The 57159-nt window shown below is 74.6% G+C and carries 52 protein-coding genes (1 of these 52 only partly in view); 15 read left to right on the top strand and 37 right to left on the bottom strand.

Annotated features, from left to right (window positions below; genetic code table 11):
• Together ACJTNH_RS14315 and ACJTNH_RS14310 are read left to right on the top strand one after the other, a co-directional pair.
• Positions 1–861: the 3' portion of an aldehyde dehydrogenase family protein gene (locus tag ACJTNH_RS14315; RefSeq protein WP_458176753.1), read on the top strand. The gene continues 6 nt to the left of window position 1, outside the view; the window shows 861 of its 867 coding nt (coding positions 7–867); the start codon falls outside the window, past its left edge; it ends in the stop codon at positions 859–861.
• 133 nt (positions 862–994) lie between these two features.
• The gene (locus tag ACJTNH_RS14310) at positions 995–2497 is read left to right on the top strand and encodes a hypothetical protein (protein ID WP_458176751.1); all 1503 of its coding nucleotides are present in this window, start codon (positions 995–997) and stop codon (positions 2495–2497) included.
• 77 nt (positions 2498–2574) lie between these two features.
• Here the strand turns inward: ACJTNH_RS14310 and ACJTNH_RS14305 are convergent, their stop codons facing one another.
• The 10 genes from ACJTNH_RS14305 to ACJTNH_RS14260 all read right to left on the bottom strand — a co-directional run bounded on the left by ACJTNH_RS14305 (position 2575) and on the right by ACJTNH_RS14260 (position 14697).
• A complete protein-coding gene (locus ACJTNH_RS14305) occupies positions 2575–4224 on the bottom strand; it encodes a DEAD/DEAH box helicase (protein WP_458176749.1) in 1650 nt (549 codons plus the stop codon).
• A gap of 334 nt (positions 4225–4558) precedes the next feature.
• A complete protein-coding gene (locus ACJTNH_RS14300) occupies positions 4559–5647 on the bottom strand; it encodes an adenosine deaminase (RefSeq protein WP_458176747.1) in 1089 nt (362 codons plus the stop codon).
• A gap of 101 nt (positions 5648–5748) precedes the next feature.
• On the bottom strand, positions 5749–6564 hold the full coding sequence (locus tag ACJTNH_RS14295) for an ABC transporter permease (protein ID WP_458176746.1): 816 nt from the start codon (positions 6562–6564) through the stop codon (positions 5749–5751).
• A gap of 82 nt (positions 6565–6646) precedes the next feature.
• Complete coding sequence (locus ACJTNH_RS14290) at positions 6647–7501, bottom strand: ABC transporter ATP-binding protein (protein ID WP_458176744.1); 855 nt, start codon at positions 7499–7501, stop codon at positions 6647–6649.
• Between the two features lie 140 nt (positions 7502–7641).
• Positions 7642–8919, bottom strand: a complete 1278-nt coding sequence (locus ACJTNH_RS14285; RefSeq protein ID WP_458176742.1) for a thymidine phosphorylase — start codon at positions 8917–8919, stop codon at positions 7642–7644.
• Entirely contained in the window at positions 8916–9332 is a 417-nt protein-coding gene (locus ACJTNH_RS14280) for a cytidine deaminase (protein ID WP_458176740.1), read from the bottom strand. The genes ACJTNH_RS14285 and ACJTNH_RS14280 overlap by 4 nt, the downstream gene beginning before the upstream one ends.
• On the bottom strand, positions 9332–10606 hold the full coding sequence (locus ACJTNH_RS14275; protein WP_458176738.1) for an ABC transporter permease: 1275 nt from the start codon (positions 10604–10606) through the stop codon (positions 9332–9334). Before ACJTNH_RS14275 ends, ACJTNH_RS14280 begins: the two co-directional genes overlap by 1 nt.
• Before the next feature lie 79 nt (positions 10607–10685).
• A complete protein-coding gene (locus tag ACJTNH_RS14270) occupies positions 10686–11927 on the bottom strand; it encodes an ABC transporter permease (protein WP_458176736.1) in 1242 nt (413 codons plus the stop codon).
• On the bottom strand, positions 11924–13459 hold the full coding sequence (locus ACJTNH_RS14265; RefSeq protein WP_458176734.1) for an ABC transporter ATP-binding protein: 1536 nt from the start codon (positions 13457–13459) through the stop codon (positions 11924–11926). Before ACJTNH_RS14265 ends, ACJTNH_RS14270 begins: the two co-directional genes overlap by 4 nt.
• 185 nt (positions 13460–13644) lie before the next feature.
• Positions 13645–14697 (bottom strand): BMP family lipoprotein, encoded by a 1053-nt coding sequence (locus ACJTNH_RS14260; protein WP_458176732.1) that lies wholly within the window; start codon positions 14695–14697, stop codon positions 13645–13647.
• Positions 14698–15058: 361 nt separating this feature from the next.
• On the opposite strand from ACJTNH_RS14260, the gene ACJTNH_RS14255 reads away from it, so the two are divergent.
• Positions 15059–16435 (top strand): D-alanyl-D-alanine carboxypeptidase family protein, encoded by a 1377-nt coding sequence (locus ACJTNH_RS14255; RefSeq protein ID WP_458176730.1) that lies wholly within the window; start codon positions 15059–15061, stop codon positions 16433–16435.
• On the opposite strand, the gene ACJTNH_RS14250 is transcribed toward ACJTNH_RS14255, so the two are convergent.
• The 4 genes from ACJTNH_RS14250 to hisC form a co-directional block, all read right to left on the bottom strand.
• Positions 16332–17495: a YihY/virulence factor BrkB family protein gene (locus tag ACJTNH_RS14250; protein WP_458176728.1), complete on the bottom strand. Its 1164-nt coding sequence runs from the start codon at positions 17493–17495 to the stop codon at positions 16332–16334. The genes ACJTNH_RS14255 and ACJTNH_RS14250 overlap by 104 nt on opposite strands.
• Positions 17496–17593: 98 nt before the next feature.
• Positions 17594–18190, bottom strand: a complete 597-nt coding sequence (locus ACJTNH_RS14245) for a 2'-5' RNA ligase family protein (RefSeq protein WP_458176726.1) — start codon at positions 18188–18190, stop codon at positions 17594–17596.
• Positions 18187–19212 carry a tryptophan--tRNA ligase gene (gene trpS, locus ACJTNH_RS14240; protein ID WP_458176724.1) on the bottom strand — a complete coding sequence of 342 codons (1026 nt, stop codon included), beginning with the start codon at positions 19210–19212 and terminating at the stop codon, positions 18187–18189. The genes ACJTNH_RS14245 and trpS overlap by 4 nt, the downstream gene beginning before the upstream one ends.
• 27 nt (positions 19213–19239) lie before the next feature.
• Entirely contained in the window at positions 19240–20364 is a 1125-nt protein-coding gene (hisC, locus tag ACJTNH_RS14235; protein WP_458176722.1) for a histidinol-phosphate transaminase, read from the bottom strand.
• A gap of 61 nt (positions 20365–20425) precedes the next feature.
• Here hisC and galE point away from each other — a divergent pair, with 61 nt between their 5' ends.
• Entirely contained in the window at positions 20426–21376 is a 951-nt protein-coding gene (galE, locus tag ACJTNH_RS14230) for a UDP-glucose 4-epimerase GalE (RefSeq protein ID WP_458176720.1), read from the top strand.
• Between the two features lie 26 nt (positions 21377–21402).
• Here the strand turns inward: galE and ACJTNH_RS14225 are convergent, their stop codons facing one another.
• Positions 21403–22737, bottom strand: coding sequence for a hemolysin family protein (locus ACJTNH_RS14225; RefSeq protein WP_458176718.1), 1335 nt, complete (start codon positions 22735–22737; stop codon positions 21403–21405).
• A gap of 200 nt (positions 22738–22937) precedes the next feature.
• Between ACJTNH_RS14225 and ACJTNH_RS14220 the strand changes: the two genes are divergently transcribed.
• Positions 22938–23762, top strand: a complete 825-nt coding sequence (locus ACJTNH_RS14220) for a CAP domain-containing protein (protein WP_458176716.1) — start codon at positions 22938–22940, stop codon at positions 23760–23762.
• Between the two features lie 104 nt (positions 23763–23866).
• On the opposite strand, the gene ACJTNH_RS14215 is transcribed toward ACJTNH_RS14220, so the two are convergent.
• From ACJTNH_RS14215 to ACJTNH_RS14195, 5 genes are all read right to left on the bottom strand, one after another.
• Positions 23867–24748: a DUF559 domain-containing protein gene (locus tag ACJTNH_RS14215; RefSeq protein WP_458176714.1), complete on the bottom strand. Its 882-nt coding sequence runs from the start codon at positions 24746–24748 to the stop codon at positions 23867–23869.
• Between the two features lie 233 nt (positions 24749–24981).
• A complete protein-coding gene (locus tag ACJTNH_RS14210) occupies positions 24982–26196 on the bottom strand; it encodes an NADP-dependent isocitrate dehydrogenase (protein WP_458176712.1) in 1215 nt (404 codons plus the stop codon).
• Between the two features lie 83 nt (positions 26197–26279).
• Positions 26280–27233, bottom strand: a complete 954-nt coding sequence (mdh, locus tag ACJTNH_RS14205; RefSeq protein WP_458176710.1) for a malate dehydrogenase — start codon at positions 27231–27233, stop codon at positions 26280–26282.
• Between the two features lie 60 nt (positions 27234–27293).
• Positions 27294–27620: a DUF3017 domain-containing protein gene (locus ACJTNH_RS14200; protein WP_458176708.1), complete on the bottom strand. Its 327-nt coding sequence runs from the start codon at positions 27618–27620 to the stop codon at positions 27294–27296.
• Positions 27617–28486, bottom strand: coding sequence for a bifunctional methylenetetrahydrofolate dehydrogenase/methenyltetrahydrofolate cyclohydrolase (locus tag ACJTNH_RS14195; protein ID WP_458176706.1), 870 nt, complete (start codon positions 28484–28486; stop codon positions 27617–27619). The genes ACJTNH_RS14200 and ACJTNH_RS14195 overlap by 4 nt, the downstream gene beginning before the upstream one ends.
• Positions 28487–28582: 96 nt before the next feature.
• On the opposite strand from ACJTNH_RS14195, the gene ACJTNH_RS14190 reads away from it, so the two are divergent.
• Positions 28583–29320, top strand: a complete 738-nt coding sequence (locus ACJTNH_RS14190) for a hypothetical protein (protein WP_458176704.1) — start codon at positions 28583–28585, stop codon at positions 29318–29320.
• An 83-nt stretch (positions 29321–29403) separates the two neighbouring features.
• On the opposite strand, the gene purH is transcribed toward ACJTNH_RS14190, so the two are convergent.
• The 9 genes from purH to ACJTNH_RS14145 all read right to left on the bottom strand — a co-directional run bounded on the left by purH (position 29404) and on the right by ACJTNH_RS14145 (position 38724).
• Positions 29404–30954: a bifunctional phosphoribosylaminoimidazolecarboxamide formyltransferase/IMP cyclohydrolase gene (gene purH, locus ACJTNH_RS14185; RefSeq protein ID WP_458176702.1), complete on the bottom strand. Its 1551-nt coding sequence runs from the start codon at positions 30952–30954 to the stop codon at positions 29404–29406.
• Positions 30951–31610, bottom strand: a complete 660-nt coding sequence (gene purN, locus ACJTNH_RS14180) for a phosphoribosylglycinamide formyltransferase (protein ID WP_458176700.1) — start codon at positions 31608–31610, stop codon at positions 30951–30953. The genes purH and purN overlap by 4 nt, the downstream gene beginning before the upstream one ends.
• Positions 31611–31717: 107 nt before the next feature.
• Positions 31718–32911, bottom strand: coding sequence for a cell division protein PerM (locus tag ACJTNH_RS14175; RefSeq protein WP_458176698.1), 1194 nt, complete (start codon positions 32909–32911; stop codon positions 31718–31720).
• A 61-nt stretch (positions 32912–32972) separates the two neighbouring features.
• A complete protein-coding gene (locus ACJTNH_RS14170) occupies positions 32973–33614 on the bottom strand; it encodes a hypothetical protein (RefSeq protein WP_458176696.1) in 642 nt (213 codons plus the stop codon).
• A gap of 94 nt (positions 33615–33708) precedes the next feature.
• Positions 33709–34419, bottom strand: a complete 711-nt coding sequence (locus ACJTNH_RS14165; RefSeq protein ID WP_458176694.1) for a hypothetical protein — start codon at positions 34417–34419, stop codon at positions 33709–33711.
• Between the two features lie 599 nt (positions 34420–35018).
• Entirely contained in the window at positions 35019–35897 is an 879-nt protein-coding gene (gene sucD / locus ACJTNH_RS14160; RefSeq protein WP_458176692.1) for a succinate--CoA ligase subunit alpha, read from the bottom strand.
• Positions 35898–35972: 75 nt separating this feature from the next.
• Complete coding sequence (sucC, locus tag ACJTNH_RS14155; RefSeq protein ID WP_458176690.1) at positions 35973–37133, bottom strand: ADP-forming succinate--CoA ligase subunit beta; 1161 nt, start codon at positions 37131–37133, stop codon at positions 35973–35975.
• A gap of 105 nt (positions 37134–37238) precedes the next feature.
• Positions 37239–37649, bottom strand: a complete 411-nt coding sequence (locus ACJTNH_RS14150) for a cobalamin B12-binding domain-containing protein (protein ID WP_299952360.1) — start codon at positions 37647–37649, stop codon at positions 37239–37241.
• A gap of 34 nt (positions 37650–37683) precedes the next feature.
• A complete protein-coding gene (locus tag ACJTNH_RS14145) occupies positions 37684–38724 on the bottom strand; it encodes a hypothetical protein (RefSeq protein WP_458176688.1) in 1041 nt (346 codons plus the stop codon).
• Between the two features lie 155 nt (positions 38725–38879).
• Here ACJTNH_RS14145 and ACJTNH_RS14140 point away from each other — a divergent pair, with 155 nt between their 5' ends.
• Together ACJTNH_RS14140 and ACJTNH_RS14135 are read left to right on the top strand one after the other, a co-directional pair.
• Positions 38880–39794, top strand: coding sequence for an esterase/lipase family protein (locus ACJTNH_RS14140; protein ID WP_458176686.1), 915 nt, complete (start codon positions 38880–38882; stop codon positions 39792–39794).
• Positions 39795–40070: 276 nt separating this feature from the next.
• Entirely contained in the window at positions 40071–41036 is a 966-nt protein-coding gene (locus ACJTNH_RS14135; protein ID WP_458176685.1) for a M23 family metallopeptidase, read from the top strand.
• Positions 41037–41249: 213 nt separating this feature from the next.
• On the opposite strand, the gene pcrA is transcribed toward ACJTNH_RS14135, so the two are convergent.
• A complete protein-coding gene (gene pcrA / locus ACJTNH_RS14130) occupies positions 41250–43541 on the bottom strand; it encodes a DNA helicase PcrA (RefSeq protein ID WP_458176684.1) in 2292 nt (763 codons plus the stop codon).
• A gap of 262 nt (positions 43542–43803) precedes the next feature.
• Between pcrA and ACJTNH_RS14125 the strand changes: the two genes are divergently transcribed.
• The 3 genes from ACJTNH_RS14125 to ACJTNH_RS14115 all read left to right on the top strand — a co-directional run bounded on the left by ACJTNH_RS14125 (position 43804) and on the right by ACJTNH_RS14115 (position 45995).
• Positions 43804–44085: a chorismate mutase gene (locus tag ACJTNH_RS14125; RefSeq protein ID WP_458176682.1), complete on the top strand. Its 282-nt coding sequence runs from the start codon at positions 43804–43806 to the stop codon at positions 44083–44085.
• A gap of 73 nt (positions 44086–44158) precedes the next feature.
• Positions 44159–45247, top strand: coding sequence for a diguanylate cyclase (locus tag ACJTNH_RS14120; protein WP_458176680.1), 1089 nt, complete (start codon positions 44159–44161; stop codon positions 45245–45247).
• A 13-nt stretch (positions 45248–45260) separates the two neighbouring features.
• Positions 45261–45995 carry a PIG-L deacetylase family protein gene (locus ACJTNH_RS14115; RefSeq protein WP_458176789.1) on the top strand — a complete coding sequence of 245 codons (735 nt, stop codon included), beginning with the start codon at positions 45261–45263 and terminating at the stop codon, positions 45993–45995.
• Positions 45996–46019: 24 nt separating this feature from the next.
• Here ACJTNH_RS14115 and ACJTNH_RS14110 read toward each other — a convergent pair whose 3' ends face one another.
• Positions 46020–46685: a response regulator gene (locus ACJTNH_RS14110; RefSeq protein ID WP_458176678.1), complete on the bottom strand. Its 666-nt coding sequence runs from the start codon at positions 46683–46685 to the stop codon at positions 46020–46022.
• A complete protein-coding gene (locus ACJTNH_RS14105) occupies positions 46682–47896 on the bottom strand; it encodes an ATP-binding protein (protein ID WP_458176676.1) in 1215 nt (404 codons plus the stop codon). The genes ACJTNH_RS14110 and ACJTNH_RS14105 overlap by 4 nt, the downstream gene beginning before the upstream one ends.
• Positions 47897–48028: 132 nt before the next feature.
• Between ACJTNH_RS14105 and ACJTNH_RS14100 the strand changes: the two genes are divergently transcribed.
• Together ACJTNH_RS14100 and ACJTNH_RS14095 are read left to right on the top strand one after the other, a co-directional pair.
• Positions 48029–48970 carry a PspC domain-containing protein gene (locus tag ACJTNH_RS14100; protein WP_458176674.1) on the top strand — a complete coding sequence of 314 codons (942 nt, stop codon included), beginning with the start codon at positions 48029–48031 and terminating at the stop codon, positions 48968–48970.
• Positions 48963–49229 carry a hypothetical protein gene (locus ACJTNH_RS14095; protein ID WP_458176672.1) on the top strand — a complete coding sequence of 89 codons (267 nt, stop codon included), beginning with the start codon at positions 48963–48965 and terminating at the stop codon, positions 49227–49229. The genes ACJTNH_RS14100 and ACJTNH_RS14095 overlap by 8 nt, the downstream gene beginning before the upstream one ends.
• A 96-nt stretch (positions 49230–49325) precedes the next feature.
• Here ACJTNH_RS14095 and ACJTNH_RS14090 read toward each other — a convergent pair whose 3' ends face one another.
• The 4 genes from ACJTNH_RS14090 to guaB form a co-directional block, all read right to left on the bottom strand.
• Positions 49326–50351, bottom strand: a complete 1026-nt coding sequence (locus ACJTNH_RS14090) for a sodium:calcium antiporter (RefSeq protein WP_458176670.1) — start codon at positions 50349–50351, stop codon at positions 49326–49328.
• Between the two features lie 133 nt (positions 50352–50484).
• Positions 50485–52053, bottom strand: a complete 1569-nt coding sequence (gene guaA / locus ACJTNH_RS14085; protein ID WP_458176668.1) for a glutamine-hydrolyzing GMP synthase — start codon at positions 52051–52053, stop codon at positions 50485–50487.
• A gap of 8 nt (positions 52054–52061) precedes the next feature.
• On the bottom strand, positions 52062–53231 hold the full coding sequence (locus tag ACJTNH_RS14080) for a GuaB3 family IMP dehydrogenase-related protein (protein ID WP_458176666.1): 1170 nt from the start codon (positions 53229–53231) through the stop codon (positions 52062–52064).
• A gap of 3 nt (positions 53232–53234) precedes the next feature.
• Positions 53235–54755: an IMP dehydrogenase gene (gene guaB / locus ACJTNH_RS14075; RefSeq protein WP_458176664.1), complete on the bottom strand. Its 1521-nt coding sequence runs from the start codon at positions 54753–54755 to the stop codon at positions 53235–53237.
• Between the two features lie 199 nt (positions 54756–54954).
• Here guaB and ACJTNH_RS14070 point away from each other — a divergent pair, with 199 nt between their 5' ends.
• Positions 54955–55383, top strand: coding sequence for a DUF5319 family protein (locus tag ACJTNH_RS14070; RefSeq protein ID WP_458176662.1), 429 nt, complete (start codon positions 54955–54957; stop codon positions 55381–55383).
• A 237-nt stretch (positions 55384–55620) separates the two neighbouring features.
• On the opposite strand, the gene ACJTNH_RS14065 is transcribed toward ACJTNH_RS14070, so the two are convergent.
• Complete coding sequence (locus tag ACJTNH_RS14065) at positions 55621–56376, bottom strand: response regulator transcription factor (protein WP_458176660.1); 756 nt, start codon at positions 56374–56376, stop codon at positions 55621–55623.
• A 387-nt stretch (positions 56377–56763) separates the two neighbouring features.
• On the opposite strand from ACJTNH_RS14065, the gene ACJTNH_RS14060 reads away from it, so the two are divergent.
• On the top strand, positions 56764–57063 hold the full coding sequence (locus ACJTNH_RS14060; protein ID WP_246626158.1) for a WhiB family transcriptional regulator: 300 nt from the start codon (positions 56764–56766) through the stop codon (positions 57061–57063).
• The last annotated feature ends 96 nt before the right edge of the window (positions 57064–57159 follow it).

Here is a 57159-nt window from a genome sequence, read left to right as displayed (position 1 = left end):
GACCGGCTCGCGGTGCGCAAGACCTACAAGCTCTACCTGGGCGGGGCGTTCCCCCGCTCGGAGTCCGGCCGCACCTACGAGGTGCACGACGCCAAGGGGCACTTCGTGGCCAACGCCGCCTGGGCCTCCCGCAAGGACGGCCGGGACGCCGTGGTCGCCGCCCGCGGCGCGTTCGCGAAGTGGTCCGGCGCGACCGCCTACAACCGTGGCCAGGTGCTCTACCGGGTCGCCGAGGTGATGGAGGGCCGGGCCGCCCAGTTCGCCGAGGAGGTCGCCGCCGGTGAGGGGCTGTCCACCGGCCGCGCCCGTGCCGCGGTCGACGCCGCGATCGACCGCTGGGTCTGGTACGCCGGGTGGACCGACAAGCTCGCCGCGGTGCTGGGCAGCACCAACCCGGTCGCCGGGCCGTACTTCGGCTTCTCCGTGCCCGAGCCCACCGGCGTCGTCGCCGTCCTCGCCCCGCAGCGGTCGAGCCTGCTCGGCCTGGTCAGCGTGCTGGCCCCGGTGCTCGCCGCCGGCAACACCGCCGTGGTGGTCAGCTCGAAGGAGCGCCCGCTGCCGGCGATCACCCTCGGCGAGGTGCTCGCCACCTCCGACGTCCCGGGCGGCGTGGTCAACCTGCTCACCGGTGACGCCGCGGAGATCGGCCCCTGGCTGGCCGAGCACGCCGACGTCGACGCCATCGACCTGGCCGGCGCCCCCGCGCCGCTGGCGATGGAGCTGGAGCGCTCCGCCGCCGGGACGGTCAAGCGCGTGCTGCGCGCGCCGGCCGAGGAGCCGGACTGGACGGCCGACCCCGGCCTGTCCCGGCTGCGCCCGTTCCTGGAGACCAAGAGCGTCTGGCACCCGATCGGCGTCTGAGGAAGGACCCCGTCCTCACCCCTCGCGAGCTCGGGGCGAGCCTCTGGACGGGGCCGGGGGCGTGTGGGCCCGGCCCCGGTCGGACCTGGGTACCGCAGTGCGCGGGGGTGGGCTGACCGGGCAGGATGGGCGGGTGCCCAGGCCCAGCATCGTCCCCATCGCCCTGACCCTCGACGACCGCACGGGCTACACGCTCTGGGCGCCGCCGTGGGAGGAGGACGGCGAGGAGTGGCAGGCGTTCCTCGGCAGCACCGTCGACCTGCCGGCCGACATCAACGACGACGACCCGGAGGCCCCCGGCCCCACCGCCGTCGTCCACCTCTTCCCCTCCCCCGCCGCGCTGGCCGCCTTCTGCCGCACCGCCACCGACCACGACCTGGTCGACCACCCGGTCTGGCCGGTGGTGTCGACGCTGGGCGCCGCCGACCTCACCCCGGACGAGGACCACCGGTTCGACCTCGACGGCGTCTACGACGTGGTCGCCGAGAACCCCGACCGCTGGGCCGTCGACGAGCTGGCCGCGGTGGTCGACATGGTCGGCCGGCTGGCCGAGTGCTGCGACACCGCCGGTGACGAGGACGACGACGAGGACGACGAGGAGACCGGCTTCGAGGCGGTCGCCGAGCTGGTCGCCAAGCCGGAGGTCGCCGCCCTCGGCCTGGGCATCGACGCCTTCCTGGGCCGCACCGGCGAGGAGAGCTGGGCCCGGCTGGGCACCGCGATCGACGAGCTGTGGGAGGACGTCCTCGAGGAGCTCGACGAGCACCTGGACTGGAGCGGGGCCGGCACCGTGTCCGGGGACGCCTACCCCTCGGCCGCCGAGGAGGCCGAGTCCCGCGCCGCCGAGCCCGACGACCTCGACGACCTGGCCGACGAGGACGACGAGGACGCCCCGGTGGCACGACCGGCCGCCGGCTCCACCGCCGCCGCCCCGGCCGAGGCGGCCACCGCCGGGGTGCGCGCCGTGCACGGTGGCAGCCCGCTGACCGCCACCCCTGCCGCGGTCGCCGCCGCCCAGGAGTTCTGGGAGGCCGTCGGCATCCTGCCGGTCGAGGTGGTCGTTCCGGAGGGCTCCGGGCTCACCCTGCGCTGCTACGTGGAGGACCGCGCCCGCTTCCTGGGCCGGGAGGGGCAGGTCTTCGTCTTCCCCACGCCGGTCGACCTGGCTCGTTTCTGCGCCGGCGACGAGCCGCACGACCTCACCGAGATCGCCTCCTGGCCCGAGGTCGCCGACACCGACACCCTGCCGCTGCCCGCCGACCAGGACCGGTACGACCTGACCGCGCTGACCGAGGTGCTCGCCGAGGTCGCCCGCGGCGCCGGCGGACTGGCCACCCACCAGGCGCTGGTGCAGCCCGCCGAGGGCGTGCTCGACCTCGCCGAGTACGCCGGGCTGCCCCGGGTGCAGCAGCTGCTCGGCCCCCGCGCCGCACTCGGCCGGGCCGTCGCGCGCGGCGAGTCCGAGCCGACCGCCCCGCTGGCCGCCGAGGAGGCGCCCGCGCTGGCGGCCGCCTGGGGCGACGTCGTCGAGGACGTCTCCACCTGCCTGGTCTTCCGGAGCGACCGGGAGGACCCCGCCGCCCCCCGCCACGAACGAGCTCGCGGCGGGCCCCTGCAGCGGGGCCGAGAGAGCTGAGACGGCAACGGCCGGCCCCCGCAGTGCGGGGGCCGGCCGTTGCCGTTGGTCACCCGTCCGTCAGGACGGGCGCTGCCTCAGTACGAGCGCGCGGGACGCGGCGGGCGGCCGCCGGAGCGGTGCCCCTCGCTCGAACCGCGGTAGCCACCGGTGCGCCGGTCGCCACCACCGGAGCGATCCCGATCGCCGTAGGAGCGCTCGCCCGAGGGGCGGTCTCCGTACGAGCGGTCGCGGTCGCCGGAGGGGCGGCCACCGGCATGGCGATCCCGATCGCCGTAGGAGCGCTCGCCCGAGGGGCGGTCTCCGTACGCGCGCTCGCGGTCGCCGGACGGACGGCGCGGGCCGCCGCGGTAGCCGCCGGGACGCTCACCCGAGGGACGACGTCCGCCCGAGCCCCCGGCCGGACGACGCGACTCGCGCACCGGCCGGACGATCGGCTCGACGAACGTGCCACCGGCGACGAGGTCGGCGATCGCGGCGTCGCCCGGACGGATCCGGCTGACCTGCGGGTCGACCTTGGCCTGGCGGAACCGGCGCTTGGACTGCCCCACCTGGTCGGGCAGCAGCAGGGAGACCACGACACCCGCGGCGCCGGCGCGCGCGGTGCGGCCGGAACGGTGCAGGTAGGTCTTGTGGTCGGCCGGCGGGTCGTAGTGCAGCACCAGCGACACGTCGTCGACGTGGATGCCGCGGGCGGCGACGTCGGTGGCGACCAGCACCGGGCTGCGGGCGTCGGTGAACGCCTCCAGCGCCCGGCGGCGGGCCGACTGCGGCAGCCCACCGTGGATCGCCTCGGCCTTGATGCCGACGTGCTGCAGGTTGTCGGCCAGCCGGTCGGCACCGTGCTGGGTGCGCACGAAAATGATGATCCGGCCCGGGCGGGCGGCCATCGCCTCGGTGACCTTCAGCTTGTCCGGGAAGGACACGCTGTAGGCCAGGTGCTCGGCCTGCGGACCGGAGTCGGCGGCCTTGACCACCTCGTGCCGGGCCGGGTCCTTGAGGTAGCGGCGGACCAGGGTGTCGACCTCGCCGTCCAGGGTGGCCGAGAACAGCAGCCGCTGGGCGTCGGGGCGGGTCTGGTCCAGCAGCTCCTTGACCACGGGCAGGAAGCCGAGGTCGGACATGAAGTCGGCCTCGTCGATGATCGAGACGACCACCTCCGACAGCGTCGTCTCGCCCTGGTTGATCAGGTCCTGCAGCCGCCCGGGGGTGGCGATGAGCACGTCGACGCCGCGACGCAGCTGCTGGATCTGGCGGTACATCGAGGCACCGCCGTAGACGGCGGCCAGCTGGACGCCGATCGACTGGCCGAGCGGGGCCAGGTTGTCGTGCACCTGCTGGGCCAGCTCACGGGTCGGCACCAGGATCAGGCCACGCGGGGCGCGGCGACCGTGCTGCACCTCCGCGCCGATGCGGGCCAGCAGCGGCAGGCCGAAGGCGAGCGTCTTGCCCGAGCCGGTGGCCGCCTTGCCGAGCACGTCGCGCCCGGCGAGGGCGTCCGGCAGCGCGGAGGTCTGGATGGCGAACGGGTGGCGGATGCCCCTGCGCTCGAGCGCGGTGACCAGCGGCTGGGGCAGGCCCAGCTGGGCGAAGGTCGGGCCGGTCGGCTCGGGGGCGACCTCGGCCTCGATGGCCTCGGGGGCGGTCACCTGGGTCTCGACGGCCTCGGCGGCGGTCGTGCCGTTCAGGGGGGTGTTCTGGGTGTCGACAGAGTCGAACGAGGACAAGCGGGAACTCCGATGCAGATCGGTGCGCGTCCCGTGGTGATGCTGACCGCCGGGGAGCCCGGCGTCCACACTGGTGATCGCGGCCGTCTTCTGTGACGCGTGATCTGCACGGATGCGCTGTGCCCGGACAGGACCGTCCGGGAGGATGACCGGCACACGCCGGTCACGTCAGGTTAGCAGCGCAGCGCCCGGATTGATTCCCGTGTGATCAGGCTCCCTCGCCGGGGCCCGCCGCGAGTGGGAGCAAGCCGTCCTCATCACCCCTCGCGAGCTCGGGGCGAGCCTCTGGACGGGCCGCGGGCGAGGGGATCCGTCGACTGCTCGCCCGGGTGCGTCAGCGACCCGCGCGGAGGGCGTCGTAGGCCGGGCGGACGACCTCGGTGGCGATCCGAGCCCGCACCGCGTCGTCGGCGAACCCGGCGCGCAGCGCACGCTCGGTCACCGTCTGCACGTCGTCCCACGTCCACCCGAAGGTGCGCACCACGTCGGTGACCTCGCTGGTCACCGAGACCCCGCTCATCAGCCGGTTGTCGGTGTTCAGCGTGACCGCGAAGCCGGCCCGGTGCAGCCGGTCGACCGGGTGGTCGGCAAGCGACGGGTACGCGCCGGTCTGCACGTTGGACGACGGCGCCACCTCCAGCACGACCTGCTCGTCCCGCACCCGCTCGGCGAGCTCCCCCAGCGGCCCGTCGACCGGCACCTCGTCGGCGATCCGCACGCCGTGGCCCAGCCGCTCGGCCCCGGCGCCGTCCAGCGCGGCCCGGATCGAGGCGATGCCTGCTGCCTCCCCGGCGTGGATCGTCCGGTGCGCCTCCGCGCGGTCGAGGAGCTCGATCGCCGCCGGGACGCGGTCCGGCGGGAAGCCGTCCTCCGGCCCGGCCAGGTCGAAGCCGACCACGCCGGCGTCCCGGTGGCGCACCACCTGCTCGGCGACCTCGACCCAGCGGTCGGCCTGCCGCATCGCGCACAGCAGCGTGCCGACGACGATCGGGTGCCCGGCGGCCGCCGCCTCCTTCGAGCCCTGGGCGTAGCCGTCGAGCATCGACTCGACCACGTCGTCCAGCGACATCCCACCGGCGGTCAGCAGCTCCGGCGCCATCCGCACCTCGGCGTAGACGACGCCGTCGGCGGCCAGGTCCAGCGCGCACTCCCGGGCCACCCGCTGCACCGCCTCCGGCCGCTGCATCACCGCCACCGTGTGCGCGAACGTCTCCAGGTAGCGGACCAGCGACCCGGAGTCGGCGGACTCCCGGAACCAGCGGCCCAGCGCCGCCGGCTCGTCGGCCGGCAGCTCGCGGTAGCCGGCCTCCTCGGCCAGCTCCAGGACCGTCTCCGGCCGCAGCCCGCCGTCCAGGTGGTCGTGCAGCAGCACCTTCGGTGCACGGGCGATGGAGGCGGCGTCCAGGGGTGCAGCGGCGGGCATCCCCGCACGCTAACCGGTACCCCCGCCACCCAGCCCACCGGGCTTTCGGTACCGAAAGCCCCGGGCTTTCGGTACCGAAAGCCCCCCGGGGGGGCTACGGGTCAGCGGTCGACGCGGTCCTGCCAGCGGAAGGTGCGGACGCACAGCAGCAGGCCGATCACGCACCAGGCGGCCAGCACCAGCGCGACCCGGCCCAGCTCCCAGGTGCCGGCGGGCTCCTGGGCGGCCAACGCGTCGGGCAGGAAGACCGAGCGCAGCCCCTGCGCCATCCACTTCAGCGGGAACACCGCGGCGACCGTCTGCAGCCAGGTCGGGACCTCGCTGAACTGGAAGAACACACCCGAGATGAACTGCAGGACGAGCGCCACCGGGGTCACCGTCGCCGACGCCGAGCGACCGTTGCGGGCCAGGCTGGAGATGGCGATGCCCAGCAGCGTGCAGGCCGCCGAGCCGAGCGCCGCGACCCAGGCGAAGGTCACCCAGCCGGTGCCCGAGGGCAGGTCGATGTCGTAGAACACCGCGCCGATCGCCAGCAGGATCGCCACGATCGCCACGGTGACGACGAAGACCTGCACGACCTTGCCGACGAAGTAGGCGCTCTTGGGCATGGGCGTGCCGGCCAGGCCCTTGAGCGTGCCGTCGCTGCGCTCGGTGGCGATGCCGATCGCCATGTTCTGCAGGCTCGCACCGAGGATGCCGGCCGCGATCACGCCGGCCATGAAGTACTGGGTGAAGCTGACCCCGCTGCCCAGGTCGTAGTCCAGGACGGCGCCGAAGACCAGCAGCAGGATCACCGGGAAGAACAGCGTGAAGACGACGGACTCCCGCTGCCGGAAGAACTCCTTGAGCTCCACCCCGGCCCGGGTGCGGCAGACCGCGGCGACCGAGGGCAGCGGCCGCTCCGTGGTGAGCGTCATGCGACGGTCCATGACAGGCCTCCTCGCTCCGCTCGGCCGTTCGCTCCGCTCCTCGCTCGCTGGCGCTCGCTGCGATGCTCACTCACGGACGGTCTCCGATCATCTGCAGGTAGACGTCCTCCAGCGTGGGCCGGGCGACCGCGAGGTCGGGCACCTCGCCGGGGAACCGGGCGGCGAGCTCGGCGACGAACGCGGTCGGGGTGTCGGTCTCGGCGGTTCGCCGGACGCCGTCCTCGCGCCAGGAGACGACCGCCGGCGCCTGCCCACGACCGCCCAGCGCGGACGGGACGGCCACCTCGACCAGCCGACCGCGGGTGATCACCCCGACCCGGTCGGCCAGCTCCTCGGCCTCGTCCAGGTAGTGCGTGGTCAGCAGCATCGTGGTGCCCAGGTCGCGCAGCGAGCGGATCAGCGACCAGAACTGCCGGCGGGCCTCCGGGTCGAAGCCGGTGGTCGGCTCGTCGAGGAAGAGCAGCCGGGGTCGGCCGACGATGCCCAGGGCGACGTCCAGCCGGCGGCGCTGACCACCGGAGAGGGTGCGGCCCCGCGAGCCGGCCTTCTCGGTCAGGCCGACCAGCTCCAGCACCTCGGCCGGGTCGCGCGGGTCGGGGTAGTAGGCGGCCTGGGCGCGCAGCAGCTCCAGGCAGGTCAGCTGGCTGTCCCCGGCGCCGGACTGCAGCACGATGCCGAGCTCGGCCTTCCAGCTCCGTCCGGCCTCCGCCGGGTCGACGCCGAGCACCCGGACCTCACCGGCGTCCCGCTGCCGGTAGCCCTCCAGCACCTCGACGGTGGTCGTCTTGCCGGCACCGTTGGGGCCGAGCAGGGCGAAGATCTCCCCGCGCCGGATGTCGAGGTCCAGGCCATCGACGGCGTTGCGGTCGCCGTAGCGCTTGACCAGCCCGCGCACGCTGATCGCCGCGTCAGGGTCGAGTTCCATCGGCCGCCTCTCGGGTCCCGCCGCGAGCCCGCGAGTGCTGGGGAGGAGGTGGTCCTTCTGCACGAGCGGTCAGTGTCCTCCACCCACCTGTGCGCCCACGCCACCCCTCCCCCGGCCCCCTCGCGAGTGCGGGGGTCCTCTCAGATGCGGTCGAGCAGGAGGGGCAGGGGCTGGTCGTCGGTGTCGACGCCGATCGCGCCCTCCAGGGCCTCCAGGGCGCGCGGGATGCGGGCGGCGTCGTCGGTCTGCAGCTCGAGCAGCGGCTGACCGGCGGTCACCTGCTCCCCCACGCCCGCGGTCCACACGATCCCGGCCGCCGCGGACACCGGGTCCTCCTTGCGGGCCCGGCCGGCACCGAGCCGCCAGGCGGCGACGCCCAGGGCGTAGGCGTCCAGCCGGGTCAGCGTGCCGGTGGCCGGGGCGGTCACCACGTGGCGCTCGGCCGGCTGCGGCAGCGGCGCGTCCGGGTCGCCGCCCTGGGCGCTGATCATCCGCCGCCAGACGTCCATCGCGCGGCCGTCGGCGAGGGCGTCGGCGGGGTCGACGTCGTCCCGCCCCACGCCGGCCAGCATCTCCCGGGCCAGGGCGAGGGTCAGCTCCACCACGTCGGCCGGGCCACCGCCGGCCAGCACCTCCACCGACTCGGCCACCTCGACGGCGTTGCCGGCGCTGCGGCCCAGCGGGCGGTCCATCGCGGTCACCAGGGCGACGGTGCGCACCCCGGCCGCCTCGCCCAGCCCGACCATGGTGCGGGCCAGCGTGCGGGCGTCGTCCGGGTCGCGCATGAAGGCGCCGGAGCCGGTCTTGACGTCCAGCACCAGCGCGTCGGCGCCCTCGGCGATCTTCTTGCTCATGATCGAGCTGGCGATCAGCGGGATCGACTCGACCGTGCCGGTGACGTCGCGCAGCGCGTACAGCACCTTGTCCGCCGGGGCGAGGTCGGCGCCGGCGGCGCAGATGACCGCACCCACCTCGCGCAGCTGCTCGAGGTAGGCCTCCTCGTGCACGTCGGCGCGCCAGCCGGGGACCGACTCCAGCTTGTCCAGCGTGCCGCCGGTGTGCCCCAGCCCGCGGCCGGACAGCTGCGGCACCGCGACCCCGCATGCGGCCACGAGCGGGGCCAGCGGCAGGGTGATCTTGTCGCCGACGCCGCCGGTGGAGTGCTTGTCCGCGGTCGGCCGGCCCAGCGCGGAGAGGTCCTTGCGGACGCCGGAGTCGATCATCGCCTGGGTCCAGGCGGCGAGCTCGTCACCGGACATGCCGCGGAAGAACACCGCCATGAGCAGCGCGCTCATCTGCTCGTCGGGCACCACCCGGTCGGTGTAGGCGCCGATCACCCAGCGGATCTGGTCGGCGGTGAGCGTCCGGCCGTCGCGCTTGGCGCGGATGACGTCGATCGCGTCGAACGGCTGCGTCATGCTCCCTGCCCCCGCTCCGCTGCAGCCACCAGGTCGTCCGGGCCGAAGGCGTCGGGCAGCACCTCGCTCATCGGCACGATGCCCAGCGACACGGTCTCGATCAGCATGTCCGCACCACCGTGCTCCCACAGCAGCTGCCGGCAGCGCCCGCAGGGCATCAGCGGCTGCCCGTTCCCACCCACGCAGGCCACGGCGACCAGCCGGCCGCCGCCGGTGCGGGCCAGGTCGCTGACCATGCCGCACTCGGCGCACAGGCCCAGGCCGTAGGAGGCGTTCTCGACGTTGCAGCCGGTGACCACCCGGCCGTCGTCCACCAGCCCGGCCACCCCCACCGGGAAGCGCGAGTAGGGGGCGTAGGCGTGGCTCATCGCCTCGCGCGCGCGGGTGCGCAGCACGTCCCAGTCGACGTCCATCAGTGCTCTCCTCGTCGGTAGACCAGCCCGTCGGCCTTCGGCATCCGCAGCCGTTGCGAGGCCAGCGAGAGCACCAGCAGCGTGGTCAGGTGCGGGGTGAAGGAGACGATGCCCTCGGGCAGCTCGTCGACGGTGAGGAACCCGGCCAGGGCCGCGGCGGCGAACGCCGCGGCGATCACCGACTGCACGTACCGGCGCCGGATGCCCTGCCAGATCGCCACGCCGGCGAGCAGCACGGCGATGAGCAGCAGCAGGGCGACCACGGCGGTGGGGCTGCGCAGCTGCAGGGCGTCGGAGAACCCGAACAGGCCCGCGCCCGCCGCCAGCCCACCGGGCCGCCAGTTGCCGAAGATCAGCGCGGCCAGGCCGATGAAGCCGCGGCCGCCGGTCTGGCCCTCGCGGTAGATGTTGGCGACGAAGACCAGGAAGACACCACCGAGCCCGGCGAGCGCACCGGAGATGATCACGGCGACGTACTTGAGCCGGTAGACCGGCACGCCGAGGGAGTCCGCGGCCGCCGGGTTCTCGCCGCAGGAGCGCAGCCGCAGCCCGAACGCCGTGCGCCACAGCAGCAGGTAGCTGGCGGGCACGAGCAGCACAGCGAGCACCGTGAGCACCCCGACGCCGCTGGTGAACCCGCGCAGGATGCCGGCGACGTCGGAGACCAGGAACCAGTGCTGCCGCTCGAGGTCGCCCAGCAGGTCCGGGCCCGAGGAGAGCACCGGCAGCGAGAAGCTCGGCGGCCGGTTCGACAGCGCCGGCGACTGGGTCACCCCGCCACCGGCCGGGTTGTCGCTGTAGAGCAGCTCGGACAGGAACCGGACGACGCCGCCGGCCAGGATGTTGATCGCCACACCCGAGACCACGTGGTCGACCCCGAAGGTGACCGTGGCGATCGCGTGCAGCAGGCCACCGACCGCGCCGAAGACCGCGCCGCCGATCAGCGCGCCGGCCCAGCCCCACTGGTAGCCGGCCCAGCCGGCCCCCCAGGTGCCGAGGATCATCATCCCCTCGAGGCCGATGTTGACCACGCCGGCCCGCTCGGAGAAGAGCCCGCCGAGGGCGACCAGCCCCAGCGGGACGGCCAGCAGCAGCGCGGCGGAGAACGTCGAGGACGACGTCAGCGCCTGCTCACCGGAGACGACCCGGACGGCCGAGACGAGCACGAGCAGCCCGACCAGCAGCCAGGTGATCCGGCGCGCCCGGCCGCCGCCGAGCAGCAGCTCGGTGACCGGCCCCCGGCTCGGGGCAGAGGTCGTCGTCGCGGTGCTCACTGCTCGGCTCCGTGCTCGTTCCGCTCCTCGGTCGCTGGCGCTCCCTGCGATGCTCGCTCGCACGTCGCCCTCGCGTTGCTCACTGCTGGCCTCCTCGGGTGCCGTCGGCGGCGCCGCTGCGCACGCCGGGGCCGGTGCCGGTGCCGACTGCGGCGCCCGGGTCCGGCGGCGGGCCGCCGGGGCCCTGCCCGCCGTCCGTGCTGCCGTCACCGGTGGTCGGTGAGGCCGGCTGGCTGCCGCCGCGCTCGGCCTGTCGCCGGGTGATCCGGCGGGCGATCTCGTTGGCGACGACGACGGCCAGCACGATGGTGCCCTGGATGATCGTGACCACCGAGGCGGGGATGCCCTCGAACTGCAGCGGGATCGCCGCGCGGTCCAGGAAGCCGAACAGCAGCGCGCCCAGCGCGATGCCGATGGGTGAGTTGCGGCCCAGCAGCGCCACCGCGATGCCGAGGAAGCCCAGCCCGGTGGTGAACTCGGTGCCGTAGTGGTGCGAGCTGCCCAGCAGGTCGGGCAGGCCGATCAGCCCGGCGACCGCGCCGGAGATCAGCATCGTCTTGACCACCATGCCGCGGGCGTCGACGCCGCTGGCCGTCGCCGCCGACGGCGACATGCCGGTGGCCCGCAGGTCGAAGCCGAAGCGGGTCCGCTTGACCAGCACCGCGATCACGATCCCGGCGACGGCCGCGACCAGCAGGAAGCCGTACAGCTCCGAGCGGGGCTCGGCCAGCCCCAGGGCCCCGAAGACGCCGTTGAGCCCGGGGAACCAGCCGGACTCGGGGATGTCGGCGGTGGTGATGATCGACGCGCCCGGCTCGCTGCCCCGCAGCGGCCCGGTGAGCAGGTAGGACGCCAGCCCCAGGGCGATGAAGTTCAGCATGATCGAGCTGATCACCTCGCTCACGCCCCGGGTGACCTTCAGGACGGCGACGATCCCGGCCCAGAAGGCGCCGACCAGCATCGCGACGACGATGATCAGCAGCACGTGCAGCGGGGCGGGCAGCGCGACGGCCGCGCCGGCCGCGGCCGACAGGATCGTGGCGAGCCGGTACTGGCCCTCCACGCCGATGTTGAACAGCCCCATCCGGAAGGCCACCGAGACGGCCAGCCCGGCGAGGAACAGCGGCACGGCCCGGTTGAGGATCACGACCATCGCCTGGGTCTGCTGCGACGGGCTGTCCCCGAAGTCGAGCATCACCTCGACCGCCCGGAGCGGGTTCTCCCCGATCAGCACGATGACCAGCGCGGAGATCGCCAGCGCGACGACGATGGCCAGCACCGGCGCCAGCAGCGCGGTGCCCAGGCGGCGCAGGGTGCTCACGCGGCACCCGCCGTGGTGGCCGCGCCGGTCATGTGGGTGCCCAGCTCCTCCGGTGTCAGCCTCGCCGGGTCCAGCGTGGCGACCAGCCGCCCCCGGAGCATGACGTGCAGCGTGTCCGACAGGCCGATCAGCTCGTCGAGGTCCGCCGAGACCAGCACGATCCCCATCCCCTCCGCGCGGGCGTCCTTGAGCAGCTCCCAGATGACCGACTGAGCGCCGACGTCGACGCCGCGGGTCGGGTGGGCGGCGATGAGCAGCCGCGGCCGCGCGCTCATCTCCCGCCCGACGATCAGCTTCTGCTGGTTGCCACCGGACAGCGCCATGGCCGCGGTGTCCGGGCCCGGTGCCCGGACGTCGTACTCGCGCATGATCCGCTCGGTGTCGGCGCGGGCGCCCTTGCGGTCGATGAAGGCGCCCTTCACCGACGGCGGGCGGGTCTGGTGACCCAGGACCCGGTTCTCCCAGAGCGGCGCCTCCAGCAGCATCCCCTGCCGGTGCCGGTCCTCGGGGATGAAGCCCAGGCCCTGCTCGCGGCGGCGCCGGGTCGACCACGCGGTGATGTCGTCGGCGCCCAGCAGGACGACGCCGGAGCTGAGCGGCCGCAGCCCCATGATCGCGTCGACCAGCTCGGCCTGGCCGTTGCCCTCGACGCCGGCGATGCCCACCACCTCGCCCTCGCGGACGGTCAGCGAGACGTCGTCCACCGCGGGGCGGCCGCCGGGCGCGGCGACGCTCACCCCGCGCAGCTGCAGCACCGGGGTCTCCCGGACCGTCGAGTCGCGCGTCTGGGCGACCGGCAGCTCGGCGCCGACCATCAGCTCGGCCAGCTGCTTGGCGGTGGTGGTCTGCGGGTCGGCGGTGCCGACGGTGGTGCCGCGGCGGATCACGGTGATCGAGTCGGCGACCTTGCGCACCTCGTCGAGCTTGTGCGAGATGAAGATGACGGTGAGGCCCTCGCGCTTGAGCTCGGCGAGGTTGCCGAACAGCTCGTCGACCTCCTGCGGCACCAGCACGGCGGTCGGCTCGTCCAGGATCAGCGTGCGGGCGCCGCGGTAGAGCACCTTGGCGATCTCGACGCGCTGCCGGTCACCGACACCGAGGTCCTCGACCAGGGTGTCGGGGTCCAGGCCCAGGGCGTAGGCGTCGGAGATCTCCCGGATGCGGCGCCGCGCCTCCGCGCGGTCCAGCCGGCCGCCCTTGGTGGGCTCGCTGCCCAGGACGACGTTCTCCAGCACGGTGAAGTTGTCGGCCAGCATGAAGTGCTGGTGGACCATGCCGATCCCGGCGGCGATCGCGTCGGCCGGGCTGCGGAAGGTGACCGGGCGGCCGTCGACGAGGATCTCGCCCTCGTCGGGGCGGTGCATGCCGTAGAGGGTCTTCATCAGCGTCGACTTGCCGGCGCCGTTCTCCCCCACGATCGCGTGCACCTCACCGCGGCGGACGCGCAGCTGGATGTCGGAGTTGGCCACCACGCCGGGGAAGCGCTTGGTGATGCCGCGGAGCTCGACCGCGAGCGGTGCCGACTCGGTCAACGGGAACTCCTCGGGGGACCGGCGTGGGTTGCGCGGGGTGGGCCGCCGGCCGCAGGTCTTCCGGCCGGGGGTGGTTCTCAGGTGTCGTCGTCCGACGCGCAGACGGTACACACGGAAAACGGCGGGCTCGGGGGCGTGTGCCGCCCCCGAGCCCGCCGCTGCCCGTGCTGCTCAGGGCGAACGTGTCACGGGGTGGTGGGAACCGTGACCGACCCGTCGACGATCTGCTGGCGGTAGTCCTCGATGACGTCGGCGATGTCGTCGATGTAGCCACCGGAGGTGGACAGGCCGACGCCGTCGGACTCCAGGTCGTAGACCACGTCGGTGCCGCCCTCGGCCTCGTCGTTGGCGACGGAGAGGATGAACTCCATCACCGCGTTGTCGACGCGCTTGATCATCGAGGTCATGATCACGGCCTGCTGCTCCGGCGAGGCGGTCTGCCACTGGTCGGAGTCGACGCCGATGGCGCGCTTGTTCGCCTCGACGGCCGCCTGGAACACACCCTCACCGGAGCCACCAGCGGCGTGGAAGACGATGTCCGCGCCGCTCTGGTAGAAGCCCTGGGCCACGCTGTAGCCGCGGTCCGGGGCGCCGAAGCCGCTGAAGTCACCGGCCGGCGAGAGGTACTGGCTCTGGATGGTGATGTCCGGGTTGACCGCGCGGGCCCCGGCCTCGAACCCGGCCTGGAACTTCTCGATCAGCGGGCTCTGCACACCACCGACGAAGCCGATGTTGTCGGTCTCGGTCTTCGACGCCGCGGCCACGCCCGCCAGGAAGGAGCCCTGCTCCTCGGCGAACAGCAGGCCGGTGACGTTGTCGCCCTTGGCGCCGTCGGCGTTGGAGCCGTCGACCTGGGCGAAGGTGACGTCCGGGAAGTCCTGGGAGACGTCGGCGATGATCTCGTCGTAGTTGAAGCCGACGGCGATCACCGGGTCGTAGCCCTGCTCGGCCAGCTGGGTGAGCAGCTCGCCGCGGTTGGAGGCGTCGTCGTTGGGCGACAGCGTCTGGACGTTGTCCTCCATCGACAGGCCGAGCTCCTCGACGGCGGCCTCGACCCCGGCGTAGGCGGAGTCGTTGAACGACTTGTCGCCACGGCCGCCGGTGTCGAAGGCCAGGCCGATCATGAGCTCGTCGTTGCCGCCGCTGCCGCTGCCGCCGCCCGAGCCGCTGTCGGTCTCGTCGCTGGCGCAGGCCGCCAGGGCCATGCTGCCGGCCAGCAGCAGAGCTGCGGCCTTCATCCCACGCACTCGGCGCAAGACGGTCTCCTCTCTCAGAGGACCCTGCCGACCCGTGGTCGGTGCGGGTCCCGGTGCGGTGTGTTCCAGGCTCCCCCCGCCGTCCGGCTCCCCCGCGCGAGGCGGGGCGCCAGGCGACGGCGACCCCGGCACGCTAACCGCGGGGCCGACGCGGATGACCGGTCGCAGAACGGATAGAGACCCGATCGTTGCCAACGGGCGACGCGGGACCGCTCCCGGCACCTCCCGGTGAGACCGCGACCACACCGGGGCGCCCCCACCGCTCGCCTGGTGAGCGGCGTGCCGAGCGGTCCGGGGCGGGCGCGCGCGGGGTGCGGCCGCCGGCCGGGTTAGCGTGCCGGTCATGCGCCGACCCCCGCCGCTGCGCCGGCTGACCGCCGCGCTGGCGACCGCCACGCTCTCGGTGGGGCTCCTGCTGGCCGGCCCGGCCGCCCCCGCGGCGGCCGAGGGCGCGCGCCCCACGGTCGACCCGACGGCGCCGACGCCGACGCTGCCGTACCCGGCCGGCCCGCCGCACGGCAGCGCCCCCGACGGCAGCACGGTCGGGGGCGAGGGGCTGGACACCCGCGGCGTGGTCACCGCCCCGGGGGCACCGCCGCTGCCCGAGGGCATCGACGCGCACGGCTGGCTGGTCGCCGATGCCGGCACGGGCGAGGTGCTCGGCGCCCGCGACCCGCACGGCCGCTACTACCCGGCCAGCACCCTGAAGACGCTCACCCTGCTCACCCTCGCGCCGCTGCTCGACCGCACCCAGGTCGTCGCGGGCACGGTCGAGGACGAGGCCGTCGAGGGCAGCCGGGTGGGACTGGTGCAGGGCGGGCAGTACCCGGTCGACCTGCTCTTCCGCGCGCTGGTCATGCAGTCGGGCAACGACGTGGCCAACGCCCTGGCCCGGGCCGCCGGCGGGGTCGAGGCCACGCTGACGGCGATGAACGAGACGGCCGCCCGGATCGGGGCGTACGACACGGTCGCCGGCACGCCCTCCGGGCTGGACGTCGCCGGGCAGTCCTCCTCCCCCTACGACCTGGCGCTGGTGCTGCGCCAGCTGATCGCCGACCCCTACGCCCTCGACGTGCTGCAGACCCGGATCGCGGACATCCCGGCCGTCGGGACCTTCGCCGGCTACCAGATCCAGAACCAGAACACCCTGCTCAACACCTACCCGGGCACCCTCGGGGGCAAGACCGGCTTCACCGACGCGGCCCGGCACACCTTCGTGGTGGCCGCCGAGCGGGACGGGCGCCGGCTGCTGGTCAGCGTCATGCAGGCCGAGCGGCGACCGGTGCACGAGCTGGAGCAGGCGCGACGCCTGCTCGACTGGGGCTTCGCCACCCCGGCCGGCACCGCGGGCGTCGGCCGGCTGGTCACCCCCGCCGAGGTGGCCGCCGATGCGGCCGCGGCCGCAGCCGAGGCCGCCGCGACGACCGCCCCGACGCGTGCTCCGGCCGACCGTCCCGACGCCCGTCCCGCCGTCGCGGCCGCGGTGGGTCCGGCGACCGGCGGGTCCTCTCCCCTGCTGCCCGCCGGGCTGGCCGTGGGCGCGCTGGTCGTCGTCGCCGCGACCGTGCTGGGACGCCGCCGGGCGATGCGCCCCGTCGCCCACCCCGGCCGGCCGGTCAGCGGTGCGGCCGCTCGGGGTCCGATGGCCGGGGGGCCGACGGCTGGGGGTCCGACGACGGGCGAGCCGGCGCCCGGCCGCGACCGGCCGCCGCGGACCTGAGCCCCCGCCGGGTGAGCAGCCGGCCGCCCAGGAGCCCGGCCAGCGCTCCGGTGCCCAGCAGCCCCAGCGCCACCCGCAGCGGGGCGGGCCCCGCCGTCCGCTCGGCCACCAGGGCGACGTCCGGCAGCGGGGTGGGCCGGACCGGGCCGTGCGGCACCCGGGTGTGCGCGTGCTCGATCGCCGGGATGGTCGCCGTCCAGCAGGCGGTGTAGAAGGCGAACCGGGCGACCACGTTGATCCAGACGATCAGCCCGACCAGGCCGCCGAACGTGGAGGCGGTCACGTTGCCGCTGATGACCGCCAGGTAGAAGCCGCCGACCAGCTTGAGCACCTCGAAGCCGACGGCCCCGAAGACGGCGCCGGGCAGCAGCTGCCGGTAGCCGAAGGGGTTGCCCGGCACCCCCTTGAGCAGCCAGAGGAACAGCAGCGTGTCGCCGGCGACGGCCAGCACGATCGGCAGGGCCCGGGTGAGCAGGGAGAACCCCGGCACGTCGTCGATCTCGGTGAGGCCGAGCAGCCGCCCGACCGCGGTGGTGGCCCCGGTGGTCAGCGCGATGCTCAGCACGCCGGCGACCCCGAACCCCAGCACGGCGACCAGGTCCTTGCCCCGGTCGGCGAGGAAGTCGGGCGGGTCGGGGCGGCCGCGCCAGACGATGTCCATGCCCACCCGCAGCTTGTCCATCGCGCCCAGGCCGACGAACACCACGCCGACGAGCCCGAGCACCCCGAACGTGGTCGCGCTGTCGATCGCGGAGGTGACGCTGTCGGCCAGCCTCGCCCCGGTCTCCCCCGGGACGGCGTCGCGCAGGGCGGCCAGCAGCTGGTCCTGCAGCAGCGCGTTGCCGCGCAGCACCAGCCCGGCGACCGCGACGAGCAGCAGGGTGACCGGCGCGAGGGCCAGGAAGACGTAGTAGGTGACCCCGGAGGCCATCAGGTCGGCCTGCACCCGGTTGTAGCGCCCGCCCGCCCGGGCCAGGTGGTCCAGCCAGGGCCGACGGGCGCGCTGCCGGCGCAGCAGCTCCGTGGCCGCACCGGCCAGGCGGCCGACGGGGTTGGTCACCGGTGCCAGTCTGGTCGTCCACCACCGACCTCGCGCGGCGGGCCGGTCCGGGCTGCCCCGCCCGGGTCAGCGCGGTGGCCGGGCTCCCGCCGCCCGGGTCAGCGGGGCGGGCCGGTGAGGCGGTACTCGCGGGACATGGCCCACGCGCCGCCGGGCAGCTGCTCGAACTCGGTGAACGTGTCCACCCGGAACTCGGCGTGCACCTCGGCCAGCCCGGCGTAGGCCATGTCCAGCATGTCGCCCGGGACGTCGTGGGCGACGGTGACGTGCGGGTGGTACGGGAAGCTGAGGGCGCGGTCCAGCGGGCCGCTGCGCACGTCGTCGGCGATCAGCTCGCAGTCGGCGATGCCCTGGGCGACCGCCACGAACACCACCTCCGAGATGGGCCGGAAGGTGCCGGTGCCGGACAGGTGCATGACGAACGGCGGGTGCTGCCGCGCGACCGCGGACAGGTGGTCGCTGATCGCGCCGCGCTGGGACACCGGCACCTCGGTCGGCGGCAGCAGCGTCACGTGCGGCGGCACCAGGCGGGCCTGCGGGTCACCGCACTTGCCACGCCACTCGACCAGCAGCTGCGCCCACGGTTCGGGCACCGACACCACGACGCCCAGCACGCACGTCTCGACCGGGGCCGGCACCGTCGCGGCGGGGCGGTGGACGAACGTGTCGTCGGCGCGCAGCGGACGACCGGTCACGCCGGCGGGGCCCCGACCGGGGGCAGGAACCCCACCCGCTCGTAGACGGTGGCCAGCATCGGCGCCGCGACCTCACGGGCCCGGGCGGCCCCGGCGGCCAGCACCCGCTCGAGCTCGGCGGTGTCGGCCAGCAGCTCGGTGGTGCGCTGCTGGACCGGGGCCAGCGCCTCGGTGACGACCTCGGCGAGCTCCTTCTTCAGGTCGCCGTAGCCACGGCCGGCGAAGTGCTCCTCCAGCTGCGCCACGCTCTGCCCGGACAGCGCCGAGTGGATGGCCAGCAGGTTGGTCACCCCGGGCTTGCCCACCGGGTCGGCGACGACCTCGCGGCCGGTGTCGGTGACCGCCGACCGGATCTTCTTGGCCGTCACCTTCGGGTCGTCGAGCAGGTTCACGCAGCCCGCCGGCGGCAGGCTCTTGCTCATCTTCTTGTCCGGCGACTGCAGGTCGAGCACCTTCGCCGCCCCCGGCGGCACGTAGGCCTCCGGCAGCACGAAGGTGTCGCCGTACCGGGCGTTGAACCGGGTGGCCAGGTCGCGGGTGAGCTCCAGGTGCTGGCGCTGGTCCTCGCCCACCGGCACGCGGGCGGCCCGGTAGAGCAGGATGTCCGCGGCCTGCAGCACCGGGTAGGTGAACAGCCCGACCGACGTCGTCCCGGCGCCCTCGCGGGTGCTCTTGTCCTTGAACTGCGTCATCCGGCCGGCCTCGCCGAAGCCGGTGATGCACTGCAGCACCCAGCCCAGCTGGGCGTGCTCGGGCACGTGGCTCTGCACGAAGAGCGTGCTGCGGTCGGGATCGACCCCCAGGGCCAGCAGCTGGGCGGCAGACACCAGCGTGCGCCGACGCAGCACCGCCGGGTCCTGCTCGACGGTGATCGCGTGCAGGTCGACGACGCAGTAGAAGGCGTCGTGGTCGTCCTGCAGGGCCACCCACTGCCTCAGCGCACCCAGGAGGTTGCCGAGGTGGAAGGAGTCAGCCGTCGGCTGGATGCCGGACAGCACGCGGGGAGCAGGCACGCCCACCATCGAACCACGCGCCCCACGCGACCCTGCTCAGGCTCCGGTCACCTCGGCTGCCCCGCTGGTCAGGACGGCGTCCAGCGCGCCGAGGAAGACGTCGTCCTCCTCGGGGGTGCCGACGGTCACCCGCAGCCCCTCACCGGCGAACGGCCGGGTGATCACCGCGCGGGCCTCCAGGGCCGCCGCGACCGCGGCGGTGCGCTCGCCCAGCGGCAGCCAGACGAAGTTCGCCTGGCTGTCGGCGACCGGCAGCCCCCGCTCGCGGAGCTCGCGGGTGAGCCGGGCGCGCTCGGCGACCACCGACACGCAGCGCTCGCGCACCTCCTCCTCGCTGGCCAGTGCGGCGCAGGCGGCCGCCTGGGCGAGGCTCGAGACGCTGAACGGCACGTTCGTCCGGCGGACGGCGTCGGCGACCGCCGGGTCCTCGGCCAGCAGGTAGCCCACCCGCAGGCCGGCCAGCCCCCAGGCCTTGGAGAAGGTGCGCAGCACGGCGACGTTGGGCCGCCCGCGCATCAGCTCCACACCGTCGGGCACGTCGGGGTCGGTGACGAACTCGCGGTAGGCCTCGTCCAGCACGACCAGCGTGTGGGCCGGGACGGCGTCCAGGAAGCGCTCCAGCTCGGGGCGGCGCACCGCCGTCCCGGTCGGGTTGTTCGGGTTGCAGACGAAGACCAGCCGGGTCGTCTCGTCGATCGCCGCGGCCAGGCCGTCCAGGTCGTGGGTGTCCGGCGCCCCGCCGGGGGTGCCGGGGACCAGCGGCACCTGCTGCGTGCGCGCACCGGCGACCTGGGCCAGCAGCGGGTACATCTCGAAGGACCGCCAGGCGAAGGCGATGCTCGACCCCGGGTCGTTGAACGCCTGGGCCAGTTGCTGGCAGACGGTCACCGCACCGCAGCCGGTGGCCACCTGCGCGGGCTCCATCCCGTAGCGGTCGGCCAGGGCGCGGGTAAGCACGACGGCGCCGTTGTCGGGGTACCGGTTGGTCTCCCCCGCGGTCGCGCCGATCGCCTGCACCACGGCCGGCAGCGGGGGAAAGGCGACCTCGTTGCTGGCCAGCTTCACCGCGCGCGGGACGCCGATCTCGCGGGCCAGGTCGGCGGGGTTGCGGCCGGGGCGGTAGGCCGGCATCGCGGCGACGGCGGGGCGTGCGCTGACCACCTGGAGCTCCTCCTCCGCGCGGGCGGCCGGACCCCGGCGGGGTGCTGGCTAGGCTCGCACCATGCGCGTTCTCGTCACCGGCGGCGCCGGGTACATCGGCAGCGTAGTCACCGCGGCCCTGCTGGAAGCCGGTCACGAGGTGACCGTGCTCGACGACCTGTCCACCGGCCACGAGGACGCCGTCCCGGCCGGTGCCCGCTTCGTCCGGGCCTCGCTGCACGACTCGGCGCCGGTGCTCGCCGACGTCCGGCCCGAGGCGGTGCTGCACTTCGCGGCCAAGAGCCTGGTCGCGCAGAGCCAGGCCGAGCCCGAGCTGTACTGGCACAACAACGTCGGCGGGTCGCTGGCGCTGCTCGAGGCGATGCGGGCCGCCGACTGCCGGCGGATCGTCTTCTCCTCCACCGCCGCGACCTACGGCGAGCCCGACGAGGTGCCGATCCCGGAGACCGCGCCCACCCGGCCGACCAACACCTACGGCGCCAGCAAGCTCGCCGTCGACGCGATGCTGACCTCCTACGCGGTGGCCCACGACTTCGCCGCGGTGAGCCTGCGCTACTTCAACGTCGGCGGCGCGGCCTACGGCGTCGGCGAGCGGCACGCCACCGAGACCCACCTCATCCCGATCGCCCTGCAGGTGGCCGCCGGCACCCGCGAGTCGCTCACCGTCTACGGTTCGGACTACCCGACCCCCGACGGCACCTGCATCCGTGACTACGTGCACGTCAAGGACCTCGCGGCGGCGCACCTGCTGGCGCTGCCGGCCCCCGCACCGGGCGAGCACCGGGTCTACAACCTCGGCAGCGGCACCGGTTTCTCGGTGCAGGAGATGGTCGACGCCGTCCGCACGGTCACCGGCCACCCGCTGCCGGTCGTCGTGGGCGACCGCCGCCCGGGCGACCCGGCCCGGCTGGTGGCCAGCTCCGCCCGGATCCAGGCCGACCTCGGCTGGGCGCCGGAGCACACCGACCTGACCGAGATCGTCGCCGACGCCTGGGCGTTCGTGCAGCGCTGAGAGAGGTGTCGTCGCCGGCGGCGCGCCTAGCGGGCCTCGGCGTCGGCCGGGGCCTCGCTGTCGGCGTCCTCCGGCAGCGGGGCGGCGCTGACCGAGATCCGGGCGATCCGGCGTCCGTCGAGCTCGAGCACGGTCAGCGTCCGGCCCTCCACGGTCACCGTGTCACCGACCACCGGCAGCCGGCCCAGGTCGGCCAGCAGGTAGCCGGCGACCGTCTCGTAGGGGCCCTCGGGCAGCTTCAGCCCGGTGGCCTCGGCGAAGTCGTCCAGGTTGAGCAGGCCGTCGACCTCGTGCGGGCCCTCGGCGGGCTCGTCGGACTCGGCGGTGACGTCCTCGTCGTACTCGTCGTAGATGTCCCCGATGACCTCCTCGATGAGGTCCTCCAGGGTGACGATCCCGTCGGTGCCGCCGTACTCGTCGACGACCAGCGCGAAGTGCCGGTTCTCCTTGCGCATCTGCGACAGCGCGGTGAGCACCCCCGCGGTCCCGGGCAGCTGCTTGACCTCGCGGGCGAGGTCGCCGACGGTGGCCGCGCGACCGGCCGGGTGGTTGGGCAGGAAGAGGTCGCGCACGTGCACGAAGCCGACGACGTCGTCCTCGTTGCGACCCACGACCGGGTAGCGCGACCAGTTCGACTCCGCCACCTGCTTGGCCGCGCGGCTGGCGGTCATGCTCGCCTCGAGGAAGTGCACCTCGGTGCGCGGCGTCATCACCTCGCGCACCTCGCGGTCACCGGCGCGGAAGACCTCGTCGATCAGCCGGCGCTCGTCGCTGGACAGCGACTCGTGCGCCGCCACGAGGTCGCGCAGCTCCTCCTGGCTGATCGACTCACCGCTGACCTTCGGGTCACCGCCCAGCACGCGTACGAGCAGGTCGGTGGAGCGGGACAGCAGCCAGATGATCGGGCGGAACAGCTTGGCGATCGCGTTCAGCGGTGCGGCGACCACCAGCGCGAAGCCCTCGGCCCGCTGCAGCGCCAGCCGCTTGGGGGTCAGCTCACCGACGACCAGTGACAGGTAGCTGATCGCGATGGTGACGGCGACGAAGGACAGCGGGTCGGCCAGGCTGCGCGAGAGGCCCAGCCCCTCGACGCCCCAGTCGGCCAGCGGCGCGGAGAGCGTGCTGGCACCGAACGCCGCGGAGAAGAACCCGGCGAGGGTCACCCCGACCTGGACGGCGGCGAGGAACTGGTTGGGGTTGCTGACCAGCTTGTTGAGGGCCTGTCCCCGCCGTCCGGTCTCGGCGAGCGCCCGCACCTGGGACTCGCGGAGGGAGACCAGCGCGATCTCGGCGCCGGCGAAGGCCCCGCCGATCAGCACGAAGGCGAAGACCATGACGATGTTGAGCCATACGTCGCTCACGAGCGGCGTGCTCCTCCAGACGTGGTTCGCGACGGGGCTGCCGCGTGACCCACCACGGTAGTGGCTGCGCCGGTGCGCGGATCTCTGTGCACCGAACCGCACCCCTCGCGTGGGTGTTCCCCGCGAGGCCACCGCTCACCCTCGGTACGCGGCTACTCTCGCTGAGGCAACGACCCGTGACCTGCCCCGAGGACGACGCCGTGCCGCACCGCCCGACCCCGCCGCCCGCCGCCCGGGAACGGCGCGACCGACCGCTGTGGGCCCCCTTGCTGCTCGCCGTCGTCGTCGCCGCGGTCGCCCTGACCGCCGCGCTCAGCGGCGGCACGCTGCCCGGGCTCGCCGACGCGGCGAGCACCACCGAGGTCGCCCCGCGCACCGACGCGACCCCACCCGCCACCGAACCCGCCTCCTCCGGGACGCCGTCCGGTTCGGCACCGGTCGCGAGCAGCCCGGCCGCCGCGCCGGTGGAGACCACGACCGCCGTCCCCTCGCCGGTGAGCACGCCCGCTCCGCCCCCGGAGCCCGAGCCGGCCCCGGCTCCGCCGTCGGTGGTCGCACCGGCACCCCGCGCCCCCGCGTCGTCCGTCGTCCCGGCCCCGCCCCCGCTGCCCGCCCCGCCGCCGCCCGCTGCGGCGGCCGCACCGGCGGCGCCCGGCCCCGAGGGCCAGGTGCTCGCGCTGGTGAACACCGAGCGGGCCGCCGCCGGCTGCGCGCCGGTCAGCGCCGACGCCGGCCTGGCAGCGGTGGCCCGGGCGCACAGCGCCGACATGCGCGACCGCGACTTCTTCGACCACGTCAACCCCGACGGCGTCGACCCGTTCGCCCGCGCCGAGGCGGCCGGGGTCGGGTACGCGCGGGCGGAGAACATCGCCGCCGGCCAGCCGGACGCCGCCGCGGTGATGGCCGACTGGATGGCCAGCCCGGGCCACCGCAAGAACATCCTGAACTGCGAGCTGCGCACCCTGGGCGTCGGCGTCGCCACCGGCTCCGGCGGCCCCTGGTGGACCCAGCTCTTCGGCAGCTGACGCCGCCCGCCGGCCGAGATCACCTCCGCAGCGGCTACCGCCGTCGACCACCTCGGCTGCACCGGGGTCTCCCCCGCCCTGACACCCCGGCGGACCCGAGGTGATCAACGTCGAAGGGCGGCCGCGACACCAGCCAGCACCTGCTCGGGGCGACGCATCTCCTCCCTGGTCACGAAGTGCACCCGCCACCCCGCCGCGGCCAGCCGGTTCAGCCGGATCCGGTCCTTGGCGAACTGCTGTGGGTCGCCGTGCCAGGCCCCGTCGTACTCGACGGCCAGCCGCCGGTCCGGCCAGGCGAAGTCGACCCTGGCGACGAACCGGGAGCCGGCCCGGACCTCGAACTGGGCGACCGGCAGCGGCAGCCCGGACCGGTGCAGCAGCAGTCGCAGCCGCGTCTCCGGCGGGGACTCGGCCAGACCGTCGGCCAGACCAGCCGTGCGCCTGGCAGCCGCGCTCCCCCGGCACCGCGGGAGCCCGGCCACCGCCGTCCGCACCTCGTCCAACTGCACGACCCGGGCGGCGACCAACCGGTCCAGCAGCACCACCGACTCGTCTCCGTCGTCCCGGCGGATGAGGTCGACGGCCGTGCGCACCCGGTCGGTCCACCGCAGCCACGGCCCGGCCCGCACGACGTCGCCGGTCAGTGGCGCGCTCCGTACCCCCACACCCGGCCCTGGCGTCCAACGCGCGCCCGGTGGGACGACCACCTCGACGGGGTCGTCGGGGGACGCCAGGTCATCGAGCCCCCAGAGGACGGCTGCCGTCGTACCTCCCAGCGCAGCGGTGTCCGGCATCACCAGGCTGACCCCTCGTGCGAGGAGACGGTGGTCCACCGGCAGTTCCGCGTCGGCGTAGACGTCCCGGCGCAACCGCCTCCACGCCTGGCTGCGCAGCTGGTCCTCGGTGAGCACCCCAGCGGTCACCGCCCAGGTGCCCCGGAAGACCCGGCCGCGCAGCTGCGGCGGTCGGGTCGGCTGCACGGGCACCGGCGCAGCCTGCCCGAGAGACCGTCCCGGCCGCTGGCGTCGTCCACAGGCGTTGATCACCTCGGCCCCACCGGGGTCTGGCCCGATCTGATGCCCCGGCTGACCCGAGGTGATCACCACGAGGACGCAGAACGGCCCCCTCGCCCGACGGGCGAGGGGGCCGTTCCCACGACAGCTGTCGTCAGGCCGTTGCTACGACAGTTGTCGTCAGGCCATTGCTACGACAGCTGTCGTCAGGCCATGGCCTTCTGGAGGTTGCTGTCGATGGCGGCGAGGAAGTCCTGGGTGGTCAGCCAGGGGGCGTCCTTGCTGATCAGCAGGGCGAGGTCCTTGGTCATCTGACCGCCCTCGACGGTCTCGATGCAGACCCGCTCCAGGGTCTCGGCGAACCGGGTGACCTCGGGGGTGTTGTCCAGCTTGCCGCGGTGGGCCAGGCCCCGGGTCCAGGCGAAGATCGACGCGATCGGGTTGGTCGAGGTCTCCTTGCCCTGCTGGTGCTGGCGGTAGTGCCGGGTGACCGTGCCGTGCGCGGCCTCGGCCTCGACGGTCTTGCCGTCCGGGGTGGCCAGCACGGAGGTCATCAGGCCGAGCGAGCCGAAGCCCTGGGCCACGGTGTCGGACTGCACGTCACCGTCGTAGTTCTTGCACGCCCAGACGTAGCCGCCCTCCCACTTGAGGTTGGCCGCGACCATGTCGTCGATCAGACGGTGCTCGTAGGTGATGCCGGCGGCGTCGAACTGCTCCTTGAACTCCGCGTCGAACACCTCCTGGAAGATGTCCTTGAACCGGCCGTCGTAGGCCTTGAGGATCGTGTTCTTCGTCGAGAGGTAGACCGGGTAGTTGCGGGCCAGCCCGTAGTTCAGCGAGGCCCGGGCGAAGTCCCGGATCGAGTCGTCGAGGTTGTACATCGACAGCGAGACACCGGCGCCGGGGGCCTGGAAGACCTCGCGCTCGATCGGCTCGGAGCCGTCCTCGGGGGTGAAGACGACCTTCAGCGTGCCCGCCGAGGGGAACTTGAAGTCGGTGGCGCGGTACTGGTCGCCGTAGGCGTGACGGCCGACGATGATCGGCTTGGTCCAGCCCGGCACCAGCCGCGGGACGTTCTGCATGATGATCGGCTCGCGGAAGATGACGCCGCCGAGGATGTTGCGGATCGTCCCGTTCGGGGAGCGCCACATCTGCTTGAGGCCGAACTCCTCGACCCGCGCCTCGTCCGGGGTGATGGTGGCGCACTTGACGCCCACACCGTGCTCCTTGATGGCGTTCGCGGCGTCGATGGTGACCTGGTCGTCGGTCGCGTCGCGGTTCTCCATGCCGAGGTCGTAGTACTCGAGGTCGACGTCGAGGTACGGGAGGATCAGCTGGTCCTTGATGAACTGCCAGATGATCCGGGTCATCTCGTCGCCGTCGAGCTCGACGACCTTGCCCTCGACCTTGATCTTGCTCACGTGGTTCTCCTTTTCGCGTTCGTGGCCCCGCTGCAGGGCCCCGCCGCGAGCGTGCGCGCAGCGGGGGGCAGCGGGGTCCTTCCTCAGAGGTCGGCTACATCGGCCTGCTTGGCCCGGACCGCTTCCGCGGCCTCGCGCAGGCCGGCCAGCTCACTGTCGGAGAGGTCGCCCTCGACGACCCTCCGCACACCTTCCCGGCCGATCTCGGCCTCGACCCCCAGGTAGACCCCGGAGATCCCGTACTCGCCGTCCACCCAGGCGCACACCGGCATGACGGCGCCGCTGTCGGAGATGACCGCGCGGGCCATCCGGGCGGCGGCCGCGGACGGCGCGTAGTAGGCCGACCCGGTCTTCAGCAGCGCCACGACCTCGGCCCCGCCGTTGCGGGTGCGGTCGACCAGGTGCGCGATCCGGTCGGCGGGCAGCACGTCGGACAGCGGCCGGCCGTCGACGGTGCACCGCGAGGGGACGGGGACCATCGTGTCGCCGTGCGACCCCAGGGTCAGCGTGCGCACCGAGGAGACCGGGACGCCCAGCTCGGTGGCGACGTTGTCGGTGAAGCGCGCGGTGTCCAGCATCCCGGCCTGGCCCATCACCCGGGCCTTCGGGAAGCCGGTGGCCAGCTGCGCCAGCGCGGTCATCTCGTCCAGCGGGTTGGACACCACGATGACGACGGCGTCCGGTGAGGTCTGCGCGATGTTCTCGGCGACCTGGCGGACGATGCCGGCGTTGGTCTCGATCAGGTCCATCCGGCTCATGCCCGGCTTGCGCGGCAGGCCGGCGGTGATGACGACGACGTCGGAGCCCTCGGTGCCCGCGTAGGAGCCGCCCCCGACCCCGACCACCCGGGTCTCGAAGCCCTCGATGGCCCGGGACTGGTTGATGTCCAGCGCCAGCCCCTCGGGCCTGCCCTCGACGATGTCGGTGAGCACGACCGTCTCGAACAGGTCGTACTCCGCCAGGCGCAACGCGGTGGTCGAGCCGTAGAAGCCGGCACCGACCACGGTCACCTTGCCGTTCCGGGCCCGCTCTGCCATGCCCGCCAACCTAGCCCCGAGCGGCCCCGGACGGCCATGCGGGGCCGCCGCCTCCTCCGATCAGGTGGGGGGTGTGGCCAGCGCGATGGCGACGACGGCCACCCCGACCGCACCGGTGAGGGTGACGTCGACGGCCCGGCTGCGCACAGCGAGGAAGCCGACCCGGCGCACCGGCAGCAGCAGCCGCAGCAGCGCGGCCAGCAGCAGCGCGAGCCCCATCACCACCAGCCCGGTGCGCCACTGGGCCGCGGCGACGAGCAGCAGGCCGACCCCGACCACGACGATGACCAGGAACAGCGGCCACTGCCGCAGGAAACCAGCCAGCAGCGGCCGGCGCAGGTACAGCGGCGGGCGCCCCGGCGCCGGACCGCCCGCGGGCCGGGTCACGCGGTGAGCACCTCGGCGCCGACCGCCTGCTCCGCCGCGAGGACGACGTTGGCCAGCAGCATGGCCCGGGTCATCGGCCCGACGCCCCCGGGGTTCGGCGCGACGAAGCCGGCCACCTCGCGGACGTCGGCGGCGACGTCACCGGCGATCTTCCCGTCGACCCGGCTGACGCCCACGTCCAGGACCGCCGCGCCGGGCTTGACCATGTCGGCGGTGATCAGGTCGGGCACGCCGGCCGCGGCGACCACGATGTCGGCGTTGCGGGTGTGCGCGGCCAGGTCGCGGGTGCCGGTGTGACACAGGGTCACGGTGGCGTTCTCGGTGCGGCGGGTGAGCAGCAGGCCCAGCGGCCGGCCGACGGTGACCCCCCGGCCGACGACCACGACCTCCGCACCGGCCAGCGGGACGTCGAAGCGGCGCAGCAGCTCCACGATCCCCACGGGGGTGCAGGGCAGCGCCCCGGGGACGCCGAGCACCAGCCGGCCGAGGTTGACCGGGTGCAGCCCGTCGGCGTCCTTGGCCGGGTCGATCCGCTCGAGCACCGCGCTCTCGTCGATCCCCCGCGGCAGCGGGAGCTGCACGATGTAGCCGGTGCACGCCGGGTCGGCGTTGAGCTCGTCGACGACGGCGATGACGTCGGCCAGGTCGGCCGTGGCCGGCAGCTCGCGCTCGATGCTGGCGATGCCCACCTGCGCGCAGTCCTTGTGCTTGGCCGACACGTACCAGCGGCTGCCCGGGTCGTCACCGACCAGCAGCGTGCCCAGGCCCGGGCGCCGTCCGGCCGCGGCCAGCGCGGCCACCCGTTCGGTGAGCTCGTCCCGGATCGCCGCCGCCGTCGCCTTGCCGTCCAGAGTCGTCGCCGTCACGGGCTGCAGTCTGCCCGACGCGGTGACCGGGCCCTAGGCTCGACCGCACGGACAGCGGCGTGCGGGCGGTGCACCCGCGCACGGAGGGAGCCCCCGATGAGCCAGCCCGAGGACCGGTCCGCGACGAACCCGGGGAACGCCCCGCACGGCAGCACCGCGGCCACCGGGCGCCCGTTCGCCGACCAGCCGACCGAGGTCGTGCACCGGCCGGAGCCGGAGGCCGACTGGCAGTCCCGGCAGGAGACGGTGGTCGTGGGTCCGCCGGTCGGAGCCGGCCCGGCTCCCGCGGCGCCGGCTCCCTGGCTCCTGGACGACGGTCCGGCGACCGGGCGGCACGCCGACCTGGACGACGACCGCGCCGCGACCGCCCCGGAGCACTGCGACGCCCCGGTCCGGGTGCGCCGTGCCGACGACCTGGCCGGGCTGCTGCTCCTGCTGGCGGGCATGACGGCGGGCGTGAGCCTGCTGGTGGTGTGGGTGAACGGCGGGGCCACCGGGCTCGAGCTGGTCCGCGACGGCTTCGACGACCTGGTCGACGACCCGCAGGGGCTCGTCGACCGGGACACCTGGCAGCCGCTGGCCGTCGTGCTCGGGGGCGCCGCGCTGTTCGTGCTCGGTCTGCTGGCGTTCGTGCCGGCGAAGACCCACCGGTTCCTCGGGGCCGTGGCCCTGCTGGTCAGCCTGGTGGTCGCCGCCGCGGTGCTGGTGCCGCTGGCCGACGCGAACTGGGACCTGGAGCGGTGGGCGGTCGGCGCCTGGTCCACCGCCGCGGTCGCCGTCCTGGGCTTCCTGGGCGCGCTCAAGGCGCTGATGACCGGCCCCCGCCACCGCTGACCCCCGGCCGCCCCCCGGCCCCCGGCCCTCGCTCAGGGGCCCGCCCCGAGCTCGCGAGGGGTGGGGGGAGCGGGGGTCCTTCATCAGTGCGCGAAGTGCCGGGTGCCGGTCAGGTAGAGGGTGACCCCGGCGGCCTCGGCGGCGGCCACGACCTCGGCGTCGCGCACCGAGCCACCCGGCTGGACGACGGCGCGCACGCCGGCGTCGAGCAGCACCTGCAGCCCGTCGGCGAAGGGGAAGAACGCGTCGGAGGCAGCGACCGACCCGGTCGCCCGCTCCCCCGCCCGGGCCACCGCGAGCCGCGCCGAGTCGACCCGGTTGACCTGGCCCATGCCGACCCCGACGGTGGCCTTGTCGCTGGCCAGCAGGATCGCGTTGCTCTTCACCGCGCGCACGGCCCGCCAGGCGAAGACCAGGTCGTCGAGCCCGGCGGCGTCCAGCGGCGAGCCGGTGGCCAGCGTCCAGCTGGTCGGGTCGTCGCCGGGGGCGTCGATCCGGTCGGCGGTCTGCAGCAGCAGGCCGCCGCTGATCGCGCGCAGCTCCACCGACAGCCGCGGCGCCTCGGGCATCCGCAGCAGCCGGATGTTCTTCTTCGCGGTGAGCACGCCGAGGGCGTCCTCGGTGAACGAGGGGGCGACGACGACCTCGGTGAACACCTCGGAGATCTGCTCGGCCAGGGTGAGGTCGACCTCGCGGTTGGCCGCGATCACCCCGCCGAAGGCCGAGACCGGGTCGCAGGCGTGCGCCTTGCGATGGGCGGCCGCGATGTCGGCGCCGACGGCGATGCCGCAGGGGTTGGCGTGCTTGATGATCGCCACGCACGGGTCGGTGTGGTCGTGCGCGGCCCGCCAGGCGGCGTCGGTGTCGACGTAGTTGTTGTAGGACATCTGCTTGCCGTGCAGCTGCTCGGCGTCGGCCAGACCGGACTGCCCGCTGCGGTAGAGGGCCGCGCCCTGGTGCGGGTTCTCCCCGTAGCGCAGGACATCGGTGCGCTCCCAGCTGCCGCCGACCCACTCGGGGAAGCCGCTCTCGTCGTCCGGGGACAGCACGTTGCCCATCCAGGAGGCGACGGCGACGTCGTAGGCGGCGGTGTGCCGGAACGCCTCGGCGGCCAGCTGCTGGCGCTGGGCGAGGGTGAAACCGCCGGCGGTGACCGCAGCGACGACCTCCTCGTAGCGGTTCGGGTCGACGACCACGGCGACCGAGGGGTGGTTCTTCGCCGCCGCGCGCACCATGGCCGGGCCGCCGATGTCGATCTGCTCGATGCACTCGTCGGGCGAGGCACCGGAGGCCACCGTGTCGCTGAACGGGTAGAGGTTGACCACGACCAGGTCGAAGGCGGCGATGCCCAGCTCGTCCAGCTGCGCCACGTGCTCGGGCTTGCGACGGTCGGCCAGGATGCCGGCGTGCACCCCGGGGTGCAGCGTCTTGACCCGGCCGTCCAGGCACTCGGGGAAACCGGTGACCTCCTCGACCGGCGTCACCGGCACCCCGGCGGCGGCGATCCGGGCGGCCGTGGCCCCGGTGCTCACCAGCTCCACCCCGGCCGCGGCCAGCCCGCGGGCCAGCTCCTCGACGCCGTTCTTGTCGTAGACCCCGAGCAGGGCACGGCGGACGGGGGCGCGGTCGCTCATCGGGTGGTCTCCTCGGTTCGTCCGCCGGTCGTCGGCAGGTCGGTGGGGGGCCGGCACACCAGGCCGGTCAGGGTCTGCACCAGGAGCTCGCGCTCCACGGTCTTGATCCGCTCGTGCAGGCGGGTCTCGTCGTCCCCGGGCAGCACCGGGACCTCGCGCTGGGCCAGCACCGGCCCGGTGTCGAGGCCGGCGTCCACCAGGTGCACGGTCGCGCCGGTCGTCGCCACCCCGGCGGCGAGGGCGTCACGGACGGCGTGGGCGCCGGGGAAGGCCGGCAGCAGCGCCGGGTGGGTGTTGACCACCCGGTCGGGGAACGCGCCGAGCACCGCGGGGCCGAGCAGCTTCATGAAGCCGGCGCAGACCACCCAGTCGGGCCGGTGGGCGACGAGCTCGGCGGCCAGCGCCTGGTCCCAGGCGGCGCGGTCGGGGTGGTCGCCCAGCGCTGCGACGAAGGTGGGCACGCCGTGGTCGCGGGCGTGGACGAGCCCGGCGGCGCCGGGCCGGTCGGAGCCGACGGCGACGACGTCGAAGGGCGCGTCCGCCCCGGCCGCGGCGGCCAGCAGGGCCGCGCAGAGACTGCCCGCGCCGGACAGCAGGACGACGACCCGGGACGGCACGGGACCGGACCGCGGGACGGCGGGTGCGTCGGCGGACACGGGTGTGACCCTAGCCGGGTGCACCCCGGCCCCCTGGTGGGTGCCCGGCCGGGGCGGGCCCGGCGGACGGCCCCCCTGCTCGCGGCGGACCGCCCCGCCGCACCTCCTCAGCCCCTGGCCCGCCAGCGGCTGACCGCCGCCGACAGCGCCGCGGCGATGCCCGCCTGGGCCGCGATCGCCAGACCCGTGGCCAGCGCGGGCGCGCCCACCTCGGCGAGTGCACCGTCGCCCAGCCGGCCGGCGGCCACCAGCACCCACAGGCCCGCCGACACCCCCACACCGACGCCGGCCACCACACCCCAGAGGGCAGCGGTGACCGTGCCGCCGTCCGCGTTCCCCAGCCGCCGGCCCAGCACCACCCCGGCCACCAGCCCGGCCAGCGCCGGCAGCGCCTGGGAGACGAACGCCAGGAGGGGGACCGCCTGGGTGTCGGGCAGTGCCGCCATCAGCGGGAGGGCCGGCACACTGCCCAGCGTCACCCCACCCACGGACACCAGGGTGCCCGCGCCGACCAGGAATCCCGGCCCGGCGGCCAGCCCCATCACCGCGGCGGTGGCGTTCGGCAGCAGCAGCAGGCTCAGGCCCACCTGGCCGGCCGCCCCAGCGCTGGCCCCGCCGAGCCCGGTGATCAGCCGGCTCACCCCGGCCACGTCGTCGACGAGGGCGACGGCGATCACCGCGGTGCAGCAGGCGGCGAGGGTCAGCGTCCCGGCGACGACGGCCTGGGCGAGCGCGGCGCCGGGCCCGGGGAACCGGTCGGCCACCTCGGCGCTCAGCCCGGAGTCGCGCAGCGCCCCCCAGCCGGCGGCCACCGACGCCAGCAGCAGCGACGAGACGAGGGTGCGCAGCAACCCGACGTCGGCGGACGGGGTGTCGACCAGCAGCGCCAGGGCCAGGGTGCTCGCGACGTGCACGCCGACGACGACGCCCAGCACGGGCGCGACCTCTGCCGCGGTGCGCAGCTCCCGGAGGGCCACCACCGAGCCCGCGGCACGACTCAGCCCCCACGCGATCACCAGGGTCAGCAGCAGGGGCGCCAGCCGCAACGGCCCGGAGGCCAGCTGCAGCTCCGCGCCCTGGGCGAGCAGCCACAGCTGACCGGCCAGCCGGGCGGAGGAGCCGACCGACATGCCCCCGTCGGGGTCCAGCGTCTGGACGACGACGAGGGCGAGCCCGAGCCCGAGCAGCCCCAGGACCGAGACGGCCAGCGCGGCCCCACCGGCCAACCAGCCGGCCGGGCGGCGCCGGGCGCTCGCCCCGGAGCCCCCCAGCGAGGGCAGGCGGGTCAGCAGCGAGGTCACCTCCCCACTCTCGCAAGCCCGGCGACCGGGCGTGCGGTGCACGCGCCGACGTGGTGCAGGGTCACTCCCGCGCCTCCACGGCCCACGGCCGGCCCAGCCCGGGGACGCCGTCGCGCTGACCCGGCGGCGCGACACCGTCGACGTCGGCCCCGTCGCGGACGCCCGCCGCTGCTGGCCCCTCGGCGCCGGCGCCCGGACGGGTCGCCGCTCCGGGACCTCCCTGACCAGCTCCCTCGTCCGGCGTGGCCGCCTCATCAGGGTCCCCGTCCGGGGCGGTCGCCGCGGCCGACCGCGGCGGCGCCAGCGGCCAGGCACGCACGGCGACCACCGCGGCCGTCAGCGCCGAGACGGTCGCGACCGCGGCGCCCAGCACGGCCAGCAGTCCGGCCGCGCTGACGCCCCGGTCGAAGGTGGTGAGCCACTCGGGCACGGTGAACAGCAGAGAGAGCACGGTCAGCCCCGCCGTGACGAGCGCCGCCGGGAAGGGCAGGCGCGGCACGGCGCGGTCGGGCAGCAGTGCCCAGACCGCCGCCAGCACCAGCGCGCCCGCCGCGACGACCAGCATCCCGGCGTCGAACCCGTTGACCGTGGTGGCGGCCCGGTCACCGGCCCCGCCGGTCGGCGTCCGGAACCACGGCAGGCCGGCCCCGAGCAGGAACAGCAGGGCCCCGGCAGGCACCACCACCCGGGGTCGGGACAGCACCCGCCGTCCGAGCCGTCCCGCCCGGGAGACCCGTCCGACCTGCCGCGGGGCGTCCCGGGCCGGCTCGGGGAGCGGGTGGACCGGCCGGCCGGGGTCAGCCCCGGTCATGCGGCTGCGGCCCGCCCGGCGCGCCGCCGTCCCGGTCCGGTGGCAGCCACGCGGTCGCACCGCCGGACGCCGGTGGGGCCGCGCCGGCGTCCGGCGGCGGGGCGGCGGTCCAGCCCTGCGCGCCGGGGAACGACCACGGTGACTGCTGCGGCGGCTGCCACCCCGCAGTCTGCGGCGGCTGCCAACCGGCGGTCTGCGGCGGCGCCCCGGCCCCCGCGGACCCCGGCCCCGGTCGACCGGCCCACGCGGCGGCCTGGCCCAGCTGACCGGTCAGCGCCGGGCGGTCGCGCAGCTCGGGCAGCAGGCCCAGCACGGCGAACGTGGCGGCGGTGGTCACGGCGAGGAGGGTGAGGAGCGCAGGCACGCTGAACCCGTCGGCGAAGGTGCGGAGCCAGGCGATCAGCGTCATGAGCAGGGCCAGCCCGGTCAGGCTGACGGTGACCACCCCCCGCGGGACCTGTGGCCGGAGATCGGCTCCCGCGGCGACGACGGTCCAGGCGGTGGCCAGCAGGAGCAGCAGGAACCCGAAGGTCATCGGTGAGACGTCGAACCCGTTGTAGGCGTAGAAGAACCCGTCGCTGTCCCAGTTCGGGACCATGAACACGAGGGTCAGCAGCGTCGCCGCGGCCACGGCGTGGTCGGCGATCCGGAGACGCCGGACGTCGAACCCGCCCGACGGTCGCGCGGGGCCGGCCACCGGTCCGTGACCAGGGCCGTAGGACGGCGGGGGGCCGTAGGACGGCTGCCCGTACGCCCACTGCCCGTGGGGCGCCCCGTAAGACGGCTGCCCGTGGGGTGCCCCGTACGGCGGCGGGCCGTACGGCGACCCGTGGGACGGCGGACCGTAGGGCTGCTGCCAGTGGGCCTGCCCGTGAGGGGGCTGACCGTAGGGGGTCTGGCCGTACGGCGGTTGCGCGTGGGGCTGCCCGACGGGGGCTGGACCCGACGGGTCGCCGTGCCCGGCCGGCTGCCAGGACGGCGGCTGGGCGGCCGGCCAGGGCTGCGCCTGCTCCGGCCGGCCCGGCCCGCCGGGCGGCCATGCCCCGGGCGCCGGCTGCCCAGCGGCCCGCGGGTCCTGCTCGGGGTGCCCCGACTGATCCGGACCACTCGCGGTCATCGCGTCGCCCTCCTCCTGCTCGTCCGCTCACCTCGCCGCCCCGGGCCCGGCGCGGGCCCACCGGGCGACCCGGTGCGTCCCCTCCAGCATGCCCGCCCAGACGCCGCTGCCCGGCACCTGGACAGGTACCGGGCAGCGGGCGGTCGTGCGCGTCGCGGTGAGGGCCGCGGGTCGGGGCGTCAGCCGCCGACGATCTCCCGCATGAGGCGGGCGGCCTCCGACGGGGTCTTGCCGACCCGGACGCCAGCGGCCTCGAGGGCCTCCTGCTTGGCGGCGGCGGTGCCGGCCGAGCCGGAGACGATGGCGCCGGCGTGGCCCATCGTCTTGCCCTCGGGGGCGGTGAAGCCGGCCACGTACCCGACGACGGGCTTGGTCACGTTGGCCTTGATGAAGTCCGCCGCGCGCTCCTCGGCGTCGCCACCGATCTCACCGATCATCACGATCGCCTCGGTCTCCGGGTCGTCCTGGAAGGCCTGGAGGCAGTCGATGTGCGTGGTGCCGATGACCGGGTCGCCACCGATGCCGACGGCGGTGGAGAAGCCGATGTCCCGGAGCTCGTACATCATCTGGTAGGTCAGCGTGCCCGACTTGCTGACCAGGCCGATCTTGCCGGCCTGGGTGATGTTGGCCGGGATGATGCCGGCGTTGGACCGCCCGGGGCTGATCAGGCCGGGGCAGTTCGGGCCGATGATCCGGGTGGAGCCGCCCTGGGCGTGCGCCCAGAAGTAGGTCGAGTCGTGCACCGGGATGCCCTCGGTGATGACCACGGCCATCCCGATCTGGGCGTCCACGGCCTCCAGGACGGCGCCCTTGGCGAACTTGGGCGGCACGAAGACGACGGTGACGTCGGCCCCGGTCTCCTTCATGGCGTCGGCGACGGAGCCGAAGACGGGCACGGAGGCGCCGTCGAAGTCCACGCTCTGGCCGGCCTTGCTGGGGTTGACGCCACCGACGACGGCGGTGCCGGAGGCGAGCATCCGCTGGGTGTGCTTGCGCCCCTCGGAGCCGGTCATGCCCTGGACGATGACCTTGCTGTTCTCGGTGAGGAAGATCGACATCTCTGCTGTCCTGTCTGGAACGGCCCCCCTCAGGGGCCCGCGCCGAGCTTGCGAGGTGGAGGGGAAGGGGTCCTTCTAGGCGGCGAGCTCGGCGGCGCGGCGGGCGGCGCCGTCCATGGTGTCGACCACGGTCACCAGCGGGTGGGCGGCCTCGGCGAGGATCCGCCGGCCCTCCTCCACGTTGTTGCCGTCGAGCCGGACGACCAGCGGCTTGCTGGCCTCGTCACCGAGCTGGCCCAGCGCCGCGACGATGCCGTTGGCGACGGCGTCGCAGGCGGTGATCCCGCCGAAGACGTTGACGAAGACGCTCTTCACGGCCGGGTCGGACAGGATGATGCCCAGCCCGTTGGCCATGACCTCGGCCGAGGCGCCACCACCGATGTCGAGGAAGTTGGCCGGGCGCACGCCGCCGAACTCCTCACCGGCGTAGGCGACGACGTCCAGGGTGCTCATGACCAGGCCGGCACCGTTGCCGATGATCCCGACCTCGCCCTGCAGCTTGACGTAGTTGAGGTCCTTCTCCTTGGCCGCGGCCTCGAGCGGGTCGGCGGCGGCGACGTCCTCGAGGGCGTCGTGCTCGCCGTGCCGGAAGGAGGCGTTCTCGTCCAGGGTCACCTTGGCGTCGAGGGCGAGCACGGTGCCGTCGGGGGCCTTGGCCAGCGGGTTGACCTCGACCAGCGTGGCGTCCTCCTTGGCGAAGACGTCCCAGAGCTGGACGGCGATGGCGATCACCTGGTCGCGCACCTCGGCGGGGAAGCCGGCGGCGTCCACGATCTCGGCGGCCTTCTGCGCGTCCACGCCGACGGAGGCGTCGACGGGGATGCGGGCCAGCGCCTCCGGGCGCTCGACGGCGAGCTGCTCGATCTCCATGCCGCCCTCCTTCGAGGCCATGGCCAGGAAGGTGCGGTTGGACCGGTCGAGCAGGTAGGAGAAGTAGTACTCCTCGGCGATGTCGCTGGCCTGGGCGACCATCACCTTGCGGGTGACGTGGCCCTTGATGTCCAGGCCGAGGATGTCCTGGGCACGCGCCTTGGCGCTCTCGGGGTCGTCGGCGAGCTTGACGCCACCGGCCTTGCCGCGGCCGCCGGTCTTCACCTGCGCCTTGACGACGACGGGCGCAGCGATCTCCCGCGCGATCGCCTCCGCCTGCTCCGGTGTCTCGGCGACGCCGCCGGGGAGCACGGGCACGCCGTGCGAGGCCAACAGGTCACGGGCCTGGTACTCGAAGAGATCCACGAGCAAGGACCGTAGCCCGCCCCCGGTCGGCGCGCGTCACGTGCCCTCCGTCCGAGGGGGACGTCTCACCCGTCTCTTCCGCTGGACGGCACCGGGGCGGCGCGGTCAGGCCTCCGCGACGGCGCCGACGTGGTCGCGCACCCAGCCGACGATCTCCTCCGTGGTCGCCCCGGGGGTGAACACGCGCTCGACGCCGAGCCGGGCCAGTTCGGGCAGGTCGGCGTCGGGGATGATCCCGCCGCCGAACACCACGACGTCGTCGACCCCGCGCTCGCGCAGCAGCTCGGCGAGCCGGGCGAACAGGGTCATGTGCGCACCGGAGAGGACCGACAGGCCGACGGCGTCGGCGTCCTCCTGCACCACCGTCTCCACGATCTGCTCGGGCGTCTGGTGCAACCCGGTGTAGACGACCTCCATGCCGGCGTCGCGGAGCGCGCGGGCGACCACCTTGGCGCCGCGGTCGTGGCCGTCGAGACCGGGCTTGGCGATCACCACACGGATGCGTTCGGTTGCCACGCCCGGGACTCTAGGGGCCCGGACGTGGTCTGCGTCACCCCTCGGTCGAGGCAGTCCCGGCGCGCCACCGCCAGGCCAGCAGGGTCAGGGCGACCATGCCCACCGCGAGCACCAGCAGCCCGGCGCCGGGGACGGTCCACTCCAGGGCGTCGCTGTGCACGGCGTCCCGGAGCCCGGCCAGGGCGGCGGTCAGCAGGGACACCGCCAGGGCGAGGAGGCCGCCCACCGCACCCAGGCGGGGTCGCAGCGACGGCGCGATGACGGCGCACAGCACCAGGGCACCGGCCAGCAGGAGCCCACCGAGCAGGGCCAGCCCCGGTCGCTCCAGCAGCGCCTGCGGCCCCTCGGTGGCCACCACCGTCTCCAGGCCGGTGGTCGGGTCGGTGACCACCCGGTCCGGGACGTCGGCCGCCGGCAGGGCCAGGCAGAGCACGGCGGCCACCGACAGCAGCACGGCCGCGCCCGCCAGCGCCGGGCGGACGGGGTCCAGCGAGCCGCCGTCCTCCATCACCGTGCGCCCCCACGCGACGATGGCGACGAGGCCGGCGAGCACGGTCAGCCCCAGCGCGACCACCCCCAGCACCCAGCCGGCACCGGTCTCCACGGAGCTGGTGAGCACCCGTTCGCCGGCGAGCACCTCGATCGCCGGCCGGGTCGTCGACCCGTTGCCGCGGTAGAGCTCGATCAGCAGCCGGCCGACCGCGAGAGCGGCACCGATCGCGGCGAACGCCAGCCCCAGGCGCGGCACCCGGCCCAGCAGCAGTCCGGCCCCGACGACGAGCGTGGCCACCGGACCCACCAGCGCGACCAGCGCGTCCAGCGGCCCGGTGGCGAACCGGAGCGCCTGGCCGCCGACCACGAGGTAGGTCGGGAAGACGGCGACCGCACCGACGAGGCCGGCCAGCACCAGCAGCGCCCCCGTGACGCGGGCCAGCACCGGGACGGTGCCCACCACGAGCTGGTCGGTGGCCGGGGTGCCGGCGACTGCTCGGGCGCGCCCACCGCCACCCCGGCGCGCGGACGTCGCCCCTCCGCCCTGGGCGGGAGTGGCGGGAACACGGTCACGGGCGGGCACGGTCGTCTCCTCGGGAGGTCGTCTGGTCGCGGGGGCGTGTCGTGTGTCCGGTGTGTGACGTCCAGCACAACGGGGCATTACCGTCCCGACAGGGAGCACACCAGGTGCACGGCGCACCGCCCGGTGCGGTGCCGAGGCGGGACGGGGAGGACGGCGTGCACGGAACCGTTCTGTCCTCCGCACCAGCGTGGCACGCGTCGACGGCTCCGGCAGGGAGCGACGTCCCGGAGGCGCCGCTCACCGCCGTCCGGAAGGGCCTGCGCTCCCTCGTCTCCCCCACGGCGCTCACCGGCAGCCTGACCGAGCTGGCCTGGGTCGGCGCCCACGCACTGCTCTACCCGCTGGGCACGCGCGCCGAGCGGCTGCGGCCCGACGGCAGCTTCCGCCCCGGCACCCAGCCACCGACGGCCCGGGCGCTGTTCGCCGCCGACCCGCTGGCCGCCCGGATCCCGGTCGTGCTCGTGCACGGCCTGGTCGACAACCGGTCGGTCTTCGCGGTGATGCGCCGCAGCCTGCGCCGCCGGGGCTTCGCCCAGGTGTGCTCGTGGAACTACAGCCCACTGCTCCGGGACGTCGAGAGCGCCGCCGAGGCGCTGGGCCGGCACGTGGAGCGGGTCTGCCGGGAGACCGGTCACGACCGGGTGCACGTCGTCGGCCACAGCCTGGGCGGTCTGGTCGCCCGCTACCTCGTGCAGCGACTGGGCGGTGACCAGCGGATCGAGTCCCTGGTGACCCTCGGGACGCCGCACGGGGGGAGCTGGTGGGCGCACGCACTGCCGACCCGGCTGGTCCGGCAGCTGCGGCCGGGTTCGTCGCTGTTCCAGGAGCTGGCCGCGCCGGTGCCGGGCTGCCGCACCCGGGTGACCGCGGTGTACAGCGATCTGGACCAGATGGTCGTGCCGTCGGCGGCCGGCCGCTGCGAGCACCCCGACCTCCAGGCCCGCAACGTGCTGGTCCGCGGGGTCGGGCACATGTCACTGCCGATCCACCGGGGCGTGGTCGACGAGGTGGCCGCCATCCTGGCGGGCCTCCGCACTGGCGGCGACGAGCCACTCCCCGCCGCCGCCTGACCCCTTGCTGATGGCCGGTCCGTCACCCCACCGGCCGGCACGCCTCGCTCTCGGACGCGACCTCTGTGACGGGTGTCGTCACTCAGAGACGACATGGCGACACGTGCTGTCAGGTGATTGAACCCCACACCGGCCGTCCGTAGCGTCCGCGAATGACACCGATGGGATTCCTCCCGCCGGGGTCACCGAACCACTGCGCACGCACCAGCCGCTCCCCCGGCCGGTGCCCGTCAGACCCGCGACCATGTCGTGGCGTCGCCGCCGGAAGGTGTCCCGTTGACCAGTCTCCGTGAGCCCGTGGGCCGCACCCGGGCCGAGGACGACCGCGTCCTGGACGCCGCGCCCGCGACGGGCGGCTGGGCCGGCGACCTCGACGGCGACTGGGACTGGGACGACGCCTGGGCCGCGACCCAGCCCGCTGACGCCCCGGACGTCACCGACCCGGAGCGGGCCGCCGACCAGCCGCGTCGCGCCCGCCGGGTGCTGCTCTCCCGCCGCCCGCGCGCCGCCGCCGACCGCGCCGCCACCGGCCGCACCGCCGCCGACCGCGCCGCCGACGGCCCCGCCGCTGCCGACCGCACCCGCCGCCGTTCGCTGCCGCGCCCGCCCGGGCGCCGCGCCCCGCTGCTGCTCGCCGTCGCCGTGGCCGGAGCGCTGGCCGCCTCGCTGCTGGGCACCGGCGCCTCCGACGTCCCCCCGGTCGCCTCCGGGCAGGACTACGGGCTGGGCATGGCCGACGCCAGCTTCTCCGGCGGCGTCGACGTGGCCGGCGCCCGCGGTGAGATCAGCCAGGCCGAGGCGCAGGCCCGGCTCAACGAGATCGCCGCCTCCCGGGCCGCGCGTGAGCCGGACTTCGTGGTGCCCACCGACGGCCGGCTGACCACCTGCTTCTGCCAGCGCTGGGGCACCATGCACTGGGGGCTGGACCTGGCCGCCCCGCTGGGCACCCCGATCCTCGCCGCCGCCGACGGGGTCGTGCTCCGCGCCGGACCGGCCTCGGGCTACGGCAACGCCGTCTACATCCAGGACGCCGACGGCAACGTGCAGATCTACGGGCACATGAAGTACTACAGCGTCTCCGCCGGGGACGTGGTGTCCGCCGGCGAGCAGATCGCCAAGGTCGGCAACCAGGGTCAGTCGACCGGGCCGCACCTGCACTTCGAGATCCACAGCGGCGGCATGAACGGCAAGCCGATCGACCCCGAGGCCTGGCTCAACGACCGGGGCCTCTCCGTCGGCTGACGCCGGAGCCCCGCGCTCCGGTCGGGTGAGCGCGCTGAGGCCGACGTGCAGCCGCCCCGGGAGCGCGTGGGGCCCTGGCGTCCTGCGCACGGGTCTGCCGGCCCCACGGCGTCCCCTGGATCGTCGGCTCCGAGCCACGGGCAGCCGTGACCGGCGGCCCCGTCGCACGGTCACCCGCCGAGCTCGCGGGGACCCTGCGACGGGGGCCCGCCGTCAGAGCTTGACGAGCGGGGCGTACCGGAGCACCAGGCGCTTGGTGCCGCCGGAACCGAAGTCGACCGTCGCCTGGGCCTTGTCACCGGCGCCGTTGATCTCGACGACGGTGCCCAGCCCGAACGCGTCGTGGCTGACCCGGTCGCCGATCTCGACGTTGATCACCGGGCGGTTGCCGGCACCGCCGCGCAGCCCGCCGGTGGACAGCCCGGTCGAGGCGACCCGCGACTGCGCCGAGCCCATCGCCTTGGTCGGCGCCGGCTCCAGCCGCTCCCAGTGGACGGCGTCGGTGGGCAGCTCGTCGAGGAACCGGGACGGCGGGTTGTAGGCCGGCTGCCCCCAGCTGGTGCGCACCGTCGCCCGGGAGAGGAACAACCGCTGCCGGGCCCGGGTGATGCCGACGTAGGCCAGCCGGCGCTCCTCCTCCAGCTCCCGCGGGTCGCCCAGCGCGCGCATGTGCGGGAAGACGCCGTCCTCCAGGCCGGTGAGGAAGACGACCGGGAACTCCAGCCCCTTGGCGGTGTGCAGGGTCATCAGCGTGACCACACCGGCCTCGTCGCCGGTGACCGGGATCTGGTCGGCGTCGGCGACCAGCGACACCTGCTCCAGGAAGTCGGTGACCGTGCCCTCGGGGGAGGCGGCCTCGAACTCGGCGGCCACCGAGATCAGCTCGTTGAGGTTGTCGACCCGACCCTCGTCCTGCGGGTCGGTGCTCGCCTCGAGCTCGGCGAGGTACCCGGTGCGGTCGAGGATGCTCTCCAGCAGGGCAGCCGGGCCGGAGCCGGTCTCCACCAGCTGCTCGAACTCCTCCAGCAGCGCGACGAACTCCTGGATCGCCTTGAGCGAGCGGGTGGCGAGCTCGCCCACCTCCGAGGCGCGGCGCAGCGCGCTGGCGAACGGGATGCGCTCCCGGTCGGCGAACCGCTCGATCGCGGACTCGGCGCGCTCGCCGATGCCGCGCTTGGGCGTGTTCAGCACCCGGCGCAGGCTGACCACGTCGGCCGGGTTGGCGACCACCTTCAGGTAGGCCACCGCGTCGCGGACCTCGCGGCGCTCGTAGAAGCGCACCCCGCCGACGACCTTGTAGGGCATGCCGACCCGGATGAACACCTCCTCGAACACCCGGGAGGCGTTGTTGGTCCGGTAGAAGACCGCGATGTCCGCAGGCCTGGCCGCGCCCTCGTCGGTGAGCGCGTCGATCTGCTCGGCGACCCAGGCGGCCTCGTCGTGCTCGTTGTCGGCGACGTAGCCCTCGATCAGCTCGCCGTCGCCGGCGTCGGACCAGAGGTTCTTCGGCCGGCGGGCGGTGTTGCGGGCGATGACCTGGTTGGCCGCCTTGAGGATGCGCTGGGTGGAGCGGTAGTTCTGCTCCAGGACGATCGTGGTGGCCTCGGGGTAGTCGCGCTCGAACTCGTCGATGTTGCGGATCGTGGCGCCCCGGAAGGCGTAGATCGACTGGTCGGCGTCGCCGACGACGCACAGCTCGGCCGGGGGCACCGGCCCGCCGTGCGTGCCCACCAGCTCGCGCACCAGCACGTACTGGGCGTGGTTGGTGTCCTGGTACTCGTCGACCAGCACGTGCCGGAACCGGCGGCGGTAGTGCTCGGCCACGTCCGGGAAGGCCTGCAGCAGGTGCACCGTGGTCATGATCAGGTCGTCGAAGTCCATGGCGTGCGCCTCGCGCAGCCGCCGCTGGTACAGCGCGTACGCCTCGGCCAGCACCTTCTCCGGCGCCGTCTGCGGGGCGTAGGACTCCTCGTCGATCAGCTCGTTCTTCAGGTTCGACACCTGGTTGGCCAGGCTGCGCCCGGGATAGCGCTTGGCGTCCAGGTCGAGGTCGCGGGCGACCATCGTCATCAGCCGGACCGAGTCGCCCTGGTCGTAGATGGTGAACGAGCTCTTCATGCCGAGCTTGGCGGCCTCGGCGCGCAGGATGCGCACGCACATGGAGTGGAAGGTCGAGACCCACATCGCCCGGGCCCGCGGACCGACCAGGGCGGCGACCCGCTCCTTCATCTCCCCGGCGGCCTTGTTGGTGAAGGTGATCGCCATGATCTCGCCGGGCTGCACGCCGCGGGCGCCCAGCAGGTAGGCGATGCGGTGGGTGAGCACCCGGGTCTTGCCCGAGCCCGCGCCGGCGACGATGAGCAGCGGGCTGCCCTCGTGCACGACGGCGTCGCGCTGCGGGCCGTTGAGGCCGGCGAGCATCCGGTCGAGTTCGCGGCCGGTCTGGCCGGGGGTCTGCCGGGCGAGCGCGGCGGTGCCGGGGAGGGTGTGCTGGGGGCTGCTCATGACGCAGCCACTCTAAGCCGGGACACCGACACCGCCGGGGGCCAGCGTGTCGGCTGGGGAGGGCGTGACCTGGCCGCACGGTCCGGGGGTGTGGCAGACTCCCCGGCGTGCTGATGCATCGCGAGTTTCACTACGGCCACCGGGTTCCGGTGTCCGTACTCGCTGGCTGATCAGCCACCGCACACGACGCCCCGGGCCCAAGGCCCCGGGGCGTTTTCTCTGTCCCGGGTCCGACGGCCTCCCACCCGCCCCGGAGGACCCGATGAGCACCACCCTCTCCCCCACCGACAGCCCTGCCGAGCCGGCCGAGCGCATCGACGCGCTGCGCGCCGAGATCGACGCCTGCGACGCCCAGATCATCGAACTGGTCCAGCGCCGGCTGGCCGTCTCCCGGGAGATCGGCGCGCTGCGCACCGCCTCGGGCGGCATGCGGCTGTCGCTGTCCCGCGAGCAGCGGGTGCTCGACCGCTTCCGCACCGCGCTCGGTCCGGACGGCGCCGCGCTCGGGATGATGCTGCTGCGTCAGGGCCGCGGCCGGCTCTGAGCCGCTCCACCCGTCCGGGGGACGATGCCGGGTGGTGCGTCAAGCTCGGCTCAGCGCGGTCGATGTCCTCACCGTGACCGCACGCGCCGTCTCGACCGAGGGACGCCTGTCCCGGTGGTTGCGCGGCAACTTGGCCGACCAGGCCCGGTACGCGGACATGCACACGCGGTTCCGCAACGCCGAGCCCATCGGCGCCCTGGTCGGTGGGACGACGCTGCTGGCCTCCTGGTGGCACGGTCCGGCGCTGGTGGGGCTCGTCGTCCTCGGCGGGCTGACGATGATCGGCGGCGTCCAGCTGCACCGGAGGCTGCCGAACGCCGAGGCCATCGGTGCCGTCGCCTTCCTGCTCCTGGAGGTCAACGCCGCTGCGGCGGTGGTGGTCAGCGGCGGTGCGACCAGCCCGCTGCTGCCCCTGATGGTCGTCCCCGTCTTCAGCCAGGCCGTGGCCTTCCGGCTGCCCCTGTTCGTCACCGGCATGCTCACCTCGATGGTGCTGGCCGTCCTGGCCGTGGTCCTCGCACCGCCGGCCGTGCCGGCTCCGGACTGGCTGCACGTGGTCGCCTACCTGGCGCTGCTGGGCTGCCTCGCCCTGGCGGGCCACTGGTTGCTCAGCGCCGACCTGCACTCCCGCGACGAGGCGGTCGTCGACCCGCTGACCGGGCTCTACAACCGGGTCACGCTCAACGCCCGGTTCGCCGACCTGCAGCGCCGGGCCGCCGAGGCCGGCACCTGCATCGGGTTGGTCATGCTCGACGTCGACCACTTCAAGCAGGTCAACGACGAACACGGGCACGACCGCGGCGACCTCGTCCTCCGGGAGCTGGCCGACCGGCTGCGCCAGGAGCTGCGCGTCTCCGACATCGCCTACCGGATCGGTGGTGAGGAGTTCGTCGTCCTCCTGCCGGGTCGGGATGCCCCGGGCACCCTGCAGGTGGCCGAGCGGCTCCGCCGGTCGGTGCAGGCCGAGCCGCTGTCGGGCCTGCCGGTGACCCTGTCGGCCGGCGTGGTGTGCGGCGCCGGCGGCACCGACGACCTGACCGACCTGCTCCGCGCCGCCGACGGCGCGCTCTACCGGGCCAAGCGCGACGGACGCAACCAGGTCGTCGCGGCCGAGCCGGTCCCCGACTCCCCCCGCCAGCCGGTCACCGGCGCCCACACCTAGGCTGCCGCGCGTGATGCCGCTGCCCACCGCCCCTGCCGAGCACGTCGACCGCGTCCTGTGCGTGCTCGCCCATCCCGACGACGTCGACTTCGGCAGCGCCGGGACGGTCGCCACCTGGACGGCGGCGGGCACCGAGGTCACCTACTGCATGGTGACCGACGGGGACGCCGGTGGGTTCGACGAGACCCCGCGCGACCAGATGGGGCCGTTGCGCCGTGCGGAGCAGCGCGCCGCGGCCGATGCGGTGGGTGTCACCGACGTCCGTTTCCTGGGCTACCCGGACGGGCGGCTGGAGCTGAGCCTGGACCTGCGCCGGGACATCAGCCGGGTGATCCGCCAGGTGCGCCCGCAGCGGGTGCTCACCAGCTCGCCGGAGCGCTTCTACGAGCGGATCGGGGCCAGCCACCCCGACCACATGACCGTGGGCGAGTCGACCCTGCGCGCCGTGTACCCCGACGCCCGCAACCCCTTCGCCTTCCCCGAGCTGCTGGCCGACGAGGGCCTCCAGGAGTGGACGGTGTCCGAGGTCTGGCTGGGCGGGGGCCCGCACTCCGACCACGCCGTCGACGTCACCGACGTCCTGGACCGGAAGCTGGCCGCGCTGCGTTCGCACGCCAGCCAGGTCTCCCACCTGCCCGACGGGCAGCTGGAGGAGTTCCTGACCGGCTGGATGCGGCAGAACGCCCGCTCCCACGGCCTGCCCGAGGGCCGGCTGGCCGAGGCGTTCCAGGTCGTCTACACCGCCTGAGCCGGATCCGGCGGGATCGGCGGGCTACAGCAACCGGTTGGTGGCCGCCCAGCGGGTGAGCTCGTTGCGGTTGGACAGCTGCAGCTTGCGCAGCACGTTGCTGGCGTGGGACTCCACCGTCTTGACCGAGATGAACAGCCGGCCGCCGATCTCCCGGTAGGTGTAGCCGCGGGCCAGCAGCTGCATCACCTCCCGCTCCCGGGCCGAGAGCAGGTCCAGCCCCGGGTCGGTCGCCGGGTCCTCCGCCGCCGGGGCCGGGGTCGCCGGCCCCGCGGCGGCGAAGGCGTCGAGCACGAACCCGGCCAGCCGCGGGCTGAAGACCACGTCGTCCTCGGCCACCCGGCGGACGGCGTCGCGCAGCTCGGCGCCGGAGATCGTCTTCGTGACGTACCCGCGGGCGCCGGCCCGGATGACCGCGATGACGTCCTCGGCGGCGTCGGAGACCGACAGGGCCAGCCACCGGGTGCCGGGCAGCTCGGCGCGCAGCGTCTCCAGCACCGCGTGCCCGCCGCCGCCGGGCAGGTGCACGTCCAGCAGCACCACGTCGGGGGTGCTGGCCCGGATGCCGGCGACCGCGCTGGCGACGTCCGCGGCCTCGCCGACCACCTCGACGTCCTCGCCGAGCTCGGTCCGCACGCCGGCGCGCACCATCGCGTGGTCGTCGACGAGGAAGACCCGGGTGCCGCTCACGCCGTGGCCTCCGTCTGCTCGCGTGGGAGGCAGAGCTCCACCTCGGTCCCCTCTCCTGGTGCCGAACGCACCGTCGCCGTGCCCTGCAGCCGGGTGAGCCGGCCGATCACCGAGTCCCGCAGGCCGCGCCGGTCACCCGGCACCGTGGCCGGGTCGAACCCGGCGCCGCGGTCCCGCACGAACACCGTCACCGACGTCGGGGTGACCTCGCTGTACAGCGAGACGCTCGCCGCGCCGGAGTGCTTCGCGGCGTTGACCACCGCCTCCTTCGCCGCCTGGCCGAGGGTCGCCACCGCGTCGTCCACGGGCACGTCGCCGACGACGACCGGGTCGACGGTGACGGCGTGGTCGGCCTCGACCTCGGCCACCAGCCGGGCGACCAGCCCCGCCCAGGTGCCGCCGGTGGCCACCGTCGGCTCGTACAGCCAGGCCCGCAGCTCCCGCTCCTGGCTGCGGGCCAGCCGGCCGACCACGGTGGGGTCATCCGCGTGCCGCTGGATGAGCGCCAGGGTCTGCAGCACCGAGTCGTGCAGGTGCGCGGCGACCGCGGCCCGCTCCTCGGACCGGATCCGGGCCGCCCGCTCGGCGGCGCGCTGGTCGAGCAGCCGGCGCCACAGCGGTGCGGTCGCCAGCACCAGGCCGACGAGGATGACGACGGTGGCGGTGAAGCCGTTGCGGGCGTTGGCCAGCTGGCCGGTGGTGGCCAGCAGCAGCACCACGCCCAGCACCCCGACCACGACGCCGGCGGCCAGCCCCCAGCGGCCGGTGCGGCGGGAGAGCGTGGCGTCGGTGTCGGTCTGCCGCCAGATCAGCGCCAGCCCGATGCCGGCCAGCACCAGCGGCAGGACGACGTCGTAGCCGCCGAAGGTGAGCAGCTGGGAGACCAGCCCGAAGGCGGCGAACGACAGCAGCGACAGCAGGATCAGCTGGCGGCGGCTGGGGCGCTGCCCGAGCACGGCCCCGGGGGCGCCGTCGCCGTCCGGGTCGGCGACCGGCATGGTCAGCCACAGCAGCGCGTAGGCGACGACCCCCACCCCGGTGAACGCCAGCCCCACGACGACGACCCGGACGACCAGCGGGTCCAGGCGCAGGTGCGCAGCCGTCCCCGCGGCGACCCCGGCCAGCAACCGGTCGTCGGCCGGGCGCGCCAGCGGGGGCCGGGCAGGGGCGCCCGTGGACGGCCGGGCGGCCGGCGCGGTGCTGGTGGTCACGGGACGATCGTGTCACCGTCCTCCGTGCAGGCACACCGGTGATCACCCGGGGCAGCGAGGCCGACGCGGATCAGGGTCGGGCCAGGGGTTTCCCGGATACCGCCGGGGCCACCGGGTCGGCAGGCTGGTGCCATGACCTCAGCACTCCCCCCGTCGGCCCCGCCGCCCACGGCCGCGCAGCCCCCGGGCTCCTGGCCGCCACCTCCGCCCACCCCCGGACCCGCGCCCCGCCCGCAGCTGCGGCGCAGCCGCAACGACCGGGTGATCGGCGGCGTCGCCGGCGGCCTCGCCGAGTACACCGGCATCGACGCCCTGCTCTGGCGGGTCGGCGCGATCGCCCTGACCCTCGCCGGCGGCAGCGGCATCATCATCTACCTGCTGCTGTGGCTGCTCATGCCCTCGGCGCCCGCCGCGCAGCCCGGTGACCCGGCTGCCCCGGCCACCCGGGCGCCGTCCGGCCCGCGCTCACCGGTGCCCGGGGTGACCGTCGCGGCGCTGCTGATCGTGCTCGGGCTCGGCGTCCTGGTCACCCAGTTCACCGACCTCGACCTCGGCCCCCGCGGCTTCCTGGGCAGCGCGCTGCTGGTCGTCGGCGTCGGGCTGGTGGTCGGTGCGCTCACCGGCGTCGGCCGCGGCGCCAAGGGCGGGCTGATCACCCTCGGTCTGCTGCTGTCCGCGGCGTTGCTGGTGGCCTCCACCGTGCAGCTGCCCAACGGGGAGATGGGCGACCGCACGTACCGGCCGATCACCGCCGCCGGCGTCCAGTCGGTCTACGAGCACGGTGCCGGCGACTTCACCCTGGACCTCACCGGGATCGACCTGGACGGCACCGGCCGGCCGATCACCACCGAGATCGACGCGGGCGTGGGCGACATCGACGTGGTGGTGCCCTACGCCGCCGACGTCCGGGTGAGCGTGGACAACGGCATCGGGGAGGTGGAGCTGTTCGGCGAGATCGTCGACGAGGGCTACTTCCCCGGCAGCGGCTCCGCCGACTGGAGCGACGACGACGACCCGGAGATCGTGCTCACGATCTCCTCCGGTCTGGGCGACGTGGAGGTGTCCCGTGGCTGAGCACGACCCCTACGGCCGGCAGCAGACCGAGGTCCTCCCCGGCGGGCTGCCCGCCGAGGACGACGCCGCGCCGCGCCGGGACGTCGACGCGCTGCCGCTGGTCGCCGGCATCCTGTTCATCGGGCTGGCCGTCCTGCTGATGACCGGGGTGACCCTGCCGCTGGACTGGTTCAGCCACGGCTTCTCCTGGGTGCTGCTGATCGGCGCCGGGATCGCACTGCTGGTCAACGAGCTGCGCCGGGCCCGCCGCCGCCGCTGACCCGCCGCCGAGGACCGGTGCCGGGCGGGGTCACCCGGCACCGGCCCGAGACACCGACCACGAGGGCCCGGGGAGCGAGAGCTCCCCGGGCCCTCGTCATCGGCTGATCACCGCCAGGCCGACGGTCGCGGCGTAGATGACCGGGATGAGCAGGCCCTCGAAGCCGATCCCCTTCCGGTCACGCATCACCAGCCCGGCGGTGAGGACTGCGATCAGCAGCATGGTGCCGCCGAGCAGCACGAGGCTGGTCGAGCCGGCGTCCCGGTACAGGGAACCGTCCAGGTACCCCAGGTCGGCGACCGCGATCATCAGCATGTCGAAGACGTTGCCCCCGACGATGTTGCCGACCCCGAGGGTGAGCTGCCCCATCCGCACCGCGGTGACCAGCACGACCAGCTCGGGCAGCGAGCTCACGGCAGTGGTGAGCGTGAACCCGATGATGCCGCCCTCCAGGCCGGTGCCGGCGGCGACACCGAGACCGGCCTGCCCCACCACCCAGCCGGCGACGCCGACGACCAGTCCCAGCCCGGCGAGGGTGGCCCAGAGCCGGCGGGTGGACCGGTCGGAGCCGCTCCCCTCGTCCGCGTGGTCGCCCTCGGTCGCCGAGGTGTGGGTGGGCACCCACATCGGGTGGTCGTGCATCCGGCGGAGCAACCGCAACCCGTAGGCGTAGAGCAGGGGGATGAGCAGCGTCACCGGGTGGACCCAGCCCAGCGTCAGCTGCGGCGTCGCGTAGGCGATCACCGGCAGCGACAGCATCGCCATGAGGACCACCGACTGCATGACGTTCTCCAGCGACGCCGCCGCGTGCTCGAGGTTGGCCCGGCGGTACACCAGGTCGGCGACGGCCAGCCAGACCGTCTGCAGCGCGATGCCGCCGACCGGGTTGGCCAGCGCGAACCCGGCGTCCCCCTCCAGGGCCCCGGTGAGGACGGTGACGTTGCCCGGCAGCGAGGTGACCGCGCCGAGCAGCAGGGCCCCGCCGATGGCGTCACCGAGCCCGGTCCGGTCGGCGAGCTCGTCAGCGGCCTTGGTCAGCCGGACACCGGCGAACACGATGACGACGGCCATCGCGACCAGTGCGATCGCGCTCGGGACGAGCGGCCACGTCCCGGTGGTCACCGCGGCACCTCCCACCGCCAACGGTCATGTCCGGCCTTCTCGCAGGGGCCCGCCACGAGCCGGTGACGTGCTGGAGCGGCCCCGTCGCAGGGGCCCGCGCCGAGCCTGCGAGGCGTGGGGGGCGACGGGGTCCCTACTCCCACTCGATGGTGCCCGGCGGCTTGCTCGTCACGTCGAGCACGACCCGGTTCACCTCGGCGACCTCGTTGGTGATCCGGGTGGAGATGCGCGCCAGCACGTCGTAGGGCAGCCGGGTCCAGTCGGCGGTCATCGCGTCCTCGCTGGACACTGGGCGCAGCACGACGGGGTGGCCGTACGTGCGCCCGTCGCCCTGCACGCCCACCGAGCGGACGTCGGCCAGCAGCACCACCGGGCACTGCCAGATCTCGGTGTCCAGGTGGGCCGCGGTCAGCTCCTCGCGGGCGATCGCGTCGGCCTGCCGGAGCACGTCCAGCCGCTCCCGGGTGACCTCGCCGATGATCCGGATGCCCAGACCCGGGCCGGGGAACGGCTGGCGCTGCACCAGGGTGTCGGGGAGGCCCAGCTGGCGGCCCACCTCGCGCACCTCGTCCTTGAACAGCGTGCGCAGCGGCTCGACCAGGGTGAACGTCAGATCTTCGGGCAGCCCACCGACGTTGTGGTGGCTCTTGATGTTCGCCGTCCCCGTGCCGCCCCCGGACTCGACGACGTCGGGGTAGAGGGTGCCCTGCACCAGGAAGTCGACGGTCTCGCCGTGCTCCTTGGCGTCGGCGACGACGTCGAGGGCGGCCTGCTCGAAGACCCGGATGAACTCCCGGCCGATGATCTTGCGCTTGGTCTCCGGGTCGCTGACCCCGGCGAGCGCGCCGAGGAACTGCTCACTGGCGTCGACCACCCGCAGGTCGGCGCCGGTGACGGCGACGAAGTCGCGCTCGATCTGCTCGGTCTCGCCCGCGCGCATCAGCCCGTGGTCGACGTAGACGCAGGTGAGCCGGTCGCCGATGGCCTGCTGGACCAGCGCCGCGGCCACCGCGGAGTCGACCCCGCCGGACAGCCCGCAGATCGCCCGCCGGTCGCCGATCTGCTCCCGGATGGCGGCGACCTGCTCGTCGACGACGTTGGCCATCGTCCAGCTCGGCTCGAGGCCGGCGATGTCGAACAGGAAGTGCTCCAGCACCGTCTGCCCGTGCGGGGTGTTCTTCACCTCCGGGTGGAACTGCACTCCGGCCAGCCGCCGGTCGACGTCCTCGAACGCCGCGACCGGGGCGCCGGTGGAGGTGGCGGTGACGGTGAACCCGGGCGGGGCGGCACTGACCGCGTCGCCGTGGCTCATCCACACCGACTGCTCGTTCGGCGTCGTCCCGAACAGCCGACCGGGGGTGGTGACGGTCAGCGGGGTGCCGCCGTACTCCCGGTCGCCGGTGCGGGCGACGGTGCCGCCCAGGCTGGCGGCCATCGCCTGGAAGCCGTAGCAGATGCCGAAGGCCGGCACGCCGGCCTCGAACACCGCCGGGTCGACCTGCGGCGCCCCCTCGGCGTAGACGCTGGACGGGCCGCCGGAGAGGACGATCGCCGCCGGCTTGCGGGCCAGCAGCTCCTCCACCGGCACGTCGGAGCCGACGAGCTCGGAGTAGACGCCGGCCTCGCGGATCCGCCGGGCGATCAGCTGGGCGTACTGGGCGCCGAAGTCGACGACCAGCACCGTCGGGAAGTCCATGCTCATCGGTGCGGTCAGCCCGCCCGGTGACCGGGCACGTCGGCCACGTCGCCCCGCCCGCCCAGGACCAGGTCGACCCGCTGGAACTCCTTGAGGTCCCGGTAGCCGGTCTTGGCCATCGTGCGGCGCAGCGCGCCGAAGAGGTTGGTGCGACCGTCGGAGGCCTCGGCCGGGCCGAAGAGCACCTGGTCCAGGGTGCCGCGGGGCGCCGCCGGGGCCGACGTGCCGCCGCGCGGCAGCCGCGGGTGCGCGGCCACCGAGTCCCACCACACGCCGCCGCCCGGGGCCTCCTCGGCGACCCGCAGCGGCTCACCGAGCTGGACGGCGTCCGCGCCGCAGGCCAGGGCCCGGGCGATGGCGCCGCTGGTCTCGATCCGCCCGTTGGCGATCACGTGCACGTAGCGGCCACCGGTCTCGTCCAGGTAGTCGCGGCGAGCCGCGGCGGCGTCGGCGATGGCGCTGGCCAGCGGCACCCGGATGCCCATCACGGCGTCGGCGGTCGACCAGCTGTCGGCGCCCACCCCGACGATGACGCCGGCCGCACCGGTGCGCATCAGGTGCAGCGCGGTCTGGTAGTCGGCGGCACCGCCGACGATCACCGGGACGTCGAGGTCGGCGATGAACTCCTTGAGGTTCAGCGCCTCGCCCGCGGTGGTGACGTGCTCGGCGGAGACGATCGTGCCCTGGATGACCAGCAGGTCGGCGCCCGCGGCCAGCACGGTCGGGGCCAGCCCGACGGTGTGCTGCGGGGAGACCCGGACGGCGGTGGTGACCCCGGCGTCGCGCATCTCCTTGACCCGGGCGCTGATCAGGTCGGGCTTCACCGGCTCGGCGTAGACCTCCTGCAGCAGCGCGGTCGGCGGCCCGGCGTCGGGGCCGGCGGCCTCGCGCAGCCGGCGCAGCACGTCGGTCGGGTCGTCGTACCGGGTCCACAGGCCCTCGGCGTTGAGCACGCCCAGGCCACCGGCCTGGCCGACCGCGACCGCGGTGGCCGGGCTGACCACTGCGTCACTGGGGCTGGTGACCAGCGGGATGTCGAACCGGAAGGCGTCGATCTGCCAGGCGGTGGAGACGTCGTCGTGGTCGCGGGTGCGCCGCGAGGGGACGATCGACACCTCGTCCAGGTCGTAGCCCCGGCGGGCGAAGCGGTTCAGGCCGATCTCGACGTTGTCACGTACGGGCATGGGTCAGCGGCCTCGGTAGTTGGGGGCTTCGACGGTCATCTGGATGTCGTGCGGGTGGCTCTCGGTCAGCCCCGCGGAGGTGATCCGGGTGAGCTGGCCGCGGTCCTGCAGGTCGGCGACGGTGGCGGCGCCGGCGTAGCCCATGCCGGCGCGCAGGCCACCGACCAGCTGGTGGGCGACCCCCGACAGCGGGCCCCGGTAGGGCACCTGGCCCTCGATGCCCTCGGGGACGAGCTTGTCGTCGGAGAGGACGTCGTCGGCGAAGTACCGGTCGCGGCTGAAGGACTGGTTGCCGCGCTTCTGCATCGCGCCCAGCGAGCCCATGCCGCGGTAGGTCTTGTACTGCTTGCCGTTCATGAAGACCAGCTCGCCCGGGGCCTCCTCGACCCCGGCGAACAGGCCGCCGATCATCACCGTGTCGGCGCCGGCCACGAGGGCCTTGGCGATGTCGCCGGAGTACTGCAGCCCGCCGTCGGCGATGACCGGGACCCCGGCCGGCCGGGCGGCGAGGCTGGCCTCGTAGATGGCGGTGACCTGCGGGACGCCGACCCCGGCCACCACGCGGGTGGTGCAGATGGAGCCGGGGCCGACCCCGACCTTGACCGCGTCCACCCCGGCGTCGATCAGGGCCTGCGCACCGGCCCGGGTGGCGATGTTGCCGCCGACGACCTGCACGCCGTGCCCGACGTTGGCGAAGTCCGCCTTGACCCGGGCGACCATGTCCAGCACGGCCCGCTGGTGGCCGTGGGCGGTGTCGACGACGAGCACGTCGACCCCGGCGTCCACGAGCAGCCCGGCCCGCTTGTAGGCGTCCTCGCCGACGCCGAGCGCGGCACCGACGGAGAGCCGGCCGTCGACGTCCTTGGTGGCGTTGGGGTACTGGTCGCGCTTGACGAAGTCCTTGACGGTGATGAGGCCCCGGAGCCGGCCGGCGTCGTCGACCAGCGGGAGCTTCTCGATCTTGTGCTGCTTGAGCAGCGCGAGCGCGCGCTCGGGGTCGACGCCGACGGGCGCGGTGACCAGCGGCATCGGCGTCATCACGTCGCGGACGAGGCGGTTCTGGTCGGTCTCGAAGCGCATGTCGCGGTTGGTCACCATGCCGACCAGCCCGCCCTCGGCGTCGACCACGGGGGCGCCGGAGATGCGGTACCGGCCCGACAGGGCGTCGACCTCGGCCAGCGTGTTGTCCGGGGAGCAGGTGACCGGGTTGGTCACCATGCCGGCCTCGGAGCGCTTGACCAGGTCGACCTGGCCGGCCTGGTCCTCGGCGGCGAGGTTGCGGTGCAGGACGCCGATGCCGCCCGCACGGGCCATGGCGATCGCCATCCGCGACTCGGTGACGGTGTCCATCGCCGAGGAGACCAGCGGGATGGCCAGCCGGATGCCGCGGGTCAGCCGGGTGCTGGTGTCCACGTCGGTCGGGACGATGTCCGAGGCGCCGGGCACCAGCAGGACGTCGTCGTAGGTCAGCCCCAGCGGGGCGAACTTGGCCGGCAGTTCAGGTGTGCGCTCGTCGGGCTGCATGTGCCGCCACCCTCTCGACTTCGGTGGGAGCGCCTCCGAGGCGCACGGGAACCCATCTCATGTTAGGCGGCCCCCGTGCAGGGCCTCCGCCCCGTTACGGTTGTCCGGCGGCCGGCCGGCCCGGCCACCTGCCGACTGACCAGCAACACCACAGCCAGCAACGCCACAGCAGGCCGGTGCACACCGGCGAGGAGGACACGTGGACGCGTGGGACGAGTTCGGCGCGCAGCCGGACCGCGACCCGGACTTCGGGGGCGATCTCGGCTCGGGCGACCACTCCGGACAGCCACCGCTGACCATGGAGGAACGAGCCGGCGTGCTCGACGACCTGGCCGAGCTGGAGGTCTTCCGCACCCTGCTGGAGCCCACCGGCGTCAAGGGCATCGTCGTCGACTGCCCCGACTGCCAGGAGGAGCACCACGTCGACTGGGCGCTGATGCAGGCCAACCTGCGCCAGCTGCTCGACGAGGGGCAGACCGGCCGGCACGAACCGCCGTTCGACCCCGACCCCGACGACTACGTCAGCTGGGACTACGCCAGCGGCTACGCCGACGGGGTGGCCGCGCTGGCCGAGCGGGAGGAGCCCACCGGCCGCCACGGCGCCGGCCGGCACGCCCGCGAGGACTGAGCCCTGCTCATCGCGACCCTCCGGGCCGCACCGCGGCCAGCTGCCGTGCCCGGCCGCCGCTGAGCCGTTCCGTCCGCTCCGCGTCGGACCCTCCGGGCCCACCGCGGTCCGGACAGCGGTCCTCCGGACCGCGAGGGTGCCGTCCCCGGCGCGGCCACTCGGGGATCGACGTCCAGATGCGCCTGAGCGCGGTGTCCGAGGGATCGGACACCGCGCTCAGGCGCTTCTCGGTGCTGGTCAGTGCATCATGCCGCGGCGGAAGCCGGTGGCCACGGCCTCGGCGCGGTCCTTGGCGCCGAGCTTGCGGAACAGCCGCCGGGCGTGGGTCTTGATGGTGTCCTCGGACAGGTAGAGCTCCCGGCCGATCTGGGCGTTGCTCTTGCCCTGGCTCATCCCGGTGAGCACCTGCATCTCCCGCGCCGACAGCGCGACGTGCGGCGTCTCGGGCACCGTGGAACGGACCGTGGTGGGGGCCAGGCCGGCCAGCGGGCTCGCGCCGCCCCACGGCGAGCCGGCGGGGGCACCGGCGAGGGCGACGGCGTGCTGCGGGCTGCGGGGCGCCGGGGCCAGCTGCTGCACCGGGCGGCCCTCGGGGCGCATGCCGGTGCGGGACAGCCCCAGGCCCAGCTCCACCGGGCTGGCGTCCCAGCGCAGGTAGCCGCGGGCGCCGAAGGCCACCGCCGCCCGCACCGTCTCCGCGTCGTCCGGGGCACCCAGCATGAGCACCGGGAGCGAGGGGTGCGACCGGAGCACCTGGGTGGCCACGGACAGCCCGCTGTCGGTGGCCCGCTGGGTCCCGACGAGCAGGACGTCGGGGAGCCGGTTGTCCAGCCGGGCCATCAGCGACGCCGGGTCACCGACCGCCTCGACCCGGCTGACGAAGGGCAGGGCGAGCAGTCGCCCGGCGACCTCGTCGCGGACCCGGCGCCGCTCGTCGAACACCCAGACCACGGCCCCGGTGCTGCCGTTGCCGCGCATCCTGTCCTCGATCACCCTTGCTCCCGTCTGCGCCGGCGGAGCCGGCGACCTGCCGCCCGGGCACGGCCCGGGCAGGTCCCGGAGCGAGGTGGGCCCCCGCTCCTGGGGTGCCGCACCCCCGGTGTCCCCGGACGGGTGGCGGGTGTCCCCCACCCCGGTGGTCGGCACTCCCTGTGACCACCTTGATCCGCACGGTGGTAGGGCGACAGGCACCGTCACCCCCGCGGGTGAGTGACGTGGGACGCGCGCCGTGGCACCCCGGTGGGGCGCGACGCCTGAAGCACATCTCGGCCGATCTCGCAGAACGAGCACGACCACACGTGTTTGCGGCCGCTCGGCAACGGGCATCGGGCCGGAAGTGACCGGGCAGACCCCCCGGTGCACCCGAGCCGAGGAGGTCCAATGGCTGACATCCGCCGACTGCCCACCCCCGTCGCCGAGGTCTGGGACTGGCAGTTGCACGGTTCCTGCCGGGGCGAGAGCACGTCGCTCTTCTTCCACCCCGACGGTGAGCGCGGGCCGGCCCGAGCGCGGCGCCAGGCCGCCGCCAAGGCCGTCTGCGGCACCTGCCCGGTCGTCCAGTCCTGCCTGCAGCACGCACTGTCGGTGCGCGAGCCGTACGGCGTCTGGGGCGGCATGAGCGAGGAGGAGCGGGCGCGGCTCATCGCCGCCGAGCCCGCCGCCATCGCAGCCGGGGTCTGATCGTCCGGCGGGGAGGACCTCACCCGCCGAGGAGCACGCGAGAGGGGGGGGGGGCGGGCGGCCGGGGGGGCGCCCCCCCGCGGCGGCGCCCACAGG

The organism is Modestobacter lacusdianchii, from assembly GCF_054177765.1.
This window is presented reverse-complemented; position numbering and strand designations above follow the sequence as displayed.

Excerpts from the sequence above, each read along its gene's own strand:
- ACJTNH_RS14300 (WP_458176747.1), bottom strand. The coding sequence starts at position 5,647 with ATGCCCGCCGCTGCACCCCTGGACGCCGCCTCCATCGCCCGTGCACCG.
- ACJTNH_RS14295 (WP_458176746.1), bottom strand. The coding sequence starts at position 6,564 with ATGACGCTCACCACGGAGCGGCCGCTGCCCTCGGTCGCCGCGGTCTGC.
- ACJTNH_RS14290 (WP_458176744.1), bottom strand. The coding sequence starts at position 7,501 with ATGGAACTCGACCCTGACGCGGCGATCAGCGTGCGCGGGCTGGTCAAG.
- ACJTNH_RS14285 (WP_458176742.1), bottom strand. The coding sequence starts at position 8,919 with ATGACGCAGCCGTTCGACGCGATCGACGTCATCCGCGCCAAGCGCGAC.
- ACJTNH_RS14280 (WP_458176740.1), bottom strand. The coding sequence starts at position 9,332 with ATGGACGTCGACTGGGACGTGCTGCGCACCCGCGCGCGCGAGGCGATG.
- ACJTNH_RS14260 (WP_458176732.1), bottom strand. The coding sequence starts at position 14,697 with ATGAAGGCCGCAGCTCTGCTGCTGGCCGGCAGCATGGCCCTGGCGGCC.
- ACJTNH_RS14255 (WP_458176730.1), top strand. The coding sequence starts at position 15,059 with ATGCGCCGACCCCCGCCGCTGCGCCGGCTGACCGCCGCGCTGGCGACC.
- trpS (WP_458176724.1), bottom strand. The coding sequence starts at position 19,212 with ATGGTGGGCGTGCCTGCTCCCCGCGTGCTGTCCGGCATCCAGCCGACG.
- galE (WP_458176720.1), top strand. The coding sequence starts at position 20,426 with ATGCGCGTTCTCGTCACCGGCGGCGCCGGGTACATCGGCAGCGTAGTC.
- mdh (WP_458176710.1), bottom strand. The coding sequence starts at position 27,233 with ATGGCAGAGCGGGCCCGGAACGGCAAGGTGACCGTGGTCGGTGCCGGC.
- ACJTNH_RS14190 (WP_458176704.1), top strand. The coding sequence starts at position 28,583 with ATGAGCCAGCCCGAGGACCGGTCCGCGACGAACCCGGGGAACGCCCCG.
- purH (WP_458176702.1), bottom strand. The coding sequence starts at position 30,954 with ATGAGCGACCGCGCCCCCGTCCGCCGTGCCCTGCTCGGGGTCTACGAC.
- sucD (WP_458176692.1), bottom strand. The coding sequence starts at position 35,897 with ATGTCGATCTTCCTCACCGAGAACAGCAAGGTCATCGTCCAGGGCATG.
- pcrA (WP_458176684.1), bottom strand. The coding sequence starts at position 43,541 with ATGAGCAGCCCCCAGCACACCCTCCCCGGCACCGCCGCGCTCGCCCGG.
- ACJTNH_RS14125 (WP_458176682.1), top strand. The coding sequence starts at position 43,804 with ATGAGCACCACCCTCTCCCCCACCGACAGCCCTGCCGAGCCGGCCGAG.
- ACJTNH_RS14115 (WP_458176789.1), top strand. The coding sequence starts at position 45,261 with ATGCCGCTGCCCACCGCCCCTGCCGAGCACGTCGACCGCGTCCTGTGC.
- ACJTNH_RS14100 (WP_458176674.1), top strand. The coding sequence starts at position 48,029 with ATGACCTCAGCACTCCCCCCGTCGGCCCCGCCGCCCACGGCCGCGCAG.
- guaA (WP_458176668.1), bottom strand. The coding sequence starts at position 52,053 with ATGAGCATGGACTTCCCGACGGTGCTGGTCGTCGACTTCGGCGCCCAG.
- ACJTNH_RS14080 (WP_458176666.1), bottom strand. The coding sequence starts at position 53,231 with ATGCCCGTACGTGACAACGTCGAGATCGGCCTGAACCGCTTCGCCCGC.
- guaB (WP_458176664.1), bottom strand. The coding sequence starts at position 54,755 with ATGCAGCCCGACGAGCGCACACCTGAACTGCCGGCCAAGTTCGCCCCG.
- ACJTNH_RS14060 (WP_246626158.1), top strand. The coding sequence starts at position 56,764 with ATGGCTGACATCCGCCGACTGCCCACCCCCGTCGCCGAGGTCTGGGAC.